Annotated in this window: 48 protein-coding genes; 11 read left to right on the top strand and 37 right to left on the bottom strand. The window is 46.7% G+C overall.

Translation table 11 applies throughout. The features are described from left to right. Nucleotides 1-202 precede the first annotated feature (202 nt). Entirely contained in the window at nucleotides 203-625 is a 423-nt protein-coding gene (locus K4A83_RS06835) for a phosphomannose isomerase type II C-terminal cupin domain (RefSeq protein ID WP_265263712.1), read from the bottom strand. A gap of 299 nt (nucleotides 626-924) precedes the next feature. On the opposite strand from K4A83_RS06835, the gene K4A83_RS06830 reads away from it, so the two are divergent. The 3 genes from K4A83_RS06830 (at nucleotide 925) to K4A83_RS06820 (ending at nucleotide 3,156) form a co-directional block, all read left to right on the top strand. Continuing rightward, a complete protein-coding gene (locus tag K4A83_RS06830; RefSeq protein ID WP_265263710.1) occupies nucleotides 925-1,314 on the top strand; it encodes a DUF2358 domain-containing protein in 390 nt (129 codons plus the stop codon). Nucleotides 1,315-1,367: 53 nt separating this feature from the next. Further along, a complete protein-coding gene (locus tag K4A83_RS06825) occupies nucleotides 1,368-2,543 on the top strand; it encodes a TRC40/GET3/ArsA family transport-energizing ATPase (protein WP_265263709.1) in 1,176 nt (391 codons plus the stop codon). Between the two features lie 217 nt (nucleotides 2,544-2,760). Then, nucleotides 2,761-3,156, top strand: coding sequence for a response regulator (locus K4A83_RS06820; protein WP_407809925.1), 396 nt, complete (start codon nucleotides 2,761-2,763; stop codon nucleotides 3,154-3,156). Nucleotides 3,157-3,179: 23 nt separating this feature from the next. Here K4A83_RS06820 and K4A83_RS06815 read toward each other — a convergent pair whose 3' ends face one another. Continuing rightward, nucleotides 3,180-5,267 (bottom strand): acylase, encoded by a 2,088-nt coding sequence (locus K4A83_RS06815; RefSeq protein ID WP_265263707.1) that lies wholly within the window; start codon nucleotides 5,265-5,267, stop codon nucleotides 3,180-3,182. A 64-nt stretch (nucleotides 5,268-5,331) separates the two neighbouring features. Between K4A83_RS06815 and K4A83_RS06810 the strand changes: the two genes are divergently transcribed. Beyond that, on the top strand, nucleotides 5,332-5,721 hold the full coding sequence (locus K4A83_RS06810) for a hypothetical protein (protein WP_265263706.1): 390 nt from the start codon (nucleotides 5,332-5,334) through the stop codon (nucleotides 5,719-5,721). Nucleotides 5,722-5,725: 4 nt separating this feature from the next. Here K4A83_RS06810 and K4A83_RS06805 read toward each other — a convergent pair whose 3' ends face one another. After that, a complete protein-coding gene (locus K4A83_RS06805) occupies nucleotides 5,726-5,953 on the bottom strand; it encodes a hypothetical protein (RefSeq protein WP_407809923.1) in 228 nt (75 codons plus the stop codon). Nucleotides 5,954-6,430: 477 nt separating this feature from the next. On the opposite strand from K4A83_RS06805, the gene K4A83_RS06800 reads away from it, so the two are divergent. Further along, the gene (locus tag K4A83_RS06800) at nucleotides 6,431-8,884 is read left to right on the top strand and encodes a dynamin-like GTPase family protein (protein WP_265263704.1); all 2,454 of its coding nucleotides are present in this window, start codon (nucleotides 6,431-6,433) and stop codon (nucleotides 8,882-8,884) included. A gap of 298 nt (nucleotides 8,885-9,182) precedes the next feature. Here K4A83_RS06800 and K4A83_RS06795 read toward each other — a convergent pair whose 3' ends face one another. After that, nucleotides 9,183-10,955 carry a TPM domain-containing protein gene (locus K4A83_RS06795; RefSeq protein WP_265263703.1) on the bottom strand — a complete coding sequence of 591 codons (1,773 nt, stop codon included), beginning with the start codon at nucleotides 10,953-10,955 and terminating at the stop codon, nucleotides 9,183-9,185. A 224-nt stretch (nucleotides 10,956-11,179) separates the two neighbouring features. Here K4A83_RS06795 and K4A83_RS06790 point away from each other — a divergent pair, with 224 nt between their 5' ends. The 3 genes from K4A83_RS06790 (at nucleotide 11,180) to K4A83_RS06780 (ending at nucleotide 14,219) form a co-directional block, all read left to right on the top strand. Continuing rightward, complete coding sequence (locus K4A83_RS06790) at nucleotides 11,180-11,947, top strand: LemA family protein (RefSeq protein WP_265263702.1); 768 nt, start codon at nucleotides 11,180-11,182, stop codon at nucleotides 11,945-11,947. A 54-nt stretch (nucleotides 11,948-12,001) separates the two neighbouring features. Next, nucleotides 12,002-13,729 (top strand): ShlB/FhaC/HecB family hemolysin secretion/activation protein, encoded by a 1,728-nt coding sequence (locus K4A83_RS06785; protein ID WP_265263701.1) that lies wholly within the window; start codon nucleotides 12,002-12,004, stop codon nucleotides 13,727-13,729. Nucleotides 13,730-13,970: 241 nt separating this feature from the next. Next, nucleotides 13,971-14,219 carry a Ycf34 family protein gene (locus K4A83_RS06780; protein ID WP_265263700.1) on the top strand — a complete coding sequence of 83 codons (249 nt, stop codon included), beginning with the start codon at nucleotides 13,971-13,973 and terminating at the stop codon, nucleotides 14,217-14,219. Between the two features lie 273 nt (nucleotides 14,220-14,492). Here K4A83_RS06780 and arsC read toward each other — a convergent pair whose 3' ends face one another. The 5 genes from arsC to K4A83_RS06755 form a co-directional block, all read right to left on the bottom strand. After that, nucleotides 14,493-14,894, bottom strand: coding sequence for an arsenate reductase, glutathione/glutaredoxin type (gene arsC / locus K4A83_RS06775; protein ID WP_265263699.1), 402 nt, complete (start codon nucleotides 14,892-14,894; stop codon nucleotides 14,493-14,495). A gap of 12 nt (nucleotides 14,895-14,906) precedes the next feature. Further along, complete coding sequence (gene arsH, locus K4A83_RS06770; RefSeq protein ID WP_321161000.1) at nucleotides 14,907-15,518, bottom strand: arsenical resistance protein ArsH; 612 nt, start codon at nucleotides 15,516-15,518, stop codon at nucleotides 14,907-14,909. Beyond that, complete coding sequence (gene arsB, locus K4A83_RS06765; RefSeq protein WP_265263698.1) at nucleotides 15,505-16,665, bottom strand: ACR3 family arsenite efflux transporter; 1,161 nt, start codon at nucleotides 16,663-16,665, stop codon at nucleotides 15,505-15,507. Before arsB ends, arsH begins: the two co-directional genes overlap by 14 nt. A gap of 20 nt (nucleotides 16,666-16,685) precedes the next feature. After that, on the bottom strand, nucleotides 16,686-17,720 hold the full coding sequence (locus K4A83_RS06760; protein WP_265263697.1) for a PstS family phosphate ABC transporter substrate-binding protein: 1,035 nt from the start codon (nucleotides 17,718-17,720) through the stop codon (nucleotides 16,686-16,688). 116 nt (nucleotides 17,721-17,836) lie between these two features. Further along, the gene (locus K4A83_RS06755) at nucleotides 17,837-18,160 is read right to left on the bottom strand and encodes an ArsR/SmtB family transcription factor (RefSeq protein WP_265263696.1); all 324 of its coding nucleotides are present in this window, start codon (nucleotides 18,158-18,160) and stop codon (nucleotides 17,837-17,839) included. Nucleotides 18,161-18,311: 151 nt separating this feature from the next. On the opposite strand from K4A83_RS06755, the gene K4A83_RS06750 reads away from it, so the two are divergent. Then, nucleotides 18,312-19,421: an AAA family ATPase gene (locus tag K4A83_RS06750; RefSeq protein WP_407809924.1), complete on the top strand. Its 1,110-nt coding sequence runs from the start codon at nucleotides 18,312-18,314 to the stop codon at nucleotides 19,419-19,421. Continuing rightward, complete coding sequence (locus K4A83_RS06745; protein ID WP_265263694.1) at nucleotides 19,412-20,248, top strand: hypothetical protein; 837 nt, start codon at nucleotides 19,412-19,414, stop codon at nucleotides 20,246-20,248. The genes K4A83_RS06750 and K4A83_RS06745 overlap by 10 nt, the downstream gene beginning before the upstream one ends. Nucleotides 20,249-20,254: 6 nt before the next feature. On the opposite strand, the gene K4A83_RS06740 is transcribed toward K4A83_RS06745, so the two are convergent. The 5 genes from K4A83_RS06740 to psbO form a co-directional block, all read right to left on the bottom strand. After that, entirely contained in the window at nucleotides 20,255-22,540 is a 2,286-nt protein-coding gene (locus K4A83_RS06740; RefSeq protein ID WP_265263693.1) for a SulP family inorganic anion transporter, read from the bottom strand. A 27-nt stretch (nucleotides 22,541-22,567) separates the two neighbouring features. Beyond that, nucleotides 22,568-22,822: a hypothetical protein gene (locus tag K4A83_RS06735; RefSeq protein WP_265263692.1), complete on the bottom strand. Its 255-nt coding sequence runs from the start codon at nucleotides 22,820-22,822 to the stop codon at nucleotides 22,568-22,570. Between the two features lie 252 nt (nucleotides 22,823-23,074). After that, nucleotides 23,075-24,067: a hypothetical protein gene (locus tag K4A83_RS06730; RefSeq protein WP_265263691.1), complete on the bottom strand. Its 993-nt coding sequence runs from the start codon at nucleotides 24,065-24,067 to the stop codon at nucleotides 23,075-23,077. Between the two features lie 121 nt (nucleotides 24,068-24,188). Further along, the gene (locus K4A83_RS06725; RefSeq protein WP_265263690.1) at nucleotides 24,189-25,019 is read right to left on the bottom strand and encodes an RNA polymerase sigma factor SigF; all 831 of its coding nucleotides are present in this window, start codon (nucleotides 25,017-25,019) and stop codon (nucleotides 24,189-24,191) included. Nucleotides 25,020-25,531: 512 nt separating this feature from the next. Beyond that, the gene (psbO, locus tag K4A83_RS06720) at nucleotides 25,532-26,365 is read right to left on the bottom strand and encodes a photosystem II manganese-stabilizing polypeptide (RefSeq protein ID WP_265263689.1); all 834 of its coding nucleotides are present in this window, start codon (nucleotides 26,363-26,365) and stop codon (nucleotides 25,532-25,534) included. A 416-nt stretch (nucleotides 26,366-26,781) separates the two neighbouring features. Here psbO and K4A83_RS06715 point away from each other — a divergent pair, with 416 nt between their 5' ends. Further along, entirely contained in the window at nucleotides 26,782-27,102 is a 321-nt protein-coding gene (locus tag K4A83_RS06715; RefSeq protein WP_265263688.1) for a hypothetical protein, read from the top strand. A 263-nt stretch (nucleotides 27,103-27,365) separates the two neighbouring features. Here the strand turns inward: K4A83_RS06715 and K4A83_RS06710 are convergent, their stop codons facing one another. From K4A83_RS06710 to K4A83_RS06600, 23 genes are all read right to left on the bottom strand, one after another. After that, entirely contained in the window at nucleotides 27,366-27,569 is a 204-nt protein-coding gene (locus tag K4A83_RS06710) for a phycobilisome linker polypeptide (protein WP_026079788.1), read from the bottom strand. Between the two features lie 216 nt (nucleotides 27,570-27,785). Continuing rightward, nucleotides 27,786-28,271, bottom strand: coding sequence for an allophycocyanin subunit beta (gene apcB / locus K4A83_RS06705; protein WP_017305378.1), 486 nt, complete (start codon nucleotides 28,269-28,271; stop codon nucleotides 27,786-27,788). A 120-nt stretch (nucleotides 28,272-28,391) separates the two neighbouring features. Then, nucleotides 28,392-28,877 carry an allophycocyanin subunit alpha gene (gene apcA, locus K4A83_RS06700; RefSeq protein ID WP_017305377.1) on the bottom strand — a complete coding sequence of 162 codons (486 nt, stop codon included), beginning with the start codon at nucleotides 28,875-28,877 and terminating at the stop codon, nucleotides 28,392-28,394. Nucleotides 28,878-29,169: 292 nt separating this feature from the next. Further along, entirely contained in the window at nucleotides 29,170-30,144 is a 975-nt protein-coding gene (locus tag K4A83_RS06695) for a polysaccharide deacetylase family protein (RefSeq protein WP_265263687.1), read from the bottom strand. 68 nt (nucleotides 30,145-30,212) lie between these two features. Further along, on the bottom strand, nucleotides 30,213-31,241 hold the full coding sequence (locus tag K4A83_RS06690) for a lysylphosphatidylglycerol synthase transmembrane domain-containing protein (protein WP_265263686.1): 1,029 nt from the start codon (nucleotides 31,239-31,241) through the stop codon (nucleotides 30,213-30,215). Nucleotides 31,242-31,257: 16 nt separating this feature from the next. Further along, nucleotides 31,258-32,697, bottom strand: a complete 1,440-nt coding sequence (locus K4A83_RS06685) for a glycosyltransferase family 39 protein (RefSeq protein WP_265263684.1) — start codon at nucleotides 32,695-32,697, stop codon at nucleotides 31,258-31,260. Nucleotides 32,698-32,842: 145 nt separating this feature from the next. After that, nucleotides 32,843-33,496 carry a GNAT family N-acetyltransferase gene (locus tag K4A83_RS06680; RefSeq protein ID WP_265263683.1) on the bottom strand — a complete coding sequence of 218 codons (654 nt, stop codon included), beginning with the start codon at nucleotides 33,494-33,496 and terminating at the stop codon, nucleotides 32,843-32,845. A 15-nt stretch (nucleotides 33,497-33,511) separates the two neighbouring features. Next, the gene (locus K4A83_RS06675; protein ID WP_265263682.1) at nucleotides 33,512-34,405 is read right to left on the bottom strand and encodes an esterase/lipase family protein; all 894 of its coding nucleotides are present in this window, start codon (nucleotides 34,403-34,405) and stop codon (nucleotides 33,512-33,514) included. A gap of 365 nt (nucleotides 34,406-34,770) precedes the next feature. Continuing rightward, nucleotides 34,771-35,406, bottom strand: a complete 636-nt coding sequence (locus tag K4A83_RS06670) for an acyltransferase (protein WP_265263681.1) — start codon at nucleotides 35,404-35,406, stop codon at nucleotides 34,771-34,773. Nucleotides 35,407-35,529: 123 nt separating this feature from the next. Further along, a complete protein-coding gene (locus K4A83_RS06665; RefSeq protein WP_265263680.1) occupies nucleotides 35,530-36,897 on the bottom strand; it encodes an ANL family adenylate-forming protein in 1,368 nt (455 codons plus the stop codon). 16 nt (nucleotides 36,898-36,913) lie between these two features. Continuing rightward, nucleotides 36,914-37,417: a hypothetical protein gene (locus tag K4A83_RS06660; RefSeq protein ID WP_265263679.1), complete on the bottom strand. Its 504-nt coding sequence runs from the start codon at nucleotides 37,415-37,417 to the stop codon at nucleotides 36,914-36,916. 45 nt (nucleotides 37,418-37,462) lie between these two features. Continuing rightward, nucleotides 37,463-38,161 (bottom strand): SDR family NAD(P)-dependent oxidoreductase, encoded by a 699-nt coding sequence (locus K4A83_RS06655; RefSeq protein WP_265263678.1) that lies wholly within the window; start codon nucleotides 38,159-38,161, stop codon nucleotides 37,463-37,465. Between the two features lie 9 nt (nucleotides 38,162-38,170). Then, entirely contained in the window at nucleotides 38,171-38,488 is a 318-nt protein-coding gene (locus tag K4A83_RS06650; RefSeq protein ID WP_265263677.1) for an acyl carrier protein, read from the bottom strand. 334 nt (nucleotides 38,489-38,822) lie between these two features. Continuing rightward, nucleotides 38,823-39,461, bottom strand: coding sequence for a class I SAM-dependent methyltransferase (locus K4A83_RS06645; protein ID WP_265263675.1), 639 nt, complete (start codon nucleotides 39,459-39,461; stop codon nucleotides 38,823-38,825). Further along, nucleotides 39,458-40,906: an NAD(P)/FAD-dependent oxidoreductase gene (locus tag K4A83_RS06640; RefSeq protein ID WP_265263674.1), complete on the bottom strand. Its 1,449-nt coding sequence runs from the start codon at nucleotides 40,904-40,906 to the stop codon at nucleotides 39,458-39,460. Before K4A83_RS06640 ends, K4A83_RS06645 begins: the two co-directional genes overlap by 4 nt. Nucleotides 40,907-40,930: 24 nt before the next feature. Continuing rightward, nucleotides 40,931-41,554: an acyltransferase gene (locus K4A83_RS06635; RefSeq protein WP_265263673.1), complete on the bottom strand. Its 624-nt coding sequence runs from the start codon at nucleotides 41,552-41,554 to the stop codon at nucleotides 40,931-40,933. Nucleotides 41,555-42,035: 481 nt separating this feature from the next. Next, nucleotides 42,036-43,046, bottom strand: coding sequence for a Gfo/Idh/MocA family protein (locus K4A83_RS06630; protein ID WP_265263672.1), 1,011 nt, complete (start codon nucleotides 43,044-43,046; stop codon nucleotides 42,036-42,038). A gap of 127 nt (nucleotides 43,047-43,173) precedes the next feature. Next, nucleotides 43,174-44,394, bottom strand: coding sequence for a DegT/DnrJ/EryC1/StrS family aminotransferase (locus K4A83_RS06625; protein WP_265263671.1), 1,221 nt, complete (start codon nucleotides 44,392-44,394; stop codon nucleotides 43,174-43,176). A 3-nt stretch (nucleotides 44,395-44,397) separates the two neighbouring features. Next, complete coding sequence (locus K4A83_RS06620; protein WP_265263669.1) at nucleotides 44,398-45,591, bottom strand: glycosyltransferase family 2 protein; 1,194 nt, start codon at nucleotides 45,589-45,591, stop codon at nucleotides 44,398-44,400. A gap of 527 nt (nucleotides 45,592-46,118) precedes the next feature. Continuing rightward, complete coding sequence (locus K4A83_RS06615; RefSeq protein WP_265263667.1) at nucleotides 46,119-47,618, bottom strand: SagB/ThcOx family dehydrogenase; 1,500 nt, start codon at nucleotides 47,616-47,618, stop codon at nucleotides 46,119-46,121. A gap of 3 nt (nucleotides 47,619-47,621) precedes the next feature. Continuing rightward, the gene (gene mgtE, locus K4A83_RS06610; protein ID WP_265263666.1) at nucleotides 47,622-49,025 is read right to left on the bottom strand and encodes a magnesium transporter; all 1,404 of its coding nucleotides are present in this window, start codon (nucleotides 49,023-49,025) and stop codon (nucleotides 47,622-47,624) included. Nucleotides 49,026-49,099: 74 nt separating this feature from the next. Continuing rightward, complete coding sequence (locus tag K4A83_RS06605) at nucleotides 49,100-49,741, bottom strand: type I restriction enzyme HsdR N-terminal domain-containing protein (protein ID WP_265263665.1); 642 nt, start codon at nucleotides 49,739-49,741, stop codon at nucleotides 49,100-49,102. A gap of 53 nt (nucleotides 49,742-49,794) precedes the next feature. After that, a complete protein-coding gene (locus tag K4A83_RS06600; RefSeq protein ID WP_265263663.1) occupies nucleotides 49,795-50,013 on the bottom strand; it encodes a hypothetical protein in 219 nt (72 codons plus the stop codon). Nucleotides 50,014-50,330 lie beyond the last annotated feature (317 nt).

Genomic DNA, 50,330 nt, shown 5'->3' with positions numbered 1-50,330 from the left:
AATGGACAGGCGTTAAGCAGTGTTAGACCCCAATCTGGGGCGGTTGCTTGTCTGTCTACCCATCAGGAGTCCACTTAATGTGGACAGACTGGGAATCCCCGTGCCTTTAGGCCGGGGAGGATGTCAACTCCTCCTAGCACTAAAAAACCGTGCTAGAAGCACGGGGCTTGTATCCCATTATTGTCGGTCAGCGTCGGGGCGCTTACTTGCCCTCTAATTCCGAAAAGCGGATAATATCCTCATCCCCCAAAAACTCGCCATTTTGAATTTCAATCATCACCAAGGGAATCACTCCCGGATTTTCTACCCGGTGTTTCGTATTCATCGGCACATAGGTAGATTGTTTCTGCATTAACAGCGTCTCCTGACCATCACAAATCACCTTTGCCGTCCCAGCAACGACGACCCAGTGTTCACTGCGATGATAGTGCATCTGGGTGCTAATATGACTGCCCGGTTTTACCTCAATGCGATTGATGCGATACCGTTCCCCCTGTTCCAACATCGTCACCGTTCCCCAAGGACGTTCTTCAACAACTGCACCTTCAGGAATATCAGCCCCTTTGACCTCAGAAGGACTCTCTGTTACCGTTGGGGTAGAGGCATTGGTTTGTTCTTCGCTCATGGTGTCTTGCTCCGCAATATTGGGCAATATCGTTTAGATTGTGGTCTAGTTTCTATTCTATAGCGTTTCCATTTAAGTTTTGTAATCCACAAAGGGAACAGGGAACACCGGATCTGGGAACAGTATACAAGGGTTACAAGGAGCTTGAAGTATTATGAGAAACTTCCCTGAGAGTTGATCAATGATTTGGAAACGCTATACCGAGCCAATTCAGTCACGAACCCACCGTTAATTGCTGTCGCAATCTAACGGGGGCTTGAAAAAGCCTATATTGATCAAGGCAACTGGACATGGAACCCATGGATATTCTTGAGATTCTTAAAGCCGATTATCAACGCTTCCCCCAAGACCAAACCTATGGCATTTATCACCCCCAAGTCTATTTCAAAGACCCCCTAACGGAATTTCGCGGACTGGCACGGTATCAACAGATGATCCAGTTTTTCCAGACTTGGTTTAAAGCCGTTCAGTTAGACCTCCACGCCATCGAACAGCAACAGGAACAAATCCTCACGAGCTGGACTCTCCACTGGACCACTCCCCTCCCTTGGCAGCCCCGCATTGCCATTCCCGGTCACAGTGTCTTAATCCTCAATGACCAAAATCAGATCATCTCCCATCTGGATACTTGGGACATTTCCCCCTGGGATGTGGTGCGTCAACATTTTTTTTCAGGCAAAACCCGTTAAAGTGAATATATGTAAATACTTCTCAGAATTCTTCAGTGGGAGTTAGGTGACTCATGCGCTTAATTTTAATGACGGGTAAAGGTGGGGTAGGTAAAACCTCAGTGGCAGCCGCTACAGGTTTACGTTGTGCAGAATTGGGCTATAAAACCTTGGTGCTAAGTACAGACCCGGCCCACTCTTTAGCGGATAGTTTTGATCAGGAAATGGGTCATGAAGCCCGTCCTGTGGTAGAGAATCTCTGGGGGGCGGAATTAGATGCCCTGATGGAGTTGGAAGGCAATTGGGGGGCTGTGAAACGCTACATTACCCAGGTGTTGCAAGCGCGAGGATTGGATGGGGTACAAGCGGAAGAGTTGGCCGTTTTACCGGGGATGGATGAGATTTTTGGTCTGGTGCGTATGAAGCGCCATTACGATGAGGGGGATTATGATGTCCTGATTATCGATTCTGCACCCACGGGGACCGCCTTACGGTTGTTAAGTATCCCGGAGGTGGGGGGATGGTATATGAGAAGATTTTACAAACCGTTACAAGGAATGTCGGTGGCACTGCGGCCCCTTTTTGAACCGATTTTCAAACCGATTACGGGGTTTTCCTTGCCGGATAAGGAGGTAATGGATGCACCTTATGAGTTTTATGAACAGATTGAGGCGTTAGAAAAAGTCTTAACCGATAATACTCAAACCTCGGTGCGTTTGGTGACTAATCCCGAGAAAATGGTGATTAAAGAGTCTCTACGCGCTCATGCTTATTTAAGTTTATACAATGTGGCGACGGATTTGGTGATTGCTAATAGGATTATTCCTGATGAAGTGAGTGATCCGTTTTTCCAACGTTGGAAGGAAAGTCAGAAGCAATATAAGGCAGAAATTCATGAAAATTTCCATCCTTTACCTGTGAAGGAAGTTCCACTTTTTTCTGAGGAAATGTGTGGGATGGAGGCGTTACAAAGGCTGAAAGGATTGCTTTATCCTGATGAAGATCCGACCCAAGTTTATCATAAGGAAAATACGGTGCGGGTGGTTCAAGGAGGGGATCATTACAGTCTGGAGTTGTATTTACCGGGCATGACGAAGGATAAGATTCAGTTGAATAAGTCGGGGGATGAGTTAAATATTCGCATTGGTAATCATCGCCGTAATTTGGTTTTACCTCAATCCTTAGCGTCTTTACAACCCAAGGGCGCAAAGATGGAGGAGGATTATTTAAAGATTCGGTTCCAACCGTAATGGATTGACCTTTGGTCTGTTGGGTTACGCTGGTGCTTTGCCCAACCTACAGATCGCGAAACAATTATCAATTATCAATTATCAATTATTTTGTTGGGTTACGCTGTCGCTTCACCCAACCTACAGATCGCGAAACAATTCTCAATTCTCAATTATTTTGTTGGGTTACGCTGTCGCTTCACCCAACCTACGAATTCAAGCGTTAAGGGGGGATATGATGAAACGGATTTTGGTGATTGACGATGAAGATGATATTAGAGAGGTTGTGCAACTTAGTTTAGAAGTGAGTGGCGGATGGGAAGTATTTACGGCGGCTTCGGGAAAGGAAGGGATTGAAATTGCAAAGCAACAACGCCCGGATGTCATTCTTTTAGATGTGATGATGCCGGATTTGGATGGGATGGAAACTCTTCACCGTTTGCGCAGTCAAGGGGAAACGGTGGAAATTCCGGTTATTTTACTAACGGCTAAGGTGGCGAGTTATATCCAAAATGATCCCAATTACTATCAGTTGGGGGTCTGGGCTATTCTCCCTAAATTATTTGATCCTTTAACTTTCGGGGCGAAGATTTTGGAAATCTTAAGTCAACCCTCAACGACTCACTCGGGCTAAAGCCTAACAACGAGCCAAGGATTTTAAAGCAATTCCTGCCGCTCTTCTAAATGGTCTTCAATCTCAGAACGAGTCCACCACAGAGGACGCATTTCTTGCTGGGCATATAAGGGGATTTGATCCCCTCGGTGGGGAGAGTGGGGCTGGGTGGCGTTACCGTAAGGGTTGAGGACTTTGGCACGCAAGGGCTGGGAAAATTCCATCGCTGCCATATACCCATCTCCCCCCACGACTTGAAATTTTTGTTCGCCATCTGGGGAAATATCTAGTACACGAAAACTCCCTAGTTTTCCAGAAGCCCCGCTAGCTGGGCGTTCTACAGTTCCATATTTTAAGCGCACACAATCCCCCCATTCTACATTAATCTTACCACAAGCAAATTCCAGTTGTAAAGTACTATTTTCCAGAATTGAAACCGCTTGTTGCGGATTGCTTAATCCTTGGGGGGTATTGAGGGGATCTGCGGGATTCCAAGGGGTGGAAAAGAGGGATTGTTGATTCATAGAGAGAAACCACATGGCAAAGAGTGCGGCACCTTTACTGTTAGCATTTGCTTGTCTATCCCAGTGGGAGAGGATATTTACCGCTTGTTGGATGAGAGGACGAGGGGAATCTTGGGCTGCATTGATGAGATCATCAAGGATACGATCGGCAAGTTCTAGGTGGCTGGAAAATTTGGCATCTATTACCTGTTGTAATGTCCAAGATGGAGAATCTAGGAGCATTTTTAGGGAACGTTGTGTCCGAAAAATGTCAAATGCTCCGGTTAAGGAATTGGGGGCAAAATAGGCAGGATAGTGGTCAGGTTGTAGCAGAGGTGGGAAGGTGCTAGTCCAGGGAGGATCGTTGGTATTTTGTAGCCAACCTGTGGCAGGATTGACCAGTTGGGGTAGGTCTTGATAGGGGTGATAATCAGTCCAGAGGGTGTTCGTTTGATGGCCGGGGATTGTTTTTTTCCAGTCTTGCCAATTGCCTTGGGAATGTTGGGGGATGAGGGCGTTAAAAATGTAGGCAATTTCTCCGGCTTGATCGGCGTATAAAATATTAAATAGGGGCAGTTGTAATTGAGACATGGCCTGTTGAAATTGTCGGAAATTGCGGGCTTCTGCCATGTGTAAAAATTGGGCGAGGAGGTGGGGACGGTCTAAGCCTACGACTTTGAGGGCGATCGCCTTTTGCTGATTTTTCTCTAGAATTACGCCGTGGATGGAGCGTTCAATGATTAGGGATTCGGTGCGAAAAGTGCCGTCAGATTGTTTAATTTTGAGGTGTTTTTCCTGCTGCTGAAAGGGACGAACTCCCCCCTCCCATTGATAGCCGTCTGGGGCTAGGGTGAGTTCGTAGAAGGTTCTGCCGTTGTGGGTGTTGACGGTAGCGGTCCAGCCGAGGTGTTGATTAAAGGCGATCGCCAACATGGGCATTCCCACTAAAGCCGCCCCATAAAGTTTGGTCTGGGGGGTTTCCCAATGGGCTTCATACCACAAATAAAAGTCCCGCCAAGGGAGGTGAGGATTGGCGAGGAGTAAGGCGTTTTGGCTAGCAGAATGACTGGGTGCGATCGCCCAACCATTGGACCCTTGAGGGAGTAAGGGAGTCCTGAAAGGAGGACTGAGAAACTGGAAATGAATCACCCGTTGCAGATGGGCTAAAACATCGACTCCCGTAAGGGGAAATACCACCTTTAAGGACTCTGCTAATAACTGGGGATGGTCTTGGGCATAACGATTCATTCCCCCAGCAAAAGCGTCTAAATAGCGCCGCATTTGGGGCGTTTGGGAACGATACCATTGTTGGGCCCGTTCGGGAATCCCCATCTGATGAACATAGCGGTCTGACGGGAGATAATCCTCGCCCCAATATTCGGCAGCCTTACCTCGACTTTGCCCATACAGGCGTAAAATTAAGTTGCCGTGACTGTGCATTTGGGCATAGCCAAATCCGGTTAAAACTTGTTCTAAATCCGGGGCGAAAATGTGGGGGACTCCCCAACTATCCCAGAGGATTTCTGTGCGCTGGCTGGTCATCTGACTGGACATTCCCAAGGAAAGGACGAGAGCAATGGTACAAAGAAGCAGGGAACACCACAAGCCGGGGCGTTGAGTTAAAATCATTGTTACGTTAAGCTAGTGAACAGGATTCAGCATTAATAATGGATTATCACTTATGGATTCTCCTATGTTTCATCCTGTTGCTCCTTTTACCCCTCAACAAATTGTTTATTTAGAAGCAAATCTTGAACAGGAATCTTGTGGCTTTTATGGGCGTCTTTATGCAGAAGTAATTCAATGGATTCCCCAGCGCGGGATGTGTTGGGTGCGCCCTCTTTTCTGGGCAAAATATTCAGGAACAGCAACAGACCCTCAGACGGATCCTCAAGTGGAGGATCTGCGACAAGCCTCGGATTTAGTCTGGCCGGATCATGCTTTCCAAGTGGCTTTAGATACGGAAACGATTCCGCTTTTGATGCAACTCAATCCCAGTGAGGGATTGATCCCTGATCCGGGACAACAGGCGATCGCAAGACAACGCTTAAATCGGGTGATGAAATTTTTTTGGTCAACTTGAGACACTACACACTAGACACTAACTGAACTCGTCCGGCATCCATTTCCGCCATCAGCAATTCTAATGCCTCATAGTCTACCTCAGAAATATGACCCAAGCGGGTCAATTCCTCATTAATGCCATTTTCAATTTCCGGGGTGAGTCTCTTAATATAGAGGGCTTTTTCTACTAAGAGTCGAATGATATGTGAAGTATCCACGATGGTTCCAGCAGAATTTGATTTGTCCCTCATCTTCTGCTAGTTTCCCGCGAACTCCTGTGATCTTTTTACAGGTCATCTCGTGATTTTTGTCACAGCTTTATTATTTCATCATAAAAAATTCCCCTTGATTATTTAATCTTCTTTTCCCTCTGATTCTAGAAAACCGCCAATTTTCAGCGAGATCAAGCCTCAACTGTCCAAAAAAATGTAAAGTTTTCCCAAAGAAAAACCTAGGTAATCTCAGCAGAAACACGGATGCCAACGCCCTGAAGTTTTGCGTATTTTTCAGCAGTTCTCCTCTTTTAGGTTAAACTTTTTCCAGAATCCTCTCGTTACCGAGGGAACTTTATACCATGTTTTGTGCATTTACACAAGAGATAAATGTGGAGAAAAAGATTAAATTTAGGGTCAACAATTTTGTCCTGCCCCAAAATTTGCTATCTTTCCGAAAAAGGACAAAGATTCTCTGTAGCCATAAATGTTCTAGCATAAAGAATCGGGGTAATAATGAGTCAAGACTATCCGCAATGTGCCAAGCTGAAAGATCAAGTGAATGCTCTCTTGCAACTGTTACAACAAGAACCAAACTTGCGCACTCAATACAGTACCCGAGAGATTGAACATTCCCTCAATAAGGCCATTGCACCGAAATTTGAAATCGTCTTTGCTGGGGCATTTAGTGCAGGTAAATCCATGCTAATCAATGCCCTGTTAGAACGGGAATTACTTTACAGCGCCGAAGGACACGCCACAGGGACAGAATGTTATATTGAATACGCCACTCCAGAAGAGGAACGAGTCGTTTTAACCTTCCTGAGCGAGTCAGAAATTCGGGAGCAAGTGCAACTGGTTTGTCAACGTTTAGGTTTAGGCTTAGACGGCAATATTAACCAAGCTGATGTCACTGAAACCCTGAAGAAAAAAGCACAACATATCATCGAACAAGAAGGGGGCGAAAGTAAATCTGAATATGCCAAACAAGCCAAAGCCTTAATTCTATTATTAGAGGGCTTTGAGCATAACCGAGATCGCATTGCTACCCTAGAAAATAAAATCTATTCAATGGATCAATTAGGCTTTTCCAACTTGAGTAAAGCCGCAGATTATGCCCGACGGGGCAGCAATAGCGCGGTGTTAAAACGCCTGCAATATTATTGCTATCATCCTCTGTTAGAAGATGGCAATGTGTTAGTGGACTTACCTGGCATTGATGCTCCAGTTCAGAAAGATGCTGACCTCACCTATCGCAAAATTGAAGATCCCGAAACGTCAGCCGTTATTACTATTTTAAAACCAGCTGCTGCCGGGGATATGACCACCGAAGAGACGGAATTGTTGGAGAAAATTAAAACGAATCCGGGCATTCGAGATCGGGTGTTTTACGTCTTTAACCGTATTGACCAAACTTGGTATAATGCCCAACTCCGTCAACGGTTAGATAACCTCATTCAAACCCAATTCCGGGACACCACAAGGATTTATAAAACCAGTGGACTGTTGGGCTTTTATGGTAGCCAGATTAAACAGACCACAGGACGCGATCGCTTTGGACTGGATTCCCTCTTTACCGAAAGCGTCAAAGGCATTGGGGGAGAGGAAGAAACCCCGCAATTTGTCAGCGAATTTAATAACTATTGTGCCAACTCCGGCAAACTCACCAGTAGCCCCTTTCGGGTGTCTGTGAATAGTTATGAAACCGCCAATGAAAACTATGTGCGCATTTTGAGTGAGTGGGGAACTCCCCTGATTGAACAGTTAATTACCGATAGTGGGATTGAAAGTTTTCGGAGTGCCATCACCCAGTATTTAACGGAAGAAAAACGCCCCCAACTCTTCACTACCTTAGCCAGTGATTTACAGCCCCTTTGTATTGGTCTAAAAAATTACTACAACAGTAAACGACAAGACTTGCAGAGTCAACCCCGTGAAATTGATGCCATGAAGGCGCAGGAGTTGGACAAACTCAACCAACAACTGCAAACCATTGGCGGTGAATTTAAATCATATTTGTCGCAAAAAGTCAATCAAATTATTGCCCGAGAAGATGTAGAATTTGAGCGAGACTTTACCCTGTTAAAACAACAAATGGTTGCCAAACTGGATGGACTTTTACAGACTTTCTCGGTGTTAGATGCTTACAAAAAAGCCACAGGCAGCCATGACCGCAATTCTACCGCGCCTTTCTTAGCTGTTCTCGTCGAAGCCCTCTATTACTTTTCCAATGAACTTGAAGATGTGTTAGTAGAATCTTCTCAACTCATTGTGAGCAGTTTTTGCCAACGTCTCTTAGAGTCCGTTAAAACAACGGACTGTTACCGGGAATTGTACCGCTTGTTAGGGAAAGATGGGGGAATTGAACAACAGTTCAAAGACTTGGAAAAGACGATGTTAAAGCTGGCGGAGAGTGCAGCACGGAAAGAATGCGATCGCTATGTGCGGGAAAGTCCTCGCTTTTATAATGAGGGGACTTTCTCAATTTACCAATTTCGGCAAACCTTACAACAAACCTCCCAAAGTTATGGGGCTGAAAGTATTGTCGAGGCAGAACCTGCCATTCGTCAACTGCTCAAGCTAGACTTTGAACCAAAAGTTTCCGCTACCATTCGCAGTGAATTCCGTCAAACCATTGATAACATGATTAAAACTGAAGTGTTGCCGTTGGCGGAACAATATCGACTCGATATTCTGCAAAAATATGACCAAGCGCGGGCTTATTTAGAACAAACCTTGGAGAAGGAAGCGGAGTTAAAGATTGCTCAAAATGAGCGACACTTGGAAGAAGTAGAGGAAAAAATTGCCATCTACAATGAAGCAGTACAAGGTCTTAATGCTTGCTTACAGTCCATGAATCTCTATAGTGGACAATTGCCGATGATTACCGATGATGTGGTAGTTATCCCGGAATTAGTGGTCGAAGCGGGAGAAGAATTGCCCCCGGATGAGAGTAGTGAAAGTCTTTAAAGACTGACTGTAACTGTATAGAAATCCGGTTTAGGGTAGTATCTTTTCACTTAGGTTGACACTCCCGCCGTTAATTGCGTTCCGCAATTCTTAGGGGGATTCTGCTTTCTGCGAAGCAACTTGCTCTGACAGAAACCGGGTTTTTAGACCTCTTGAGGAGAGGAGCAGACCTAACAGAGTATCGCCTTAAATCCCCCCTAATTCGCCTTAGAAACTGAGATTAGGGGGGATTTCCTACAACTTGAGATGAAGTCCCAAAATTTAGCCCCATAACAGCCACTCGGAACAGGGAGCAAGGCTAAAATCCTCTGCCTGCACCCCCGCCCCCACTACTCCCCCCGCCAAAACTACCCCCACCCCCGCTACTGCTACTAGAGGAAGAGGAAGAGGAAGAGGAGACACGGGGAATTACTCGCTCCGATTGTTTCCGATAACTACAACATTCACAAGTGTCTGTAATGCGTTCTAATCCGGTGCTATATTCCGTTGCAGAAACAACAGTTGTAGATGTCCTAGATACTGTAAATTCTTTGCCCGTTGGACATTCTAAATATTTCTGTCCTAAGCCACTGTTAATATAAGCTTTGAGATAAACTTCTTCACGACGGACAGGGTGATTTGTCGGAGTCCACCATCCCTCAAAAAAGGTGCTGCCTAATTGTTGGGCTGTTTTTTGGTGCTTATTGAGGATTGAAGGGAGAGTTTCTGAATCTAAAAGCTGCATTGGTGCTTGAGACTGGGCGTTATAAATAGGGCGTAAAGAACGCTGATTTTCTGATTTTTTAAACCGCCATTGGATGAGTTCTCGTGCGATGGGAAAACATCCTAATAAGCTGATAATAGCGGCCGTAACTCCACTCACAGTTAGGGGATTAAAATAGTCTAAAAATAGTTCGACAATACCCCGAATGTAGCCCCACTGCTCTAAATTTAATAACACCCAGAAAAAGAAGAGGATTAATGTAGCGAAGAAACTCACAATGATGCCAGTTACTGCACCGAGAAGACGCTCATTACGCGGGATAATGGCTATTAAGAGAATAATGGCGATCGCTTCCCAAAGAGAACGGAGGTCTACAATTCCCGGTATAACTATGATCCAAGTGCCTAGGATAATCAAACCTAGTAAAATCATCCATGTTCGTAGGCGCTGCTTCAGTCTTGTTGTGCCGACTGTTGCTTTATAGGCGAAGAAGAAAAAGATCGCTGTCACCAATAATACCCCCCCAAAGATGGCTAATTCCGGTGAGCGCTTGGATAGGGTAAAAATGGGTAAAATGGTTACGGCAAATAAAACACAAAACACTCCTATCCTCATGAATAAATAAACGGAAAAGTCACTGCGATCTATGCCTTTAATTCGCTTATATTCTCCAGGATTAACTAATACCGGTTTTGTGGAAAACTGACGAGAAATATTGTACAATATACCGGATAAAATGCCTGTAAATCCGGTCATGAACCAAAGAAAATTAGGCAGTTCTAAAGGAGGTGCTAAAGCGGGATCAAAGACTTGAGATTCTACTACTTTAATCAAGGCTTGAGTCCCGGCTAAAATCCCGTTATTAAAATCATCATTGCGAAAATAAGGCACAACATGATCATCTAAAATTCGCCCCACTCTGGCATCGGGTAAAATTCCCTCTATTCCATATCCGGTTTCAATTTCAACTCGCCGATCTCCCACGGAAGTTAAAAATAAAATGCCGTTATCTTGTCCCTCTTTCCCAATTCCCCACAGATTAAATAGTTGGGTTGCAAAATCTTTAGGGGTTAATAATTCATTGGTTTGGGGAATGGTAACAACGGCAATTTCTGCGCCATTTTTCCCTTCTAAATCTGTAATCATTTGATTTAACTGGGCTTCTGTGGCTGAATCAATCACATTCGCCATATCTGTCACCCAGCCCCCAGACACTTGGCGAGGATTGGGAACTTGCCCGGGGGTGACAGCATAACTGGGGGAAGGCTGTAAAAGTAGTGTAAAACTTAAGCAGAGAAGACCTAAACATCCGAGTAAAAATGTTCGGACTTTTGGCTGATTTTTAAGTTGAATTTTAAGATATTTCATGGTTTATAGGCAGCAACGGCACAAAAATCCATTGTAAATTGTACTTCATTTATTTGATATTAACAGGATTGTTCAAAAAAATTAATATTAAATCGTCAAATTTTGCCTAGGGTCTGATGCTAATTTGTTGGGTTTCGTACTCCGTTCCACCCAACCTAGGAATAAATTTCTGTTTTCCCTTTGATATTATGATAAATGTAGTGGCGTTAATAGGCGATTGGTTTATGAGTAATTCAAATGAGCATATTCCTGAAGAATTAGCGGATGAAGTGTTAGAAGTTGCCTCTCGGTTGTATCAAGAAACCCAAAGTCGTTATTCTTTGAGTCAGTTAGAAGAAGCGGGATCGGAGGTTTCGATTCCGCCAGAATTTATTCAAAAGGCGATCGCACAAGTAGAAGCCAGACAGCAACAAGCGGCGATCGCACAACAACAAAAACAACAGCGCAACGTCACCTTGACCTATGGGGGGATTGCCGTTGGGGTGTTCGTGCTGTTGTGGGGAATCTTCACCTACAATGGTCTGGCGGAACGTCAACAACAAGCTGAGGCCGCTTGGGCGCAGGTGGAAAATCAACTGCAACGACGGGCGGATTTAATCCCTAATTTATTGGCGGTAACTCAGGCACAAGCCCAACAGGAACAAGAAATTGTGCGTTTATTAACCCAGTCGAGAGAACAGTATTTACAGGCCACTTCTCAACAGGAAAAAATCGCGGCCACGACTGAAATGAATCGGGCGATTGGACAGTTTAATCAATGGGTGATCTCTCAACCTGAATTAGGTTCATCTCGGGCTTTTATCGGTCTACAAGATGAGTTAGCGGGAACGGAAAATCGCATTGCCACCGAACGACTCCGGTATAATCAAGCCATTCAACAATATAATCAATTTGTAAGACGATTTCCCAATTCAATTCTGGCCGGGATGGGGGGATTTGAGGCCAAGCCCTATTTCCAAGCAGAGAATACAGAATTGCCGAGAATTCAATAAAATGATGGCACTTTACCTGAGTTAGGGTGTGTCGTTTATTGAAAATGTTGTCTTATGTCTGCCCATTTTTCCTATTCTGCCCTCTGTTTCGGCCGTCCCTCTTGGGGGGTGCTGTTAGGTGTCGGATTGTGTCTCTTGGGGGGAGAGGTGAAGGCGCAAAGCCCCCTCCTGCCCAATCCGGCGGATTTATGGCCTTCGGGTCCCCCACCGGAGATGTTACCCGATACTCCGGTTTTTCCGACAGATCCCTTGCTCAATTTACCGTTACCCGATGAGGAAACGTCTCCCCCAGTTGTGGAGGGGGAGAGTGTTGTTTTACAACGGTTGGAATTGGTGGGCAATACGGTGTTTGGGGATGAGGAGTTACAGGGAGATTGGCAAGTGGGAGATCGTCTCTCTGTGACGGAGGTGATGACTTTATTGGGGGAGATTGATCGCAAGTATGAGGAGGGGGGCTATATTACCAGTGGCTCTTTTGTAGACTCGGAGGATTTTCGTCGGTTTCAGGAGACGGGGATTTTGCGAGTCCAGGTGAGGGAAGGGGGGATAGAGGAGATTCGAGTGAGGGTAGAGGGGCGATTACATCGGGAGTATGTGCGATCGCGCCTCAACTTAGCCACCACTCCCCCTCTCCATGAACCCACCTTACTTGATGGCCTACGGTTATTACAATTAGACCCCATGATTGAGCAGGTGCAAGGGGCGTTAGGGGCCAGTCCTCAAGGGGGACAGAGTGTTTTAGATGTGGTCGTAGTGGCGGCTAATCCGTGGTTTGGGGAGGTTTTGGCGGATAATGGGCGATCGCCGAGTGTGGGGAGTTTTCGCCGAGGTGTGACCATCGGACATCGTAGTTTATCCGGTTGGGGCGATCGCCTGCAAGTGGGTTACAGTAACACCGAGGGCAGCAATAGCTACGATTTCAGCTACACGGTACCCGTCAGTCCCCACAATACCACCGTCAATCTCACCACCGGAATCGCCACCAGTCGGATTATTGAACCCCCTTTTGTGCCGCTCAATGTGGAGTCCACCTCGCGCTATACTCAACTCAAGGTGCGCCATCCTTTAAAGCAAACCCCGAGTCAAGAATTCGCCCTTAGTTTAGCCTTATCGCGCACAGAAGGCGCTACTCGTTTACTGGATATTCCCTTTCCCCTCTCCCCCGGGGCTGATGCCGAGGGAAAAACCCAAATCACCGCCCTGCGTTTGAGTCAAGAGTGGACACAACAAAGCCATCAGCACATTTTAGCCCTCCGTTCTCAGTTTAGTCTCGGTCTGGACGCTCTAGGGGCAACGATTAATTCTCAGCCTCCAGATACCCGGTTTTTCGCTTGGCGAGGACAAGGGCAATATGTGCGTTTAATCGGGGATAGCACCCTAATTGTACGGGGAAATGTGCAATGGGGCGATCGCCCTTTAGTCCCTTCTGAACAGTTAGGCATGGGGGGATTCGGTACCGTGCGAGGCTATCGTCAGGATACCCTATTAACCGATCATGGCATCTCTGGAACCGTAGAGTGGCAGTTTCCCGTCTTGAGACTTCCCCAAGCCCCTAGCGTCCTTGTGGTGGCCCCTTTCGTGGATTTTGGCCTCGGGTGGAATCAGGGCAGTACCCCAGATAGGAATACTCTCGCGTCCGTTGGTTTGGGCTTACAATGGCTGATGAGCGATCGCCTTGTGGCCCGTCTCGATTGGGGAATTCCCCTCACCTCCCCTTCCTCCAGTCAACGGACTTGGCAAGAAAACGGTTTGCATTTTTCGATTCAAATTAATCCCTTTTGAACAGTTGCGTCTACTCTTGCAAGTTCGCTATTCTTAGGGAACTCCTCTAGTGTTAAGATTGAATCAGCCGGGGTGTTCTATCCTAGTCCTTTAATCTAGGGTGCATTTGCCACTTTTCTGCTCTCCCCCGTTGCGCCACAGTTGGGGAAAAACAGTTCAGAAAAAATCGTGTTAGAATTCATCCAACTTGAACAAAATAGCGACAAGATTGTTGACCGATTATTGAGTGGGAGCAGAACCCATGTGTATTTGCATTAATTGCCATTATGTAGATCGCTGCATAACCTATCATGCCGTAGAACACCAACATCAGCAACCCCATTTAACAGAAAATCCCACCTTTGAACCTCAAGAACCGTCGATTAATGTCAATATTCGACCGCAAGAGGACTATATTGAGATGGAATGGGATGTTGTGGGGTGTGAGAGTTTCTTAGAAGAAACAGGGAAATGGATGAAATTACGCCCCGGTGAACCTGTGCCGACGTGACAGACTCCCGGTTTTGTTGGGTTGCGCTGTGGCTCCACCTAACCTACAAGTCGGGGAATAATTAATAATTATCAATTATTAATTCTCAATTGTTTTGTTGGGTTACGCTGTCGCTCCACCCAACCTACAAATCGCGGAATAATTAACAATTCTCAATTATTAATTCTCAATTCTCAATTGTTTTGTTGGGTTGCGCTGTCGCTCCACCCAACCTACAAATTGCTTGGGGGAATGGGCGATCGCGCTTCCCCAAACCACCCAAGCTAAACCCAACTAGACCGAGGGTTTCAGGCTTTCGATTAACTGTTCCACCCGCGCTTTCACTTCATCCCGCACCCGAGGGAAAATCTCCGGTTGTTCGGCGGGATCATCCAGTTGCCAATCTTCAAACACCTCCCGCGTTAACCATTCCGGGGGTAAACTCACCCCACAGCCACAGAGGGAAATCACCACATCAAAATCCTCCGGTTGAAACTCTGCTAAGGCTTTAGACTGTTGATCTCGGATATCAATCCCAATTTCGTCCATAGCGGCGATCGCACCCGGATTCACCTGACTGGCCTCTAATCCTGAACTGGTAATACTGATCCCCTCCCCTGCTAACTGTTTAGCAAAGGCTTCCGCCATTTGGGACCGGGCCGAATTCTTCTTACAAACAAACATCACACGGGGCATAATTTCTTCCTTTTATCCTTGATTCGCTTTCCGTTCGCTGTAGCGGTCAGTGAGGTAATCCACCTTATCCCGCAACAACAGCGTAAATTTGTAAAGTTCCTCCATCACATCCACCACGCGATCGCGGTAGGGAGAATCTTTCATCGTTCCATCTTCATTAAACTCTTGATAAGCTTTCGCCACCGAAGACTGATTAGGGATGGTAAACATCCGCATCCAACGGCCTAAAATGCGCAGAGTGTTCACCGCATTAAAAGACTGAGATCCCCCACTCACCTGCATCACCGCCAAGGTTTTCCCCTGAGTCGGCCGCACCGCACCGATACTTAAAGGAATCCAATCGATTTGATTTTTCAGAATCCCGGTAATATTGCCGTGCATTTCCGGGGAAGACCAGACTTGACCCTCAGACCACTGACTTAAAGCACGCAACTCCTGCACCTTGGGATGGGATTCCTCCACTTGTCCCCGCAGGGGTAACTCATGGGGATGGAAAAACTTGACCTCGGCCCCCATCTCCGTAATAATTCGCGCCGCTTCCTCCGCTAACAAACGACTATAGGAACGTTCCCGCAAGGAGCCATATAAAAACAGAATGCGGGGGGGGTGATCAAAATTGCTCATGACAGTCCTTCAAACAACGAGGATCTAATAAAGTGGCTTTTTCCGGTTCCCGGGGAAACCAGAAGGCCGTCCGTTTGCAAAATTCCACTAACATCAACATGACCGGAACTTCAATCAGTACCCCGACGACCGTAGCTAAAGCGGCACCGGAGTTTAGACCGAACAACATCACCGCCGTTGCGATCGCCACCTCAAAATGATTACTCGCCCCAATCAACGCCGCCGGGGCCGCATCTTCGTAGGACATTTTCAATTTTAAAGCCGCCACATAAGCGATTAAGAAAATGAAATTGGTTTGGATAAACAACGGCACCGCAATCAGCAAAATATGCAAGGGATTTTCAATAATCACATCCCCTTTAAACGCAAACAGCAACACCAAAGTTAGTAACAAAGCCGTCACAGCAACAGGACTGAGATACTTTAAGAAAACTTGCTCAAACCAAGCCTTCCCCTTGTTTTTCAAAATCCAATAACGGCTATACATTCCCGCCGCCAAAGGTAAACCCACATAAACAAACACCGATAAAACAATCGTTTGCCACGGCACCATTAAATTACTTTCCGCCAGTAACCATTTCCCCAAAGGAGCATAGAGAAACAACATCGTGAGGGAATTAACCGCCACCATCACCAAGGTATGACCTTGATTGCTATAGGACAAATACCCCCACATCAACACCATCGCCGTACAGGGAGCAATTCCTAACAGAATCGCCCCCGCAATATAAGACGTAGCAAAGGTCACTGATTCCCCCCGAATGATTTCCGTCCCACTTAAGAGAGGAGCAAACAACCAACCTAAAAAGAATTGGGCAAAAACAAACATTGTAAAGGGTTTAATCAGCCAGTTTACCACCAAGGTTAACAGGACGGGTTTAGGAGTCTTGGCTGCTTGTACCGCTTGAGTAAAATCAATCTTAACCATGATGGGGTACATCATGAAAAAGAGACAAATAGCAATGGGAATGGACACATTATAAACACTCATTGCGTCCAAACTTCGGGCAACACCGGGGAATAACTTCCCTAAAGCAATGCCTCCTAAAATGCAAAAAATAACCCAGACCGTGAGATACTTTTCAAAAATATTCAAAGTGCCACCCGCTTGGACAGCCTGGGTATTCACTCGGGACGATTCACTCATGAGATTTTTATAAAAAACAACTAAAACTTAGCCGGTTGGCGCAACATATCCGGTAAGGTGAGATCAAATTGAGATTTACCCCCAAAAACCGTTCCCACCTCGCCTTTATACAGGATGACTTTCCCTAACTCATAGGCTTCTTCTGGCAGAGGAATATAGCCTATTTTTTCGGCAATTCGTTCCCCATTATCCAGATAAAATCGGATAAATTCCTGCAACTTAGGATTCTTTTGTGCCATTGCCAAGTTGACATAAATAAACAAAGGACGACCCAAGGGTTGATAGGTCGCATCAGCTACGGTTTCCCGGGATGGTAAGATAGCCCCATTGCCATTGTCAATAGCTAACGCTTTTAAGCGGTGTTGATTTTGTTCATAATAAGCCAAGCCAAAATAGCCCAGTGCGTTAACATCTTGACTCACCGCTTGAACCGTTAAATTATCATCTTCGTTCCCCACATAATCTTTCCGACTGATTTTAATTTCAGCCATTACAGCTTCATTAAAATAGTCGTAAGTTCCAGAGTCTACATCGGCACCAAAGAGATTAATCGGACGATCGGGTAAACTGGGACGAATTTGATTCCAGTTTCTAATCTGTCCTTCCGCGTTAGGATGCCAGAGGGTTTTTAACTCCTCTAAGGTGATGCTATCCATCCAGTTATTTTGTGGGTTCACCACAACGGTTAAAGCATCAAAAGCAACAGGAATTTCTAGATAGGGAACTTTACTCTCCCGACAGGCCACAATTTCCTCTTGACTAATGGGACGAGATGCCCCACTAATTTGGGTTTCCCCCCGGCAAAATTTTCTAAATCCCCCACTGGTGCCGGAAATATCCACGCTAATTTGAACGGGGGTTTTAGCGTTTCTTTCTTTGGTTTGACTGTGTTCTTGGAATTCCTCCACCACGGCCTGAGTGATGGGGTAAACGGTGCTAGAACCATCAATGCGAATGGGTTGGGGGGGTTGGGACTGCGCTTGGTTGCAAGCGGCTAGAAGGAGGGCAGAGGCAACACTCAGGGCGCTAGTTTTGAGTGGGGTAGATGGGGTCATAGTGTTTTTTGGGGTTCGTTGAGTATTATATATCAAAAATATTTGATATAAACATTAAGGGAACTTAAAGGACAGGTAAATTGAGGGTGGAAGAATTCAGTTAGGTTCTTCACTCCCTATTCTTCACAAGGACGAGCGGCAATAATGGGGCTAAAACGACGTAATTCGGCGAAATACTGCTCTAAAAGGACAAATTGACTGAGATTGAGGCGGTAATAAATCCAGCGTCCAGCTTGACGGGGGAGGATGAGATTCGCGGATTTGAGGATTTTGAGGTGAAAGGATAGCTTAGACTGGGCAACGGTGAGGCGATCGCCTAATTCACACACACACAACTCCTCAGTCCGCAGGAGGTCGATGATTTGCAGCCGTAGGGGATCAGATAAAGCCTGAAAACTGGCTTGTAGGGTGGTAGCATCACTAGGAGAGGATAGTTGCATCAATTTTCTTTGAAATATCTGCTGGGTATTATAGGTCAAGGCTCGCCGGAGATTCAATCCTGAAATGGGTTCAGGTCTCCCGCTTTTACTATGGCATCTGCCGCCGCTACAATGGCGGGAAAGCTCATTCTTTAAATTTTCTTTTAATTATATGAAAGTCGAATCAATTAAAATTCACAACTTCAAACGATTTAAAGACCTAGAAATTTCGTTCAAGAATAATATTCTGGACGAGGTGAGCGATCGCTATTTGATCCTCGGCGATAACGGAACAGGTAAAACCACCCTTTTACAGGCGATCGCGCTTCCTTTAGCCTTAGCAACTGGTCGGATTCGAGATGTAGCAGATTTCAACTGGATCGGTTTCCTTCCCGGTCGCCATTTTAGGTGGGGATCGCCCAAAATTGAGATGCAGATTTTATTTGAGGAGGAAGAATTAAAAACCACTTCTAAACTAGCCCAAAAATGGTACGATGCTCAACCGGACGAGTTCAAAGAGATGCGCGAATTTGTCGAACCCGGAGACAGCCGGAGAGTTCGCCTTTTGTTAAACGGTGATTTTTGGAAAGCGGGAGATACTCCAGCAGAACGCGCCCAATTTAGAGGAAGATATTATGCTCAATGGTTTATCAATAGGAGAGATCAATCTGTCCAACCTTATTTTGCGAAACTTCCCGGAGTTTTTTGGTTTGACCAATTTAGGAACTTAGGTTCCCATTCCACGCCAGACAGTAGCAGAGACAATCTCCACGAAAGTAGTAGTGAAGCATCCTTTGATGTTGGAGTCGGGATTTTACGACAATATCTGATTGATTGGCACAGAAATCAAGAATCAGGAATTGGTGATTATTCAAATAGTTATTTATTGCAGATAGAAAGACTTTATAAAAAAGTCTTTCCCGATCGCTCATTTGCTGGGGTCGAAAAACTGCCTAGTCAAAATGATCCGACAGGTTCAGAAACTTATTTTCTTCTGAATGATGGATATAGAACCTATGACGTTGAAGAAATGTCAGCCGGAGAGCAGTCAGTTTTTCCTTTATTATATGAATTTGTCAGACAACAAATTGCTTATTCGGTAGTCTTAATCGATGAAATAGATTTGAATTTACATCCTCCGGCTGCTCAATATTTTGTCTCGCAACTGATGAAAATTGAACCGACCTGTCAATTTATTATTACCACTCACTCCGACTCGGTAAGCAATATTGTTGGAGAAGGTGAAACCTACCGTTTACCGGGAGGAACGCTGTGTCTGTAACGAATCTTTACTGCGAAGGAAGTCCGAAAAGCATTGATATTCGCGTTATTCGTCAGTTATTACCCAAATGTGAAATTCGCCCTCTCGGGGGCAAAACGTCCAGCTTTCTGAGTAGTATTATCGCCGACCGTCGCCGACAACCCAATTTAGCTTGTTTGGTCGATCATGATTTTGATTGTCGAGATTGGGAAATAACCAATGAACCCATTCAATGTGTATATGATCAAATATGGGTCGGTTGGGCGTGGGAGAGAAAAGAGATTGAAAACTATTTAATCGATCCGGTAGTCGTCCGAAACGCATTAGGAAAGAAAGCACCATTAGACTCTGATTATCAGAATGCTTTAGACCAAGCAGCGGAGAAAATTGCTGCATATTCGGCGGCAAGAACTGCTTTAGCTTGCGAAAAGTTTAAGAATTTTTGGGGCGACAAAGTTCGACAAGGACATTCATTCCCGCCCACACTAGGCGAAGATTACTGTGAAGTAAGGATAGCTGAAATTGTTAGAGAATATAAGGGCGAGAGAATTGTGTCACCCGAAAATGTGCAAGGGAAATTCAGGGATTTACTTCCTAAATTCAAATCAGCAGGATCTCGTTTTCAAAATTATCTCCATTATTTTGCGGGGAAGGATTTACTCTACGCCATGAGAGAAAAACTTCGCGATTTTGGATTTGAAGATAGTGCAAATAAAAAGCACCCAGAGGAAGTATTTATTGAAAAAGTTGTGACTCGAATTGAACGTAAAGATGGGGTCTGGGAGTGGTTGCCAGAATGGCAGAAACTTCGTCAGTTGATTGAGGAGACTGATTTTTCCAAAAGTTGAAATCAATTAATCCCAACCCACCCCCTTATTAATAGCCCGTTGTCGCTCATTTAAACGCTCCTCACAGAGCAATTGCAAGAGAAAATGTTCAAACTGGAGGGCAAGGTCTGGGGCTTCTTGGGAGAGGTGTTGGAGGGCTCCAGGGGAGAGATAATATAGTAAACTGGGTTGGTCGATAATGACGGAAGAGAGACGGACTTGATCACTCGATAACCCAGTTTTACCCACAATACTCCCCGGATTAAACCGCCACAAGCGCTTAATTTCTCCGTCGGATTGTTCTAGATAGGCGCTGAGTTGACCAGAGGCCACTAAATATAATCCTTCTGCGGCATCTCCTTGATGGAAGAGGGTATGAGCGGCCGGAAACTCCCTCGGTTCGAGATAGTGGAGAAATTTCTGCACTTTGGCCACATCCCCAAAGACGGCCTGAAGTTCAAGAATTAACTGTTCTGATTGCATCTGTTCCAACCACTGATCTAAGTCAGGAAACAGACGACGATAGGGAAAGAGATGATGGTGGATAATCTGATCTTCGCACCATTCTAAGGCCCGTTCCAAATCCGGGAAAATATTCCACTGTTGACAGTGGGGTTGAGGATGGTCAAAACAGCCACCTTGTTGCAGTTGAGAGAGCAGAGAAGGGCGCAAATGACTAAAAACGAGGGTGATCTCTTGTTGGCTGGCGATTTGTTGAATCCGGACGAAACTGCGGACGGCGGAGGAGTCTAGGCCGGATACTTGGCTAAAATCGAGGAGGATAAACTGAATTTTGGCGTTGATGTCTAACTTACTTTCTTCTTGGGTGGGGGCTAGAAGACGCTCTTGAATGTATTCGAGGAGTTTGTGGGCGGTGCCGAAAAAGAGGAATTGATGGAGGACGAGGATCAGGATTTGTTGTCCTTTTTGAGCCAAGATGCGCTTTTGGTAGGGGAGGCGAATCACTTGACTGGGGTAGGATGCGCCGGAAAAGGTGAGTTGGATGGGGTTAATGCGGCTATAGTTAACGGCAAAGGTGGCGATCGCAACCGCTAACCCCAAACTCACACCTTCCAAAAACCCAAAGCTGGCCACCACCAATAAAATCCCCCAGACAATGGCATAATCCAGACGGGGTAACTTGTGCCGCGCTTCTATGACCCATTCCCAGAGGAAGCCAAAGCCCAAGAACAAGGTTAACCCTCCTAAGACAAACTTGGGCAAAAAGGCCACCACCGTAGAGCCGAAAATCAAGGCAATGGCAGACACCACAGCCACCCCCACCCCCACTAAGCGACTTTTAGCCCCCATGCGATAGGGTAACACCGAGGATCCCAAGGCATGGTAGCTAATAGCCCCACAGCCTAACCCCGCTACTATATTCGCTAGGCCAACGGTGCGTAATTCCTGATCTAAGTCCATATCTCGGGCGACGGCTAATTCAATGCCACTGACGTTTAATAACAAACTCACGACACTGACAATGGCAATGGTGGCAAAGTGGGGGGTTTGTTGCCACACTACTGACCATTCAATGGTTGAGAGGTGATGCCAAGTGAGGGGATGCCATAATCCCCCGTCGGTGTTGTTGGCCAATAACCATCCTTGGAGGCGGGCGGTGTTAATGTCAGTGTGGGTGATGCCTAAGATGGCATAAAAAAGCGCGATCGCCAGGAACAATCCCCCCGGCACTAAAGACCAGTGATTAGAACGACGGGACAGGATTAATAACCCACTCCCAAAGACTACCCCTGTGAACCAGTGATAGAAAATATCCCCTTGGAAGAAACTGCCCAGGGTGCTAAAAGTCAAGGGACGAGCGGCCATAGCTTGTAAAGGACTCCGCACCAATAACCAACCACTCCCGGCAATAAATCCCCCAATGACGGGGTAGGGGAAAAAGCGGATGAGGTTGCCCAATTGGAGAAACCCCAGACCCCAAAAGGCCCCGGCTGTAATGAGGGTGGAAAGTGCGATCGCCGCCATCGTCGTTAAAAACAGCGCCTCCCCCCCCGCATCCGGAGCCATTTGCGCCACAATGGGCGGCACCAACAGCGCTAAAACCGCCGTAGACTGGGGTTGAGGGTGAGCCACCACATTCTCTGAGGAACTGGTCAGCGCCAGCCAAAAACTCACCACAGCGCCACTAAACAACAGCATCCCAATCCCCCAAGGGAGATAGTCCGTCAAAGGCCCAGAAAAAATAAACACCGCATAGGAGAAGCACAAACTCACGCGGATAATACCCACCACCACCCCGGCCGTTAAGCTGGGAATCAAGCGACTCGGTTCCAGTTCTTCTTTAAAGTTCATCTGAACTGCATCAATTTTGGTCTTCCGCTAAGATTTCTCCTGCCAAGCCCCATGTTTTCGGGCATAATAATCCAAAATGTTCTGAACTTGCTGCACTTGTTCCTCCTGCTCTTCATACTCTAAACACAGGGAAGCGATTTGACTCTGTTGATAGTTGAATTTCCCCTCTTCTTGGGGGGTAAGGGTGACAGAAACCCCCACCACTTGCCGTAAATGAGCCGCGACCTCTCGATAAACGGCCAAGGGCATTTGAGAACAATAAATTTCCGTACTCTGCTTCATCTTCTTGCTCTGTTTGGGTCTATTCCGAATGACCAAAGCCGATTGACAATCTGAATTTAACAAGGGAATAGGGAATAGGGAATAGGGAATAGGGAATAGGGAATAGGGAATAGGGAATAGGGAATAGGGAATAGGTAATTTCTCCCCTGCCCCCCTGCTCCCCTGCTCCCCTGCCCCCCTGCTCCCCTGCTCCCCCGCTCCCCCTCTCCCCTGCTCCCCTGCTCCCCGACTCCCGGACTTATTCCGTAAGCCCTAACTACTCGGACGACCTCGCCTTAAAGATACCGTTTCCGAGGGAGTCTCCGAGGCCGGGGGTTCACCCACAGCGCGAGTCACTTCCATCCCTAACTCTTCCAAAATAACCACCGGTTGAGCGCGTCCTCGGACTTCAATCCGTTTCACTAAAACCTGTCCATTGGCTAAATAGTCCCCCACTCGGACATAACGACTTTTTTCAGTAGGGGCTTGTAAAATCGCTCGGGTTTCCCCGTTTACCGTCACCACCCCCGTCACCTGCACCGCTTGGGCTAAGGTGGGTTCAGGTAGCGAGGGCAGGTCAGGGATAAAATCTGGTCGTGGGGGTTCTACCCCATTGGGGGAGGGAATTCCGGGAACCGAAGGGGTTTCGGTGGGGGCGGCAGGGATTCCGGGGGCCGGGGGAGTTTGGGCGGTATCTCCTGATGGGGCTTGACCGGGGGAGACTGGGACTCCTTGACCTTGGGGATTCGGGACTCTTGGGGGCGGTAAACGATCGGACGCTCTCACACCATCAAAGGGACTGGGAGGACGTTGAGGAATCCGGATGGGGGTGATGGGGGGGCGTGCTGGAGCGGGGCTGCCTGGGGCTCCTGGGGCTCCCGGTGGAGGCGCGGCAGCTTGGGCGATTTGGGTGCGAGTGGTTGGCGCGACGGGAATGGTGGCGAAGGGATCACTCCGTCCGGCCTGTTCTTGAACACTCTGGCGTAATACTTCCCCACTGGGGAGGCGGATTAAGCCTTGAGCGGCGGCGGTCTGGGCCGCTTCTCCGGTCACGAGGGGATCTTCAAAATCTGGGTCTTCTTCTGCCTCTTCTTCCTCAGCCTCGGGCAACTCTTGGGGCGGGGGTGGGGGGTCTTGTACTACGATTTCTGAATCTCCACCATCATCAAAATTGTCACCTCCGAAGAAGGGTAGAGACTCGCAACCGCTTATTCCTAGGGAAAGGGCGATCGCAGACAGTAAAAGAAGTAAGTTGTATTTAGCCATCTCTCCTCAGCCTGAATCAATTAGATAGATTGAATCCCATCACCCCCAATTCTAGACGAAGAACGATCTGTCATCTGCAAGTCGTTAAGTTCCGGTGGTGACTAGAGATTCTCCCCTCATACTAGCCTTTTCCCATCAAACCCTTCAGGGCGTTTAGACCTTTTTTGACCCGACGGGAGACTGTCACCACACTAATCCCCATGCGTTCGGCTACTTCTTTTTGGGTTAAATCATGCAGAAAAACGAATTCTAGAACATCTCGGGTGCGTTGTTCGAGTTGGACTAAAGACTGTTGCAGACGAATGCGATCTTCTTGGGCGAGTTGGAAACTGCGATACTGATGATCGGGAACTAATTCCCCTAAACTGGTCAGACCCTCATCTCCTTCCCCAACGGGGAGGTCTAAACTTAGGGGTTCTCGATTTTGATAGGCCAGTTGAATCTCTTGCCACTCCATCAGGGACAATCCCACCTTTTCGGCAATCTCCTGATCCGTCGGGGGGCGGTTCAGTTCAGCCCTCAGAGAACGGGTGCTGGCGATCGCCTGTTGCCGCAGTTCTAACCATCGTCTCGGAATCCGCACCGAAGAGCCTTTATCCCGCAAATAGTGCTGAATTTCGCCCCGAATATAGGGAATGGCAAACGAACTAAAAGCATGACCTTTCGAGAGATCAAACCGTTCAATCGCTCGAATTAAACCTAAACACCCCACTTGTAACAAATCTTCATAGCTTTCCGTGCATTGTTTGACCCAGTGGTGTGCTTCTTTCCGCACTAAGCCTAAATTCAGGGTGACAATCTCATTGCGCAAGGTCGAGTCCGGATTTTCTTGGTATTGGCGCAATAATTCCAAACTATCACTCTTCAAACTGATAGTTGGGAGGTCAGGACTGGGTAAACTATCAGTAGATGAATGATCAGGTCGGATAGAACGAGACACGGCAGTAGACATGGTATAGAAAAACCCTGTTTTGAAGATGGAATGAAAAGATGGAATCCACAAGATGGAACACCAAAGCCTGACAAATTATAGAAGCATTTCCCTAGGATGAAACCAAAGCAACCCTTTTCGGAAAAATTTCTGCTCGTTGCTTGTCATGCTAGCCTTTAGAAGTTTGAGAGTAAACCATCCAATGCCAGATTAGAGACTTGAGGCTGAGGACGATTTTATAAAGTTTTCAGAATTTTCTCCCTTCCAAGTTTATTCGTTTCCGCGAAGGCCTTGCAACAGTGATTTCCCCGAAATTGCTGTATTTAGGGGTTTTGTCAGAAATATTAACAAATCGTGAAGTTATTACTCAAGGGCAAGACAAGGTTGTTTTCACTCTTCTTGTCCCTTGCTCCCTGAATGGGATCAGACCCTCTAGCCTTAGAAAAAACAGTGATTAGCTGATGGTGACAGCTAATCACTGTTTTGCAAATCTCCCAACTGGGATCTTGAGAAAATAAACCGCTTGTTGCCAATTATTGCGCAGAAACGCGAGCGTAGAAGATTCCACGAATTTTCACTTCTTCGGGATCTTCTGCACCCAAGTCTGTTGCAGAAGGTTGAACGCTCACGAAGTTACCCGCAATTTCTCCTGTGCTACCGTCAACTTTAGTCACTTGTAAGGAGATTTCACCTTTTCCAGTAACTACTCGTTTGGTATTCGCCCGTTCCAAATCATCTACGTCTGCGGCAGAGGGAAGAGCCACGGCGTTATCATAACCACTAGCTACCCCACGACCTTTGGGATCTAAGAACACTGCGCCCCGATAGGAGGGGACGTTAAATTCCCCTTTAAAGTCCGTGGAGGTGTTGATCGAATCAAAACCGGGTTCGGTGCTGGCCACTAATTGCTTAATGGTAAACAGGAAAGGAACTTGCTCGCCCCCCGGTAATAAAACGGTAATGGCTTGGAAGTCGAGTCCGCCCTCTTCGGTAAAGGTCAGTACGCCATTACTGCCCGATTTAACGTTGCCGTAAACTTGTTCAATACTCGATGTATAACGAGTGAGAACTTTTCCCTGCACAAATTCTGCTTCTTTGCGCTTGTTGGAGGGTTCTTCTTTCACGAAATACTCTCTGGGTTCTAAGCACAAGTCGGTCACTTCATAAACCTGACCCCCAGCAATGGGAATAGTGCCACGGGCGGTTTCTTCGAGTTCAGGACATAGATTAGCTAAACCCGTATTCAAAATTTGATCATAGGTCAATTGGTTGCGATTGGCAGCACTTACTGCACCATCACTACAAGCGGTTAGCACCCCTAGACATAGCACTAGGAACGCCATAATAACTGCACGATAATGCCTCATAGTCAACCTCTGTTATTGTCAATCTCTGATTTCGATTTAATCTTTAAAGGCTTGGCTATTGATTCTGCGCGAGAAGGATTCCATCTAAGATCAAATGGATTTCCTTGGAGAATATTCTGTTTTCCGCGTTAATCCTGCGTTGGCGTTAGCCTTCCGTAGGAATCACCACTAGACAGAGCCAAGTTTTGGGTTGTGTTCTAAAAGCTTGTATTAAGCTCTGTTGACATCCCCTTCGCACCAATTGAAGATGATGCGCAGAGACTTTCCCTCAGACTTTGAGAGAAAAGGTTCAAGTCCAACATCATATTATCATCACGGATGTAGCTATTTAGATCCGGTTGTTCAACATCGATCCTGCAATGGGGGCAATCCTTGTAAAATGTCCCTTAGCTTTAAACATCAGTGGGGAGAACACATTGGATTCACAGCAACTCGAAACACAGCTAGAAACACTGGGTCGGGATATCTTTGCTTTAGCTCAAAGTCTGGACGGGGATAGTATGGCACTCCTTTCCCTACTACGACATCTCGAACAAGTTCACCGTCAAATCCGCGAGGACTTGTTTCTGACCTCTTTACCGGATACTCGTCAAGCCCTAGATAATATTCTCCGAGATATTGAGGAGGTGGGAGGATGGCCTTATATTGAGCGCCTTAAATTGCAAGCTCTTTTAGGCAGTGCGGCCTGGTCTAGTTCTAGGGACACTGAGGGGGATCTACCGGAAACCACCAATTGAAGCTCTCCCCCCAACCCCAAGGCTGACAAGTTAAGCTTGTGTGCCTTGTGTCAAGTCCCAGATATAGCGTTTGATAAATTGGAAAACACTATTTATGGGGTAGTTCACTACCGCATTTTCCCTATTCCCTGACCTTGACAAGAGGAGAAAAGGCTTAACTTGTCAAGGTTGGGTTGAGAGTGGTTGCTCCTCCCCCGAACCTTAAAGCAAAAAGAGAGGCCCGAAAAGACCTCCCCCAAAAAGCTCAAGTCAAGCCCTCTAACCTAGGACAATCCGGCATTCGTTCCGGGTTTCCCTGTGGCCAGTTGTACCTTAACGATTTTGCCCCCCATTTTCATGATGCGCTGTTGTTCGCGGAACCAGTTATCGTAGGGAACCAGCTTGGTGAAATAAGTATTTTGTAATTCACGCTGTGTGCGAATACGAGTTTGACTCGGTACGCAAGCCGTGACTTTAAACATTCTCATGGTTAGAATTATCCTCTTGTTTCAATCGACGACTCTAAAGGAAAAGGATTCAACATTTCCCTACCTATGGCAAAGTTCGGGAGTTAACGAACCAATACTAGACGGTCAAAACTTATCTTGAGCCAGATAGACAAGCCTTTAACTTACTAGCACTCGCTCGCCGACTACCCGAACTGCTTTCTTGATTCGGAGTCTGGTGCTGACCAGTCTAAGACCTTAGCTTAAACCAGAGGAAATGTAGTCGAAGTACACACCCATTTCTTTACCAGCGTCGGGACCGACTAAGCTAGCGGTGACTTCTTTCATCGCTTGGATGGCTTGAACGGTGGCACCGATGGGAACGCCTAAAGAATTGTAGGTTTCTTTTAAACCGTTGAGAACGCGCTCATCTAAGATGGAAGGATCGCCAGCTAACATCGCGTAGGTGGCATAGCGCAGGTAGTAGTCTAAGTCGCGGATACAAGCAGCATAGCGACGGGTGGTGTACATATTCCCACCGGGGCGGGTGATGTCGGAGTACAGCAGGGATTTAGCTACGGCTTCTTTAACGATACCAGCAGAGTTGGCGCTGATTACGCTAGCAGCACGCACGCGGAGTTGTCCGGTGGCGAAGTAGCCTTTTAGCTTCTCCATAGCAGCAGCGTCAAGGTACTTCCCTTGAACGTCAGCAGAGTTGATAACGGCGGTAATTGCGTCTTGCATTGTTTATTTCCTTATCTCACCTATTTCTTAGAATTGTTCACAGGGAGGCGTTCTTATGGTTGCGCTACCCTTGCGATCAGATCATGGGGTTGTGTTGTGTTGAACAGTGGGGAGATTCCCTTACTGCATTGCACCAACAACATAGTCAAAGTAGGTGCCAGCTTCGGCTGCATCGTCAGCAGACATTAAGCTAGTCGCTACTTCTTTCATTTTGGTGACGCTCAGAGCAACAGCCTCAATAGGAGTTCCCAAGGACTTGTACATTTCGCGCACACCCACTAAACCGATTTCTTCGATAGGGGTGACATCACCAGCAACTACACCATAGGTGATTAGACGCAGGTAGTAGTCCATATCACGCAGACAGGTGGCGGTCATTTCTTCGCCGTAAGCGTTTCCACCGGGGGAAACCACGTCGGGACGTTGTTGGAATAATTTGTCGCCAGCTTCTTTTACGATGCGCTCGCGGGACTCGGTTAGAGTTTGAGCAATGCGCAGGCGGCTTGCGCCACTGGTTACAAATGCTTTGATTCGATCTAACTCACCAGGGCTGAGGTAACGAGCCTCTGCATCGGCATTCACGATGGATTTCGTGACAATACTCATTCTATGGATTCCTCCAGTTTAAAAAAATTAGACCAGATTGAGATTTAACTGGTTTTTCTTAACGGGGTTGCAGATGCTGCTACACATTAGGTTAGAGTCAGCAACCTTCCCGAATTATTTTGCGGCATTGTGTTCACCTTCGTTGTGAGTTCGTAATATTTTGTAATGTTTTCCTCATTTTTTGCCAAGGATGGGGGATCTTTTGGTCATAAGGGAAAGCCTGCACAAAGGGAATTAAATGTCAAGAAAAGTTATTTGCTTTTTGTAAAGCAAAAATGAGGTTCAGCGAGTCCTAGCTGAGGGCAAAGCGGGGTTTTAAGGCTTTCATGTTCCTTTGGGCAAGGGTTTGGGCTTGTTGGTGCAGGGGAACGATGGTAAAGCGATCGCCTAGCGCCCCGACAAAATGGCTCAAGTAGGCGAGTTTCTTGTAACTGGGGAGGTTCATGGCGGGGAAAAAAGCGAGTTCCGGGGCATCTTCGGCGCCGAGGAAGTCGAGGGGGTGGAGTAGGAGGGAGGGCTGGGTTTTGGTGAGACGGCAGAGGGTGAGGGCGAGATTAAAGTAGAGTTGGGCTAGGGGGGGGGAGAAGACGCTGAGGTACAGTAAATAACTGAAGTGGATGGGGATTTTAAATAAGGGCATGGTGGTGACGGGAATTTCCATCAGTCGGGTTTCTTCTAAGCGCCACTGGTAGGGATTGAGGGGGCGGAATCCTTCCTCAAATTTGCCGAAAAGGGCTTTGCGTTGGTCGAGGTCTTCTTGACTCAGGTTACTGGTCATAAAATAGTAGGCGCGGGCGAGGGGGCCCAGGAAGGTGGGGAAGGTGGAGGCATCGTAGAGGTAGCCCCGACGTTGGAGGATTTTGAGGACGGTGGGGGAACAGCTAAAACCGGGGCCTCGAAAGCCGATGGGGGTTTTTCCGGTGGCCTGGGCGATCGCATTTTCGGCTTTTTCGATTTCGGTTTCAATCTCCGCCTCGGAATAGAGGTGCAGCCAAGGTTCATGATTAAAGGAATGATTCCCCACTTCATGACCCGCTTGGGCAATCTGTTTGAGGGCGGCGTGATTCTTTTCTAAGGCCGCATCTTGACCCACAATAAACACGGTGATGGTTAAATGGCGGTTTTCGAGAAAGTCTAAAAACCGAGGCACGACAACATCAAGGTAGGAAGGAAAGGATTCCCATCCTGCGTCTCCGTGGGTCTTCATATAGGACCATTTGTTATCGAGATCAAGGGATAAACTGGCTAGGGGTTTTTTCTTGTTCATGGGATTTAGGGAATAGGTAATGGGGAATAGAAAACAATTAATGATTATTAATTATTAATTCTCATATTTTACTGTTTACTTTTGAGAGAAGCGGGGGAAAAATCGCGCCACGAGATGCCTAGACGGAGGGCTAAAATGAGGGCGACGGTCATTAAGCTGAGATACATTAAAGCGCGTAGGAGTAGGGCAAAAGCAATGATAGTATCGGGGGGGACAGCATAACGTTCTAAACCAAAGCGGATGGCGGCTTCAAAGGGGCCGAGATAACCGGGGGAGGAGGGAAGTGCGATCGCCAATGCGACCAATCCTTGCACAAAAAACGCTCCCGCAATAGGTTGACGGATTTCAAAAGCCTGCATTAATCCCCAGTAGGTGATTCCCGTCAATCCCCACACCCCAAAGGTTTCTAACAGGGCGATAAACATTCGTCGGGGGTAACGGAGGGCTTCTAACCCTTCTAAAATGGATTTGACAATCGTTAATAGGGTATTTTTCCAACTCGCACCGGGTAAAACCCTTAGCATCTGTTGCAGTATTTTTATAATCCAATGGGGACACCAAGCCGCCAAAAAAAAGCCAGTACAAAGTCCAATTAGGGGCAGGGCAATCCATCCCACTGGAATATTTTCTAAACCCTCTACCCCCTGTTGAGAAATACTCCATAACGAGAGCAATAAGAGGATAAACGCCACCACAACATCTAATAAACGTTCGGTGAAAATACTCCCCACCGCCACGGGGAAAGGAATGCCAGCAAATCGTTTTAGAACTAATCCCCTTAAGACTTCTCCTCCATGAGCAGGGAGAACACAATTCCCCGCAAAACCCATAAAAACCGCCGTTTGACGAATCTCAAAAGAACCGGGATCTCGTTTTGCTCCTAAGAGAGTTCCCCAACGTTTAGCCCGCAAGGAAAAAGAACTTAAAAAGGTAATCAGGGCGATTATAACCCAAGTTGGTTTAGCATTTTGAAAGGCTTTCATGACTTGGATTAAATTAATATCTCGTAATGCCCAAGACAATAAGGCTACCGTGAAAAATAGACCAAGACACCACGATAAATATTGAGAGAGCTTTTTAACTTTAGGCGGTTGCATAGTCATTCATGGTGGGTTAATTTTTCTCCAATAAACTCACGTCTGCTTTATAAAAATCTTGTTGTTGCTTCAAAACATAATTCTGGGTGAGAAAATCGTCAATTTGAGAGCAGGTTAAGTTGAGATCACAAAAATCAGCTTTCACCCACCAAATACTCTGATATTGACTGAGGTTATTTAATAATTTTTGGGTTTCCTCTGGGGATAAGGTTTGCTGTTCTAGGGAAGGGCGAGAAAAGTCTAGTTCAGCAGGTAGAGGATGGAGTTTATTAGAGCCATGATCATAGTAACTCAGTGCAAGGTTGTAGCAATTGGAAAAAACAAAAATCTCCTCAGAAGGTTGGGCATTTTGCTTTAAATAATGGCTCACTCGTTTTTGATCTCCTTCTTTAGCCATTGGTTGATAAATAATGTAAGTTGAAGTCAGGTTTAAAACTAAAATCAGGCTCACTAAAGCCAAGGCTAAATATTGACGCTGATTGGTTTTTACACTTTGGGATATGAGATAAATCAATAGCCCAGTCATCAACAGGATAGGGAGGAATAATAAAATGAGATGACGGGGGAGAACGGTATGTTTTCCTAATAAGTTAATGACGGCTATAAAAATCCCAAATAATCCCAGATTCAGTAAAATAATGCTCCAGCTAATTGGAGTTAAAAGGTGGCGTTTTAGGATTAAAATAGCTATCAATCCAATACCAATGATCAGATAACTTAACCAATGATTGGCGTAATCTTGGCTAATAATTTCTTTTCTGAAGGCTAAACTCACACCCATCCGAGTTAAGTATTTAACAGAATCTAGCAATGAAGAAAACGTTATTTCTAGAGAACTTTTACGAGATTCTGCTACGGACAGTTGACTTTTAAGGATGGCAAGATAGGGGATAAATAACAGAGCATTTATGAACATACATAGAGCGAAGGCTCGAACTTTGCGCCATTTCCTTTGAAGCAATAAGATTAAGCCATGACTGACTAAAATGAAGGCAAGATAATAGTAGGTATAAAGGGAAAGAATAGCAACAAATCCATAGACAATCTGATTAAGTCTCGGCTGATGATCGGTTAAGTAACCTTTAAAAAATGTGACCAAAAGCAGGGCAGACCATAGGAGAATTAAGGGATATTCTCGAATTTCTAAGACTGCCCAGATGAAATAAGGATTAAAGGCGGCTAATAGGGTGAGCCAATAAGGATTAAGTTTGGGTAAATATTGTTTAGAGAGTTGGGGGATTAAAGCAATAACAATCACGCCTAAGAGAATGGATAATAAGCGGGCGAAAAAAATGGATGAGTGCAGTTGTCTCCAGAGGAAAAGTAAGATAAAATAAGCGGGAGGTCTAGCTCCAAAGCTAATAGCTTCATGAATGGCTGTGGCTAAATTGCTGTCGGTTGCGTGTAAGGAAAAACTTTCATCAATCCAAATATTTAAATGAAAGGTAAGGGGCATTGTAATCAGTAAATACAAGCTGATTATTGTCAATAGATTGTAATTAATCTTATTGAAGGTTAGGAGCTTGTGGGAATCTTTGGGGTGGGGAATTTTGAGGGAGGAAAACATAAGTCATTTGGGGTAAAAGTAAGTGGGATAAAATTTAAAATTTTGAGGAAAAATGCCAGCTAAATTCAACGGTAGGAACGCGCCAGCCGGAGATAATTTCTGGATGGAGATGCCAGCCTAAGCCGTGATAAAAAAACTTGGCTGGGGTGTTATCTTGATCGACAATGGCTCGCACGACAGATATTCCTTGTTTTTCTAATTGTTCTAACCCAATTCCCATCAAGTCTTGAGCAATTTTTAGTTTGGACTGGCGGACGAATTGGGGGGAACAATATTGGGGTAAAACGCCTAAGGATAGAATTTCTCCTGCTCCGGGTTCTTGTTTTTTGGGGTTGCGATGGCGCATAATCTGCCAAGCTTCCCACAACGCCCGGATGCGTTGGGGTTTGGTCAACAGGGGGAGCAACAGGGTACAGACTAAGGAGAACCAATGGCGACGCAGGGCTTGACTCATAAATGCGCTAGGATTGGCGGTGACGACTATAAATCCGGCTGGGTAGTTGTCTACATAGGCAATGGCTCCGGTGATTAATCCGTCCCGAATCAAATGGCGATAGTAAAATTGACCCATAAATTCCTCGCCAAGGAGGACGATGGGACTGGTGGGTAGGAGGGTTTGATGGAGTTGGATGAGATCGGGGGTTGGAGGACGGGCGGCAGGGCTTAAGCGCACAGTTTGATAGTCCATTGGTTCTAAGTTGGTTTAGGGACAGAGGGAATCAAGATTTTGGTCTACTTGTTCAATGAGATAACTGGCCAGTTGGAGAAAATCGGGGTCTTGGGGGAGGGGATCATGATCAACAGGTTTCTGGAATAGGTAGTTGCCGGGGGAGGTTTCTTGGGCGGGGAAATGACTGGGGAGTTGGAGGTTGGGCATTCCGGAGCCAGGTAGCTGGGCGCTGTCTTCGGGTTTAATCCAGCGATCGGGATCAATGCGCAGGGTGAAGTAGGCTATACAGCGTTCTCTGTCGGGGGGAGTGCTGGGGAGGTTGGGGGGGTTTGTGCCGATGCTGTAAGGACTGGGGTCTGTGGGGGTGCTGGGGGTGCCGTTGAGGGCGATTTGTACGAAGCTGTCGCTTTGGGAGGTGGCGAAGGCGGGACACATTTCTTGGTTAGCGGGGCCAGGGTAGGGACAGAGGGCGTTTGTGCCGTAGTTGGCTCCGGCGACGGCGATCCATGTCCTGACTCGTTCTGGGCGCATTTTGGCGATGTACCAGCGTGTGCTGACGGCGCCCATGCTGTGGGCGATGATGTCTACTTTTTGGGGGGGATCGATGCCTGCTTGACGGGCGGTTTGGGCGGCCTGTTGGAGGAGGGATTCTATGGCGGGGGCAATAAATTTTTCGGCGGCTGTAATATTAATTTCGTCGTTGGGTTTGATATCGAGGGCGAGGAGGTAGCTGGAGGGGTAGCCTTGGGCTTGGAAGTGGGCGATCGCATTATTCCAAGTGCTAGCGTTTAACCCTAATCCATGAACAAACAGGATGGGGGTATGGTGGGGGTTTTCTTGGGCTGTGGGAGGGGGCGGAGAGGCTGCCTGACAGCCTAAACCATACCCCAGTACAAATAAGCCTAAAATCCAACGCAGGGCTTTCATCAAAACCTCCTGGGTCTGAAACCCCGTCCTTTAAGGACGGCTTTGTATTTTTCTGGTAATATTGGAAATATCGAAAAGCGAAAACCAAGGCCATTCGATATTAGCACCTTGAAAATTGGATATAGCGGGTTTCGTGTCGAAAAGCTGTCACGAGTAAAATATCCAAGCAACAAGCACAGTCTTGATTGGACACCGTACCGCCGGGCTGGCGGAATCGGGACTCTGTAACGGGTTAAAAAGTCTGTGGACATGGCGTAAGACGGGGACATAACTAATGAAAGTTGGTGGTGTACGCAGATGTGAGTGAAGCAGAAACTCAAATCGTGAGGTTTGGGAATCACCGTGGCTTTAGTCCGGTGAGGAGGTCAAAAGCGTCTCCTAATAAGGGTGGCAGGGTTTCCCGCGACGATGGTGTAAGGTTCGACGGGTTTGGTGACAACGGCTCCGGCTCCGACTATGCTCCCGGTACCGAGATCGTTGAGGATGATGGCATTGGCTCCGATCCAACAGTCATCACTAATGATAATTCGCCGCAATTGCCCGCCCTGTAAGGCCATTGGGCAATCGGTGCGCTCAAAGTTGTGGTATTTTGCCCCACTGAGGAAGCGACAACCATCGGCAGTGAGGACAAATGAACCAAAGTCGCAATAGTGAATGGTGTTGTACATCCCAATGAGGACATGATCTCCAATGGCGATATCTCGGTAGAGGAAGATGGTGCCGAAACTAATAACGACGTTTTCGCCGCAGTGGGTGAGGGTGTGCCGATAGAATTGGTAGCGGATGATGGTGCCGAAGAGGTAGGGGAGGAGGGAGAGGAGTTCGGAAATGGTGCGGAAAATGAAGTCGGAACGACGAGAGGCGATCGCAAGGGGCAAAATGAAAGGCAAGCACAGCATTCCGGCAAGTTTCATTGTCCGCCGTATCTTGGGCGAGGCGGTGAATTGCTGGTATTCTACGGCTGTATAGCGATCGCTTTCGATCCGTTCCTGTTTTTTCATGGATTCGCCAATAATTTCCTAAGCCTTTTTTGTCGATGATGAATGATTGAGCAATACCGACAGATGGCTACAATTTCCAAGTAAATTGTTCGGTTTCGCGCTCCGCTCCACCCAACTGACAGATTACTGACTATACTCATTGGCAGGGACTTCCCGACGCATCTTTTTAAACCGATCACTGTGCAGCCATTCCTCGACTAAAACCACCTTCTGGGGAATTTTATATTTTGCTAATTTATCTTGACAAAATTGCCACATTCGTTTCCGAAATTCTGGCAAGGTTTCTGAGGTTTTGAGTTTGACTCTGGCTTGAACAATTTGCCCAGTAATCGGGTGAGAAACACCATTTACAGCCACATCTTCAATCCCCTCCATCAACATTAATGTACTTTCTACTTCAATAGGATAAACTTTCTCTCCCCCGACATTAATTAACTCCGAAGTACGGCCTAAAATGCGAATATATTCGCCATCCACTTCCACCGCATCTCCGGTTTTAAACCAGCCATCCTCGGTGAAGGGATTGGGGGCGTTTAAATAGCCTAACATCGCCGATTGCGCTCGAATTTCTAGCTTGCCCTCCACAATTCTCGTTTCAAATCCTTCCCCCCCAATTTTAAACCACAGGGAGTTAGAATCTCGGGATTTTGAGCGTAAAATTCCCACCTCAGAAAGACCATAGGTTTGTAAAAGTTTGACCTTGGGGAAAAGGTGATGTAAGCGCGTGAGGGTGCTTTCTGGCATAACTTCTGTGCCGTAGGTAATGACTTCTAAACTGGATAAGTCATGACGTTGATAAGCTTCACTGAGTAGGATTAAGTTGAGTAGGGTGGGAGAGGCAGGGAGGAGTTGTAACTGATAGTTTGCGATCGCCCCACAAATGGCATCGGGGGATCTATCCTGTAAGGTGACGATAAATCCGCCATTGGCTAAACTGTAAAGCAGGGTATTAATGCCCCCAATGTGGTCAAATAATAAAAAGGTGAGGGTGCGAAAACTATGACGAGGAACTTTAAATTTTTCTAACAACGGGACAAAATTATGCACGGCGGCCTTACTCTTGCCTGTAGAACCGGAGGAAAAGAGAACTAAACCGGGTTCTTGTTTCTCTTGCAAGTTAACTAGAATCTCGTGATCCACAGTATGATTGGTTCTGAGTAGGCGTATATTGTCCCCCTCATCAATTGTGAGGATAACTTCCACTTGAGCAATTTGGCGAAACTCAATCTTTTTCGCGGCTACAGAATCCGTCAAAGGCACGAGAATACAGCCTTTTTCGAGGAGTGCTAAAAAAAGGGCGATCGCATTGGGCGAAAAATCAGCCTCTAAACTGACAATTGTTCCCCCTTTAATCTCCTGCTCTTCTAGATACTTTAACCAATAGTCTAACGTTTCTAACAGCCAGCCATAGGAAAAAATTTCATCTTTCCAGACAATCGCATTTTCTGCTTCATATTCTCGGAAAACCTTTTGAAAAAAATCAATATACATCGCTACTCATCTCCACTTAAGTTGTTATTATTTCCTTAACCTGAAATTGGGAAGTTTGGCGACTTGCTCCTCCATGAAAAACGGGAATTTTTTGCTCCTTCCCTAGTCCATAAATTAAACTCACCCACTGAATCCCCTTAATTTGCTGACCAATTTCTCGCACTCTTGCCACCAGTCGAAACACCAAAAACCGATCCTGATACATCCCCCCACTTGCATAATCTTCCTGCACCGCAACATGAGTAATCACTAAATGATCTGGACTGGCACGCACATAAATAATCACCCCAATTAACTGCTCTCGGGTATCTAAAGCAAACAAACATTGTGTACAGAAATCAGAATCAAGCGTAATCTTTAAAAATCCCTCTTCTTCGAGAATTTTAGGTTGTCCATAGACTTCAATCGAAGTCATTACCTGTTCACGGACTTTCCCTTGATGAGGATTAAAAAACATCAAGCGTTCTAAATCATCCCGATAACTGGTTTTTAAGGTCGAAGAAATAGAGAAATAAGTCATGATTCATTTATTCCATATTGGTCATAAAAACGATTGACGACTGACCTATACCCCTCCTAAATAAAGATGTTGCCCCGTGATAAAATTACTCTCAGGACGCAGAAAAAAATCAATCACATTGGCAACATCTTCAAAGGTGCCGAATCGTTTAATTGCTTGTTGGTTTAATAAAGCTTGAATTTTAGCGGGGGGAACAGCGCGAATTAAATCCGTTTCAATGGGTACAGGCCCCACTGCATTCACCGTAATCCCTAAGTCTGCGAACTCCTTAGCTAATACTTCTGTTAAGGATAAAACCGCCGCTTTTGATGCCACATAAATGGCCTCTCCTGCTAACTTTAACGGCACCGCAATTGTGGTAAAATTAACAATGCGGCCATAGTGATTTTTTTTCATCAGTTTAGCCCCTTCTCGACAAAACAAAAATGTGCCGATGACATTGGTATTGAGTACCTTCTCCACTGTTGAAATAGGGGTAACTAAAGCATGATTCATGGAAGCAATTCCCGCATTATTAATCAAGTTGTCCAGTCTTTGATACTTTTTGCGGATACTCGAAAAAAGCAATTTAACTTGCTCCTCGTTGGCAACATCCACTTGATAATGTTCATAATGGGGGAGTTCCCAGTCAATGGTATGACGACTACAACCAATCACAATATGACCAGCTTTACTATAATATTGGGCTAAAAAATAACCGATTCCTTTGCGAGTTCCTGTGATTAAGGTAATAGGTGCTTCCATAATCGCCCCTTAGTTTTGTTTCTCCAGCATTAAGCTATGAGCATAATTGGCCAAAGATTCAATAGTTCGATAAGGACTATTTTTCTGGGACATCGCCCGCTCATCTGCCAAGCTAATGCTTAACTCAAATTCGTCTTCAATTCTTTGTTCGAGTGCTACAACTAAGGACACTAATCCCAATGAGTCAAACAGTCCATGTTTGCCGAATAATGCAGTGTCTGTACTTAAATTTGCGGGAATTTCAATCTGTTGTTCTTCTCCTATTTCTTCAATATTCTGGAGAATCAGATCAATCAGTTTTTCTGTTTGAGCCGTGGATTCAATCATAATCATAGCTCCTTGTTTAAATGACAAGTAACATAGCCAATATTATAGTTGCTAATCTAGGTAGAGGGGGGAAATCTTAATTTTAAATCATGTTAGTTTATGTTTGTTTACATCGAAAGCATGGGAGAGGGCGTTAGGGGAGAAATCTTGATTTTTTGACAAAAATGGGGGACGGTGTGAGGGAATACAATTGAGCAAAATATACTGTTTTGTTGGATTGCGCTGTCGCTTCACCCAACCGATAAATTGGTAATTCATTTAATAGGACAGTTTGAGGATTCGCTTTTGTTGGATTGCGCTGTCGCTTCACCCAACCGACAAATTGATAATTCATTTAATAGGATAGCTTGAGGGCTTTATATAGGCAGAAGATAGAACTCCCCCAACGGGGAAATGTTTTCTTGTCTTGTAGGGTAAAATGCTTTAATAAGATAGGGATTAACGTTTGACGACGATCTTCATAATCTGTCTTGGCACTTTCTCCGGTTAATAACTTTAAGCCCCAATCTACTAAAGGAGAATGGCCGGGGGTGATAATAATTAAAGATTTTCCCGGTTTTAGCACTCGCTTTAATTCTAAACAAGCGGCTTCTATATCCTCGACAAATTCTAAGGTACTGACGGCTACAATGGTATCAAAAATCTGGTCAGCAAAAGGCAAGAATTCCACACTACTAGCATAGAGATGAGTGTGGATATTTAGGTGTTCTAATAGTTGGGTGATAGATTGGTGATGATGGTGGATGTCTGTGCCGTATAACTGATAACAATGTTGGCTAAGTTCGGGTAAAAATATCCCGCTTCCATAGCCAACTTCTAATAGTTTATTAATGGGTTCTTTGGGCAAAAGGGACAGAACTAAACGAAAGCGTAGACGTTGAATCCAGCCTAAAATGGGGCGAAAATTCCAGTCAGCATGATCAACAGTTCCGGTCTTAATTAAACTATGGGGGGGCAAAAGTTGTAATTTCATAGCTGGGTGGGTTGGGGTGATAAAATCTCTTTAATAGCGCGTTCTGCGAGTTGGATGGTTTCATTTATGTTTAGGGTGCCGTTTAGAATATGGGCTGAGTTGACAATATGAATTCCCGGGATTGAGGTAGTCATGGGGGGTAAATTGCGGGAGTAGTTTAAGGTGGAAATGGGGAGAACATATTTCACCCGAGAGACTTGGAAACTTAATAAGTCGTCGGGGTGTAAATGGGGGTACATTTTCAATAGGGCGGTCATAAATTGGGCTTTTAATTCCTCGTCGGTTAACTGAAAGGCGGTATCTTCGACGGGGACGTATTTGGGGAGGTATACTAAGGTGCGCCCGCCAAATTCTTCGGGTTTCACTAGGGTGGTCATTTCGATTACCCCAGTGAAGGGGATGCCGTCGTCGGTGATGTTGGTGACGTAGTAGGTGGCGAGGGGGCGACGCAACAGTAGGGAAGCGCAGATAATGCCTTGATATTGGATGCTGTGGAGACGGTGGATTTCGGTTTCTGTGAGTTGGGGGCAGAGTTGGGCAGCGAGGGGGGCGGCGGCGGTGATGATGACTTGATCAAAGATTTGGCTAGACCCGTCCCGAAATGTTATCTCTGTGCCGCTTGGCGCGGCTTGTACCCGTTGAACGGGCTGCCCGAGGTTAATTTTGACTCCTTGGGCGGTTAATGCCTTGCTAAACTGCTCTAACAGGCGGGCGTAGCCTCCGGGGAGGTAGCCGAACATTTCTTTTTTTAATCCGGTGCGACGGGCGGCATAGAGGCGGGCGATGATGGCCCAAATGAAGGCGGCGGAGGCTTTGGGGTAGTTGTCGCCGAGTTTGGAGCGCAGGAGGGGCAACCAGAATTTTTTTAAGGTGCGATCGCCTGACCAACGTCGTAACCAGTCTACAACGGAAATCTGCTCTAGTTTGCGCCAATTTTGAATTCTCGACGCATAGAGAATGGTCACAGCTAACCGGATTTTATCAATCAGGTTCAAGGGTGGAAATAACAAGAATTCCAGGGCATTGGACACAGAATAAAGTTGACCGTTGGCATAAACTCCGGTTTTTGTCTCGACCCAGCGCATTTGGTCTTCTAGTCCCAATTCCCGTAATAATCCCCGCAGGTGGCTATCCGATAGCAGGGTAACGTGATAGTGACGGTCCCAGATTAAATCATCGAGTTGCCACGCACTGGCTAATCCACCCAGTTGGGGAGCGCTTTCAATTAAGGTCACGCGCTGTCCGGCTTGGATGAGACGCTGGGCTAAAGTCATGCCCAAAATCCCCCCGCCCACAATGCCCCAGGATAGGGGTTTATCCCCCCTAGCCCCCCTTTGGAAGGGGGGGACTTTATCTTCACTGGGGAAGGGGGGGACTTTATCCTCACTGGGGGAGGGGGGGACAGAATCGGGGTTTTGCTGGGTTGGTGGAGGGTTCGGTTTCATGGGTTAATAATTAATTATTTATTCTCAATGGATTTCCAGCACTTGCCGATCTCGAATCTCGTAGGCACGACCACAAGCGGAACAGACGACTTTTTTCACGTTCACTGGAGTATCTTCCTCGGGGAAGCGCAGGAGGGGATTTCCGCACCGACAGACGCAGCCCACCGACTTGGCCGGGTGTCCGATGGCTAGATGAAAGTCGGGGATGGATTTGGTCACGAGGGCGGCCATTCCCACCATGGCGAAACGACCAATGGTTAAATCATTGCCGATGGTGCAATGGGCGCCGATGGTGGCTCCGGCTTTGACGAGGGTGGGAAGGGTGTGTTCATCGGGGTCTGATGTCCAGAGTTGTTGCAGGTCGGGGGTAGCGGCACGGGGAAACCGATCGTTGGTGAAGACGGTTCCGGCGCTAATCATTACGCCATCTTCTAGGGTGACGGCGTTACAGATATAGACGAAGGCGTTAATTTTGACGCGATCGCCAATTTTCACCCCATAGGCAATATAGGTCTTTTCCCCGATGATGCACTGTTCCCCGATTTGGGTGGAGTGCCGAATATGCACGTTGTCCCAAACGGAAGTCCCTGCCCCAATTTGGACGTTTTCTTCAATGATGGCGGTGGGATGAATACGAATTAGATTCATGAATTTCTCCGAGAAACCGCATCCCCTTGTGGGTGCGGAGGGATAGGAGCGCTTGCTGAGTGGGGTTCGATGCCCCCGAAGCAAGCAATAGATTGTCGGCTCACCACCAGTCCATTTGCTCTGGCTAAAAGCTGAACTAGGGTGGCTTTGGGGGATTGCACCCCAACACCGGAATACAGTTTGTGGGTGGGGTAATTGACAGGTTTCTCTCTCCTCTTGGAGTGGATTTATCCCCCCTAGCCCCCCATTCAAGGGATCTATCCCCCCTAGCCCCCCATTCAAGGGATCTATCCCCCCTAGCCCCCCATTCAAGGGATTTATCCCCCCTAGCCCCCCATTCAAGGGATTTATCCCCCCTAGCCCCCCATTCAAGGGATTTATCCCCCCTAGCCCCCCTTTGGAAGGGGGGAACAAGACGGGGGGAACAAGACGGGGGGAACAAGACGGGGGGAACAAGACGGGGGGAACAAGACGGGGGGCATTAACCAATGGCGACGGGCATTTTGAGGGGGGCAACGGATACCCAATGACTTTGGGGGAGGGCAGCATAGGCCGTTTCTAATACTTCCACCGAGGCGATCGCATCATCCACCGTAATTAACAACGGAGCATCGGCTTGAATGGCTTGGGAGAAGTTATCCAACTGACGACAAAAGGCCTGCACTTTGTTATAGCCCGTCCCAAACACAATCCAATCCGGGCTACTCGCTTGACGATATTTCGACTCTTTCCAGCCCACGGAAATAGTCCCCTGAGAGCCATAAATCCGAATAAAGTAATCTAGTTCTTTATTCAAACTCCAAGACAGATCAATACTGCCCCGCACTCCCGACTCACTCATGACAAACATCTGGGCGGTGTCTTCCACGTCTAAACCTTGGATGCGCTTGCCTTCCACCACTTGTAATTGAGCGATGGGGCCGAGGAGGTACCGCATAATATCCACCGAGTGGGTCCCGTTATCCATCAACACACCGCCCCCACTGACGACTGGATTGGCGTTCCAACGTTCGGACATATCGACCCGGGCGGTGAAAGCGTTCTCAAAGAGGACGATTTCCCCTAAAATCCCTGATTCGACAATACTTTTAGCGCGGATGACATCCTGCACATAGCGGAATTTAGAGGCCATGGTAATCAAAACCCCGGCTTTTCTGGCCGCGTCTCGCATGGCGTAGGCGCTGCGACTGTCAATACTAAAGGGTTTTTCACACAGTACGTTAATCCCTTTTTCAATGAAGTGGAGGCAGATGTCGGGGTGGGTACTGGGGGGGGTGCAAATAATCACCCCGTCCAATTTTTCCGTTTCGGCCATCTTTTCATAGGAGGTGTAACTCCGGGCGCCTACGACTTGGGCGAGGTTTTTGGCCGCTTCGGGACGCACATCGGCAACGGCGACTAATTGGGCGTATTCTGCTTTGGGGAAGGCTTGACCATAGGCCTGGGCGATCGCACCAGCACCCACTAATCCGAAACTTAATTTTTTACTCATGATTGGCTCAGTGGAGAAAGGTTAATGATGAATGTTGCAGAGAGAAAAGAAAAAACGGCAATAGATTAATGGCCTCCCGACGCTCCCCTAGGGGGAGAGCGCGGATCAAGTGTTGGTGTTGGGGACTTCAGGCCAACAGTTCGCCCAGAGATGTCGCGATATAGTTCACATGATCGATGGTGTAGCGTTCATTCCAAGGCAACACTAACACGGCTTCGAGTCCGGCAAAGCTCCCGGGATATTTTTCGGGACTGTAATCTATCGCTTCGGGACGGGCTAAGGTGAAGGGGAAACGAGAGTTTCCGAAGGTGCGCTGTTCCCGGAATACTTCACACTGGAAGGCGGGTTTTTGGATATAACGGGGGGCGGAGAAAATGCCTTTTTCGGCTTTTAACCGTTTGGCTAATCCTAGGGCTCCGTCGGGAACTACGGCACTATCCACACTCAGGCAATATTTCCAGTAACTGTGAGTATTGCGGGGGTCTAGCCAAGGGGGGGTAATACCCGGCAGGTCTTGGATTTGCTCTGTGAGTTGATCGGCTGTGGTGCGTCGGGCTTGGACAATTTCGGGCAGTTTTTGCAACTGTGCCACGGCGACAGCACCTTGTAATTCAGACATCCGGTAGTTCAAGGCTAAGAAATAATGATCGGGTTGGGGATCTCCATAACCCCATGCTTTATTAATAAATAAGAACATACGACGAGCTAGTGCATCATCATTGGTGGTGACGATTCCGCCCTCACCTGTGGTGATGTGCTTTCCTTGCTGTAAGCTAAAACAGCCAATGTCACCAATTGCCCCGACATACTGACCATTATGGGTGGCGAGGAAGGCCTGGGCGCAATCTTCAATGACGGGAATATGGCGAGATTGGGCTAGGGCCATAATTTCGGTCATTTCGCAGGGATTGCCGAATAAATGGGTGACGATGATGGCTTTGGTGCGATCGCTCAAAACCTGCTCAATACTGGCGGCTGTTACGTTCCAAGTGCGGGGATCCACATCTGCAAAGACGGGGATCGCGCCCTGATAGAGAATGGGGGTTAATGCACCCATGTCTGTAATGGCGGTGGTGACAATCTCATCACCGGGTTCGGGATCGATGGCTGCGATCGCCACATGAACCGCCGCCGAACCAGACGCGCAACTATAGGCATACTTTACCCCTAACAATTGGGCAAATTCCTGTTCTAATTGCTTGACAAATGTGCCTTTTGTTCCGGTTAAAGTGCCGCTATTAATCGCCTCAGCGACTAATCTAATTTCGGCTTCTCCCAGAGTCCGACCTGAAGCATCTTGATCCGAAGGCAGGGACACCATACGCGGGGGGACGGCAAATGTAGTCATGACTTACTTTCCTTTTGCTTGAGTGGATTTATAGATAGCGGTTCCTAGATAAAATACCTCCTCGAAATAACTCTTACTTTGCAAGGAAGAGATTCCTAAACTAATCAGTTGAATGGCAATCATTAAGGTCATTCCCCCCAAGATAAAGGAATGGGGAGAAAGCTTAAACGCATTGGCCACGGCTTCTGATAGGCGATAACCAAACCAATATTGGGCTAATTCGGGATTTTGGAACTCATTAAAACAGTGAATTAATACCCAACTATCGGCAATTAAGGATAGAAACAGAAAGAACAAACCCGGAAGAATAAAAAACATCACAGGTCGGAATAAAAACCCTGAAACCACAATGGACATGGTATGTTTTAAGATTTTCATGCTGGACTGCCGACGATTCTTTTTCGGGGTAGGTTGGGAAGTCGTGCGCCAGTGTAGATGGGCAGGGATTTCAATGATCCTTGCATTGAGTAACATGGCTTTATGGATGATTTCTGGGTTAATCTCCATGCCCATTGACCGTAAATTGAGCGATCGCAAAAATGGCCCATCATAAACCCGCACCATTCCCGTTAAGGTGGCTAAGGTGTCTTTGGCCGCCACTTTCAGAAAACGATTCGCCCAAATACTAAGAGTTTGCCTTAGCCACGGCACATTAGAAATCTGCCCCCCTTTCATATAAGGAGAAGCCACCACGACCCGGGCATTGGTTTGTGTAATTTTGTCCAGCAATTGACCAATATGATGGGGCGCATAACTTAAATCTAAATCAAAGACAATCACATAATCGCCCTGACAGTTATGAAAGCCAAATTGTAACGCTTGACCTAGACCAAAATTGACCCCATGATGATAGACAAAAACATTGTCTTTGTCACAAGCAAATTGTTCGGCTAAAAAACCTGTATTATCTCGACTCCCATCATTAATAACTAAAATTTCCCAGCGATATAATTCTGCCAGAGATTCAGTATATTGATAGAGAGTTTCTAGATTTTCTTCGAGAATCGCCTCTTCATTATAGGCGGGAACAATTAAAGAAACGAGCGGTCTTAAATCTGGGGTAACGTTGGAAAATTCTCCTAAATGGGCTGTTCCCTGTTTTTCTGCATTTCCATTACATTCATCAATCGACAACACTACTAAATTTTCTGATTGATTGTTTTCCCATTGGTCAGTTGGGATTTGATGCTGTAACATAACCCACTTGTCCTAAAGATTTATTATGATTGAATAGGCAGTTCGCGCTCCGGCACAGAAAAAGCTGCATAGGAAAGCGAGCAAACAAACCAAAAGAAAAAAGTTGAGCAGGAATCTCTGTGATTTTGTTCACAGGACTATCCTATTTAAATAACGATTTGGTTTGAATGACTGGTTTTTGAATGACTCGTTCAGGTATGGCTATCAAAAGATCAGAGATATTGTTGCCCAATTTGAACTCAGGCAAGAAGCAATAATGAAATATTTTTGACCTGCTATAGTAAGCCGATCCTAATTTTTCCCCTCCACAAAATTATGGCAAAGCCAAAAGTCAATGTCGAGGTTTTCTCCGTATCTTTACGGAATCTTTATAAAGTGAGTTGAATTTTTCGACGTAAAATAAGTATTTTTTATGAGTAAACATGAGGGCGGGGACTGTAAACCCTAGCCAATGGTCACAGGATGGATCAGGGGAGTAAAGATAAACTTATCACCTTGAAGAAATATAAAGTGTAACGGAATATGAATTAGCGGACTCTGGGACGGCCTAGGGTAGTGATGTAGATTACGGCTTCATCTTCAGGGATGCCGAGGACTTCATTCACTTGGTCATCAAAAAAGCCCCCAATGCCACTCACTCCTAGGCCTAGATGAATGGCGGCGAGGTTTAAACGTTGTCCCAAATGACCCGCGTCCATGTGCAGATACCGATAAACGCGATCGCCATATTTCTGGATAGCAAGCTTTAAGTCGGCTGTATGGAAGATCACCGCCCCGGCATCCCGTCCCAATTCTTGCCCTAAACAGAGAAAATGAACATCTCGGCGGAAGTTTTTAAAGCGAATTTGCCGCAATTCTTGGGCGTGGGGGGCGTAGTAATAACAACCTTCTTCTAGACCTGTCACCCCTGACACCACGACAAAGGTCTGGAGGAGACTTAAATCAAAATAGTCGGGCTGGGGGTCTAAGCCTTGGTCGGCGTAGTCTGCGGGCTGATAGGTGAAGTGGAGAAGTTGGTTTAATTCGTCTAAGGTCAGGTCAGCCCCCGTATAAGCACGGGTCGAGCGCCGTTTTAGGATGGTTTGTTCCAATTCTTCTAAGTGAATTCCCCAGTGAATCGGATTTGTTTGGGTGGAAATCTTCAAACAAAAGGGAAAGTTATATTTATCTGTTGTCTGACTGACCTCAGAGGTGGGGGTTTGAAATTGGGTGATTTGGGTGGCCTGATGAAAATAGTTTAAAAGCTCGCCATCCTGTACTAGGGCGTAGTCGGAATGGATGGGGGAGGGGAGGGCGGTGAGATAGGATTCGGGGGAGGGAGTGGAGTCGGTGAGGGGAATCACGGTCATGACTCCTTCTTGTTCGGTATCGAGATAGAGGAGTTCGTTCATGGCTTGGTCATTGAAACCGCCTAATAAACAGGGGTGAAACTGATTAATCGCTCCAGCGAGTTCTAAATTGCCCAACAGATGCCCGGTATCGAGAAAAATGCGACGGTAGGCCCGATCTTCATAACGCCAAGCGGAACGATAAAAGATGGCGGAGGTGATGAGGGCGAGATCCACTTGTTTTAAGATTTCAGGTTCAAAACAAGCTTGTTCTAAATTAGCCCAAACGGCCTCATCCCAAAATTGCAGGAGGGCGTGGTTTTGGGGTTGGTAGTTGTAGAGTCCGGGGGGCAGGAGAGCGGTTCCACGAGAGATCAGGTAAAGTTCGGCTGGGTAGAGTCCTCCGGCTGAGGGGGCGGCGCGTAAATAGACTGGGGGGCCCATGAGGGTGGCCATTTTGGCGGTGATGCCATAGGTACAGTAGAGCATTTGAGAGAGTCTGCGCCAGGCGATCGCCTCTGGGGTCAAATTCTCTAGGGCCTCTTTGCCTAGATAGGGTTTGAGGTCAAGGGTTTTGCCCAGTTTGTACTCTTTAAAGGGACTGGGTTGTTTCGACCAGTCTAGACCCTGACTTTTGGTCGCAATGGTGTCTGGGGCGTATTTGGTGCGTTCGTGGTAATGACTAGCGATAGAAGACATGGGTTACAGGTGGAAGAAGATCAACCGGGCAATATGGAAATAAATTAACACGCCAATTACATCTACTGCGGTAGTAATAAAGGGGGCAGACATGAGGGCGGGGTCTAAACTCAATAAACGAAACAAAAAGGGTAAACCAGAGCCTGAAACCGAGGCTAATAGGGAAATTACAACGAGACTACTACCAACGGCGATCGCAACAACTAATGTTTCCTTGAGGATATAGTAACCCCACAGGGTGGCCAGAATGCCCAACATAGTCCCTAGTAAGAATCCCGCTAAGGCTTCCCGTCCAATCACTTGCAACGGACTGAGATCCTTTAATTCATTTGTGTTCAAGCCACGAATCACAACGGTAGAAGATTGCGCCCCAATATTACCCCCTGTGCCAGTCAGGAGGGGAATAAAGGCGGTAATCGCGATCGCCTGTCCTGTCCAAGCTAAATTGGTGCCTTGGGTTTGAATAATCGAACTGGTGAAGGTATTCGTCACCAATAACACCAATAACCAAAACACCCGTTTACGAGCCACTGTAAATAAATTGGTTTGAAAATAGTTGCTCCCATCCCCTTGTAGACCGCCGAGGGCGTAAATATCTTCTGTCGCCTCCTGTTCTAAAATATCCAGCACATCATCCACTGTCACCACTCCCACCAAACGCTGTTCCTTATCCACCACAGGCAGGGCTACGAGATCATACCGTTGGATTAAACGGGCGACTTCCTCTTGATCCATATCGGTGGTGATACTCACCACATCCAAGGTCATGATCTCCCCTAACACTTGCTCCGGGGGAGAAATCACCAAATCCCGCAGAGAAACAATCCCTTTGAGGTGGCGGGAGATATCGGTTACATAGAGATAGTAAATTAGTTCTGAGGCATTGGAGAGGGTGCGGATGCGTTCGAGGGCTTGAGCGACGGTTAATGTCTCTTTGAGGGAAATATATTCCGGGGTCATGATTCGCCCCGCTGTGTCCTCCTCATAGCCCAATAAGAGCGCTGTAGCTTGACGCTCCTTGGGACTCATGTGGGCGACTAATTGGCGGACGACTTTGGCGGGGAGTTCATCAAATAAACGGGCGCGGTCATCGGGGGACATTTGATCTACAATGTCTAGCACTTCCTGCCGTTTAAATTCTTGGAGCAAGGACTGTTGCACCGTGGAGTCGAGATATTCGTAAACTGTGATGGCTTCGTCTTTGGAGAGTAAGCGAAAGGCGATCGCCTGCATGGACTCCGGCAACAGTTCAATGGCTTCGGCAATATCCACAGGCTGCACCGGAATTAACAAAGCTTTAGCCCCTTGGAGATTCCCTTTTTCCAGCAACATTTCCAACTGGGTCCGCACCAGTTGGCGTAGTTCATCACGGGTTACAGTTTGGCTTGGTGGGGTTTGTTCAGTCAAGGTTAACCCTGTTTTGGTACATGATCAGTCATTGTACGGCTAATTTGCCGGATTCGAGGGAGAAAAGGAAGCCCCTAGTCCCCCTCTCCTGTGTGTTGTTCTTGAGTTAATCTCTTGAGAATCGCTAACACTTGATAGAGTTCAGCGTTGGGATTAATCAGAGAGAAAAGTCTAGAAGTGCCGTACTGAGCATGAGGAGTCCTTTGAGCTTTGACAAATAAAAACTCATGACCGTTGGTAATTAGACCAAAGGTCGGATGGGAGGTTTTGGGATTGCTTAACAAATAAGCGAGAGTTTGGGGGAGGGCGCGAGTCACGGCAAAGTCGCTCCGTTTGGACTCAATCACCACTAACCATAAATAATCGCGCACAACTAAAATATCAATCCGTCCTTGAATCAAAATGCCTTCATCTTCTAAGTCAATGCTCATGCTTTGTTCCGTTGTGATCCGGAAGGGACGGCGGTATAATCCCGCGAGATCCAAAAGCGGGGCAAGAATGACCATTTTTACCGTATTTTCCAGTAAAGGCGGGTCTTCCATTAAATCGAGAAAATTCCCTTGGACTCGATCTAGGGTCACTTGTTCTTCCCGACTTAAAGCGGGCAAATTTTCATGCCATTCAGGGAAAAAATTTTGGCTGGCCGTAGCTGTTAGCCCCAAGGTTTGTTTGAGGGTACGCAAGGTAATATTTTGGGGGGTGATCAATTCAGGCATATTTGGGAGTTAAACCAAGATAAATCTCTCCTATGCCCCATTCTAGGAGATGTCTAGTGATGGGTCACCCAAGTGGCGATCGCCTGATAATACTCCGCTCGCTCAGACTCTGACGCAAACTGTACACACTCAGCATGGACACGCTTAAGCATCTCGATTTGTTCCGGGTGTTGGGCAAACTCCGGTTTAGAACGAGCAGAGCCAATGAAAATCAATTGAGTTTGTAGCGGTAATTTGCGGAACGAGTCTAAATGGTCGGTCAAAGTAGACATAAGACCCTTGGTAGATAAAAGTGAATGGTTCAGATTATTTCTTCTTTCCTCCAGTATAGGCAGGCTTCCGGAGAAAAAGGCTGGGTGAATCCCTGCTCCCTTCCCCCTAGCTCCCTATTCAACAGTGAATCTGGGTTTTTCTGGGATCAATGCCAGCTTTTCGGGCATCTGAAACATCGTCATGACACTAAGTTGACCTCCTCACCGGACTAAAGCCACGGTGATTCCCAAACCTCACGATTTGAGTTTCTGCTTCACTCACATCTGCGTACACCACCAACTTTCATTAGTTATGTCCCCGTCTTACGCCATGTCCA

The sequence above is a fragment of the Spirulina subsalsa FACHB-351 genome, assembly GCF_026130165.1.
Lineage (GTDB): Bacteria > Cyanobacteriota > Cyanobacteriia > Cyanobacteriales > Spirulinaceae > Spirulina_A > Spirulina_A subsalsa_A.
The sequence above is the reverse complement of the archived record's forward strand: the minus strand, read 5'-3'. Positions and strand labels throughout refer to the sequence as shown.

What these genes read in the sequence shown, in the direction of transcription:
- K4A83_RS06820 (WP_407809925.1), top strand. Translation starts at nt 2,761, where the DNA reads ATGAAACGGATTTTGGTGATTGACGATGAAGATGATATTAGAGAGGTT.
- K4A83_RS06620 (WP_265263669.1), bottom strand. Translation starts at nt 45,591, where the DNA reads ATGTTACAGCATCAAATCCCAACTGACCAATGGGAAAACAATCAATCA.
- apcB (WP_017305378.1), bottom strand. Translation starts at nt 28,271, where the DNA reads ATGCAAGACGCAATTACCGCCGTTATCAACTCTGCTGACGTTCAAGGG.
- K4A83_RS06615 (WP_265263667.1), bottom strand. Translation starts at nt 47,618, where the DNA reads ATGTCTTCTATCGCTAGTCATTACCACGAACGCACCAAATACGCCCCA.
- K4A83_RS06730 (WP_265263691.1), bottom strand. Translation starts at nt 24,067, where the DNA reads ATGGCTAAATACAACTTACTTCTTTTACTGTCTGCGATCGCCCTTTCC.
- K4A83_RS06675 (WP_265263682.1), bottom strand. Translation starts at nt 34,405, where the DNA reads ATGAAAGCCCTGCGTTGGATTTTAGGCTTATTTGTACTGGGGTATGGT.
- K4A83_RS06725 (WP_265263690.1), bottom strand. Translation starts at nt 25,019, where the DNA reads ATGTCTACTGCCGTGTCTCGTTCTATCCGACCTGATCATTCATCTACT.
- K4A83_RS06825 (WP_265263709.1), top strand. Translation starts at nt 1,368, where the DNA reads ATGCGCTTAATTTTAATGACGGGTAAAGGTGGGGTAGGTAAAACCTCA.
- K4A83_RS06800 (WP_265263704.1), top strand. Translation starts at nt 6,431, where the DNA reads ATGAGTCAAGACTATCCGCAATGTGCCAAGCTGAAAGATCAAGTGAAT.
- K4A83_RS06810 (WP_265263706.1), top strand. Translation starts at nt 5,332, where the DNA reads ATGTTTCATCCTGTTGCTCCTTTTACCCCTCAACAAATTGTTTATTTA.
- K4A83_RS06780 (WP_265263700.1), top strand. Translation starts at nt 13,971, where the DNA reads ATGTGTATTTGCATTAATTGCCATTATGTAGATCGCTGCATAACCTAT.
- psbO (WP_265263689.1), bottom strand. Translation starts at nt 26,365, where the DNA reads ATGAGGCATTATCGTGCAGTTATTATGGCGTTCCTAGTGCTATGTCTA.
- K4A83_RS06790 (WP_265263702.1), top strand. Translation starts at nt 11,180, where the DNA reads ATGAGTAATTCAAATGAGCATATTCCTGAAGAATTAGCGGATGAAGTG.
- K4A83_RS06815 (WP_265263707.1), bottom strand. Translation starts at nt 5,267, where the DNA reads ATGATTTTAACTCAACGCCCCGGCTTGTGGTGTTCCCTGCTTCTTTGT.
- arsC (WP_265263699.1), bottom strand. Translation starts at nt 14,894, where the DNA reads ATGCCCCGTGTGATGTTTGTTTGTAAGAAGAATTCGGCCCGGTCCCAA.
- K4A83_RS06640 (WP_265263674.1), bottom strand. Translation starts at nt 40,906, where the DNA reads ATGAAACCGAACCCTCCACCAACCCAGCAAAACCCCGATTCTGTCCCC.
- K4A83_RS06695 (WP_265263687.1), bottom strand. Translation starts at nt 30,144, where the DNA reads ATGAACAAGAAAAAACCCCTAGCCAGTTTATCCCTTGATCTCGATAAC.
- K4A83_RS06635 (WP_265263673.1), bottom strand. Translation starts at nt 41,554, where the DNA reads ATGAATCTAATTCGTATTCATCCCACCGCCATCATTGAAGAAAACGTC.
- K4A83_RS06735 (WP_265263692.1), bottom strand. Translation starts at nt 22,822, where the DNA reads ATGAAGCAGAGTACGGAAATTTATTGTTCTCAAATGCCCTTGGCCGTT.
- K4A83_RS06760 (WP_265263697.1), bottom strand. Translation starts at nt 17,720, where the DNA reads ATGACCCCATCTACCCCACTCAAAACTAGCGCCCTGAGTGTTGCCTCT.
- K4A83_RS06835 (WP_265263712.1), bottom strand. Translation starts at nt 625, where the DNA reads ATGAGCGAAGAACAAACCAATGCCTCTACCCCAACGGTAACAGAGAGT.
- K4A83_RS06625 (WP_265263671.1), bottom strand. Translation starts at nt 44,394, where the DNA reads ATGACTACATTTGCCGTCCCCCCGCGTATGGTGTCCCTGCCTTCGGAT.
- K4A83_RS06670 (WP_265263681.1), bottom strand. Translation starts at nt 35,406, where the DNA reads ATGAAAAAACAGGAACGGATCGAAAGCGATCGCTATACAGCCGTAGAA.
- K4A83_RS06630 (WP_265263672.1), bottom strand. Translation starts at nt 43,046, where the DNA reads ATGAGTAAAAAATTAAGTTTCGGATTAGTGGGTGCTGGTGCGATCGCC.
- K4A83_RS06690 (WP_265263686.1), bottom strand. Translation starts at nt 31,241, where the DNA reads ATGCAACCGCCTAAAGTTAAAAAGCTCTCTCAATATTTATCGTGGTGT.
- arsB (WP_265263698.1), bottom strand. Translation starts at nt 16,665, where the DNA reads ATGAGTGAATCGTCCCGAGTGAATACCCAGGCTGTCCAAGCGGGTGGC.
- K4A83_RS06785 (WP_265263701.1), top strand. Translation starts at nt 12,002, where the DNA reads ATGTCTGCCCATTTTTCCTATTCTGCCCTCTGTTTCGGCCGTCCCTCT.
- K4A83_RS06755 (WP_265263696.1), bottom strand. Translation starts at nt 18,160, where the DNA reads ATGCAACTATCCTCTCCTAGTGATGCTACCACCCTACAAGCCAGTTTT.
- K4A83_RS06655 (WP_265263678.1), bottom strand. Translation starts at nt 38,161, where the DNA reads ATGGAAGCACCTATTACCTTAATCACAGGAACTCGCAAAGGAATCGGT.
- apcA (WP_017305377.1), bottom strand. Translation starts at nt 28,877, where the DNA reads ATGAGTATTGTCACGAAATCCATCGTGAATGCCGATGCAGAGGCTCGT.
- K4A83_RS06680 (WP_265263683.1), bottom strand. Translation starts at nt 33,496, where the DNA reads ATGGACTATCAAACTGTGCGCTTAAGCCCTGCCGCCCGTCCTCCAACC.
- K4A83_RS06685 (WP_265263684.1), bottom strand. Translation starts at nt 32,697, where the DNA reads ATGCCCCTTACCTTTCATTTAAATATTTGGATTGATGAAAGTTTTTCC.
- K4A83_RS06605 (WP_265263665.1), bottom strand. Translation starts at nt 49,741, where the DNA reads ATGCCTGAATTGATCACCCCCCAAAATATTACCTTGCGTACCCTCAAA.
- K4A83_RS06665 (WP_265263680.1), bottom strand. Translation starts at nt 36,897, where the DNA reads ATGTATATTGATTTTTTTCAAAAGGTTTTCCGAGAATATGAAGCAGAA.
- K4A83_RS06710 (WP_026079788.1), bottom strand. Translation starts at nt 27,569, where the DNA reads ATGAGAATGTTTAAAGTCACGGCTTGCGTACCGAGTCAAACTCGTATT.
- K4A83_RS06660 (WP_265263679.1), bottom strand. Translation starts at nt 37,417, where the DNA reads ATGACTTATTTCTCTATTTCTTCGACCTTAAAAACCAGTTATCGGGAT.
- K4A83_RS06830 (WP_265263710.1), top strand. Translation starts at nt 925, where the DNA reads ATGGATATTCTTGAGATTCTTAAAGCCGATTATCAACGCTTCCCCCAA.
- K4A83_RS06650 (WP_265263677.1), bottom strand. Translation starts at nt 38,488, where the DNA reads ATGATTGAATCCACGGCTCAAACAGAAAAACTGATTGATCTGATTCTC.
- K4A83_RS06805 (WP_407809923.1), bottom strand. Translation starts at nt 5,953, where the DNA reads ATGAGGGACAAATCAAATTCTGCTGGAACCATCGTGGATACTTCACAT.
- arsH (WP_321161000.1), bottom strand. Translation starts at nt 15,518, where the DNA reads ATGAGCAATTTTGATCACCCCCCCCGCATTCTGTTTTTATATGGCTCC.
- K4A83_RS06645 (WP_265263675.1), bottom strand. Translation starts at nt 39,461, where the DNA reads ATGAAATTACAACTTTTGCCCCCCCATAGTTTAATTAAGACCGGAACT.
- K4A83_RS06600 (WP_265263663.1), bottom strand. Translation starts at nt 50,013, where the DNA reads ATGTCTACTTTGACCGACCATTTAGACTCGTTCCGCAAATTACCGCTA.
- K4A83_RS06740 (WP_265263693.1), bottom strand. Translation starts at nt 22,540, where the DNA reads ATGAACTTTAAAGAAGAACTGGAACCGAGTCGCTTGATTCCCAGCTTA.
- K4A83_RS06795 (WP_265263703.1), bottom strand. Translation starts at nt 10,955, where the DNA reads ATGAAATATCTTAAAATTCAACTTAAAAATCAGCCAAAAGTCCGAACA.
- K4A83_RS06750 (WP_407809924.1), top strand. Translation starts at nt 18,312, where the DNA reads ATGAAAGTCGAATCAATTAAAATTCACAACTTCAAACGATTTAAAGAC.